General features: G+C 60.2%; 49 protein-coding genes, 2 tRNA genes, 3 rRNA genes and 1 pseudogene (2 of these 55 cut by a window edge). 35 read left to right on the top strand and 20 right to left on the bottom strand.

Translation table 11 applies throughout. The features are described 5' to 3' along the window. The 10 genes in view from DNK50_RS13240 to DNK50_RS13195 are tightly spaced (at most 29 nt apart) and all read left to right on the top strand, a layout consistent with a single transcriptional unit that may run on beyond the window. A protein-coding gene (locus DNK50_RS13240; RefSeq protein ID WP_112194433.1) for a glycosyltransferase family 2 protein crosses the window boundary here: on the top strand, positions 1 to 402 show its end. 510 nt of this gene lie to the left of the window's left edge; 402 of the gene's 912 nt are visible here — the last part of the coding sequence; its start codon lies off the left edge, out of view; its stop codon occupies positions 400 to 402. 29 nt (positions 403 to 431) lie between these two features. Next, complete coding sequence (locus DNK50_RS13235) at positions 432 to 1,208, top strand: polysaccharide biosynthesis/export family protein (protein ID WP_099584845.1); 777 nt, start codon at positions 432 to 434, stop codon at positions 1,206 to 1,208. A 14-nt stretch (positions 1,209 to 1,222) separates the two neighbouring features. Beyond that, a complete protein-coding gene (locus tag DNK50_RS13230) occupies positions 1,223 to 3,214 on the top strand; it encodes an exopolysaccharide transport family protein (RefSeq protein WP_099584844.1) in 1,992 nt (663 codons plus the stop codon). Next, complete coding sequence (locus DNK50_RS13225; RefSeq protein ID WP_112194431.1) at positions 3,214 to 4,404, top strand: glycosyltransferase; 1,191 nt, start codon at positions 3,214 to 3,216, stop codon at positions 4,402 to 4,404. Before DNK50_RS13230 ends, DNK50_RS13225 begins: the two co-directional genes overlap by 1 nt. Next, positions 4,394 to 5,722: a cellulase family glycosylhydrolase gene (locus DNK50_RS13220; protein WP_112194429.1), complete on the top strand. Its 1,329-nt coding sequence runs from the start codon at positions 4,394 to 4,396 to the stop codon at positions 5,720 to 5,722. The genes DNK50_RS13225 and DNK50_RS13220 overlap by 11 nt, the downstream gene beginning before the upstream one ends. Positions 5,723 to 5,730: 8 nt before the next feature. Further along, positions 5,731 to 6,948 carry a glycosyltransferase family 4 protein gene (locus DNK50_RS13215; protein ID WP_099584841.1) on the top strand — a complete coding sequence of 406 codons (1,218 nt, stop codon included), beginning with the start codon at positions 5,731 to 5,733 and terminating at the stop codon, positions 6,946 to 6,948. Next, on the top strand, positions 6,939 to 8,042 hold the full coding sequence (locus DNK50_RS13210; protein WP_099584840.1) for a glycosyltransferase family 1 protein: 1,104 nt from the start codon (positions 6,939 to 6,941) through the stop codon (positions 8,040 to 8,042). Before DNK50_RS13215 ends, DNK50_RS13210 begins: the two co-directional genes overlap by 10 nt. After that, on the top strand, positions 8,039 to 9,475 hold the full coding sequence (locus DNK50_RS13205) for an O-antigen ligase (protein WP_112194427.1): 1,437 nt from the start codon (positions 8,039 to 8,041) through the stop codon (positions 9,473 to 9,475). The genes DNK50_RS13210 and DNK50_RS13205 overlap by 4 nt, the downstream gene beginning before the upstream one ends. Further along, the gene (locus DNK50_RS13200; RefSeq protein ID WP_112194425.1) at positions 9,475 to 10,884 is read left to right on the top strand and encodes a lipid II flippase MurJ; all 1,410 of its coding nucleotides are present in this window, start codon (positions 9,475 to 9,477) and stop codon (positions 10,882 to 10,884) included. Before DNK50_RS13205 ends, DNK50_RS13200 begins: the two co-directional genes overlap by 1 nt. Positions 10,885 to 10,906: 22 nt before the next feature. Beyond that, on the top strand, positions 10,907 to 11,950 hold the full coding sequence (locus tag DNK50_RS13195) for an acyltransferase family protein (RefSeq protein ID WP_112194423.1): 1,044 nt from the start codon (positions 10,907 to 10,909) through the stop codon (positions 11,948 to 11,950). 40 nt (positions 11,951 to 11,990) lie between these two features. Here DNK50_RS13195 and DNK50_RS13190 read toward each other — a convergent pair whose 3' ends face one another. The 4 genes and pseudogenes from DNK50_RS13190 to DNK50_RS13175 all read right to left on the bottom strand — a co-directional run bounded on the left by DNK50_RS13190 (position 11,991) and on the right by DNK50_RS13175 (position 16,041). Continuing rightward, positions 11,991 to 12,566: a DUF4174 domain-containing protein gene (locus DNK50_RS13190; protein WP_112194421.1), complete on the bottom strand. Its 576-nt coding sequence runs from the start codon at positions 12,564 to 12,566 to the stop codon at positions 11,991 to 11,993. Between the two features lie 138 nt (positions 12,567 to 12,704). After that, positions 12,705 to 13,058 (bottom strand): annotated as a pseudogene (locus tag DNK50_RS13185) (glutathione S-transferase); the annotation flags it as partial. Positions 13,059 to 13,100: 42 nt separating this feature from the next. After that, positions 13,101 to 15,458 (bottom strand): DNA polymerase II, encoded by a 2,358-nt coding sequence (locus tag DNK50_RS13180; RefSeq protein ID WP_112194419.1) that lies wholly within the window; start codon positions 15,456 to 15,458, stop codon positions 13,101 to 13,103. A gap of 115 nt (positions 15,459 to 15,573) precedes the next feature. Continuing rightward, positions 15,574 to 16,041: an SRPBCC family protein gene (locus DNK50_RS13175; protein WP_112194417.1), complete on the bottom strand. Its 468-nt coding sequence runs from the start codon at positions 16,039 to 16,041 to the stop codon at positions 15,574 to 15,576. A gap of 99 nt (positions 16,042 to 16,140) precedes the next feature. Here DNK50_RS13175 and DNK50_RS13170 point away from each other — a divergent pair, with 99 nt between their 5' ends. Then, the gene (locus tag DNK50_RS13170) at positions 16,141 to 16,542 is read left to right on the top strand and encodes a GFA family protein (protein ID WP_099584832.1); all 402 of its coding nucleotides are present in this window, start codon (positions 16,141 to 16,143) and stop codon (positions 16,540 to 16,542) included. Position 16,543: 1 nt separating this feature from the next. On the opposite strand, the gene mrdA is transcribed toward DNK50_RS13170, so the two are convergent. The 6 genes from mrdA to DNK50_RS13140 all read right to left on the bottom strand — a co-directional run bounded on the left by mrdA (position 16,544) and on the right by DNK50_RS13140 (position 23,916). Continuing rightward, a complete protein-coding gene (mrdA, locus tag DNK50_RS13165) occupies positions 16,544 to 18,436 on the bottom strand; it encodes a penicillin-binding protein 2 (protein WP_099584831.1) in 1,893 nt (630 codons plus the stop codon). Between the two features lie 271 nt (positions 18,437 to 18,707). Further along, positions 18,708 to 18,823 (bottom strand): 5S ribosomal RNA (gene rrf, locus DNK50_RS13160). Between the two features lie 151 nt (positions 18,824 to 18,974). Beyond that, a 23S ribosomal RNA gene (locus DNK50_RS13155) occupies positions 18,975 to 21,866 on the bottom strand. Between the two features lie 247 nt (positions 21,867 to 22,113). After that, positions 22,114 to 22,189 (bottom strand) — tRNA-Ala (locus DNK50_RS13150). 30 nt (positions 22,190 to 22,219) lie between these two features. Beyond that, positions 22,220 to 22,296 (bottom strand) — tRNA-Ile (locus DNK50_RS13145). A gap of 83 nt (positions 22,297 to 22,379) precedes the next feature. Then, positions 22,380 to 23,916: ribosomal RNA gene (locus tag DNK50_RS13140) — 16S ribosomal RNA — on the bottom strand. Together the 16S, 23S and 5S rRNA genes with 2 tRNA genes alongside form the textbook arrangement of a ribosomal RNA operon. A 642-nt stretch (positions 23,917 to 24,558) precedes the next feature. On the opposite strand from DNK50_RS13140, the gene rhtA reads away from it, so the two are divergent. Then, a complete protein-coding gene (gene rhtA / locus DNK50_RS13135) occupies positions 24,559 to 25,446 on the top strand; it encodes a threonine/homoserine exporter RhtA (RefSeq protein ID WP_099584479.1) in 888 nt (295 codons plus the stop codon). Between the two features lie 164 nt (positions 25,447 to 25,610). After that, complete coding sequence (locus DNK50_RS13130; protein WP_099584478.1) at positions 25,611 to 25,892, top strand: hypothetical protein; 282 nt, start codon at positions 25,611 to 25,613, stop codon at positions 25,890 to 25,892. Positions 25,893 to 25,999: 107 nt separating this feature from the next. On the opposite strand, the gene DNK50_RS13125 is transcribed toward DNK50_RS13130, so the two are convergent. The 3 genes from DNK50_RS13125 to DNK50_RS13115 all read right to left on the bottom strand — a co-directional run bounded on the left by DNK50_RS13125 (position 26,000) and on the right by DNK50_RS13115 (position 29,511). Beyond that, the gene (locus tag DNK50_RS13125; protein WP_112194415.1) at positions 26,000 to 27,808 is read right to left on the bottom strand and encodes an aminopeptidase P family protein; all 1,809 of its coding nucleotides are present in this window, start codon (positions 27,806 to 27,808) and stop codon (positions 26,000 to 26,002) included. A 39-nt stretch (positions 27,809 to 27,847) separates the two neighbouring features. Next, on the bottom strand, positions 27,848 to 29,008 hold the full coding sequence (locus tag DNK50_RS13120) for a cysteine desulfurase family protein (RefSeq protein ID WP_112194413.1): 1,161 nt from the start codon (positions 29,006 to 29,008) through the stop codon (positions 27,848 to 27,850). A 233-nt stretch (positions 29,009 to 29,241) separates the two neighbouring features. Beyond that, positions 29,242 to 29,511 (bottom strand): hypothetical protein, encoded by a 270-nt coding sequence (locus tag DNK50_RS13115; RefSeq protein ID WP_112194411.1) that lies wholly within the window; start codon positions 29,509 to 29,511, stop codon positions 29,242 to 29,244. A gap of 399 nt (positions 29,512 to 29,910) precedes the next feature. Here DNK50_RS13115 and msuE point away from each other — a divergent pair, with 399 nt between their 5' ends. The 4 genes from msuE to DNK50_RS13090 are packed head-to-tail and all read left to right on the top strand — an operon-like array spanning position 29,911 to position 33,983. Beyond that, on the top strand, positions 29,911 to 30,474 hold the full coding sequence (gene msuE, locus DNK50_RS13105; protein WP_099584481.1) for an FMN reductase: 564 nt from the start codon (positions 29,911 to 29,913) through the stop codon (positions 30,472 to 30,474). A 9-nt stretch (positions 30,475 to 30,483) separates the two neighbouring features. Continuing rightward, positions 30,484 to 31,623 (top strand): FMNH2-dependent alkanesulfonate monooxygenase, encoded by a 1,140-nt coding sequence (gene ssuD / locus DNK50_RS13100; RefSeq protein WP_112194407.1) that lies wholly within the window; start codon positions 30,484 to 30,486, stop codon positions 31,621 to 31,623. 55 nt (positions 31,624 to 31,678) lie between these two features. Then, complete coding sequence (locus DNK50_RS13095; RefSeq protein WP_112194405.1) at positions 31,679 to 32,866, top strand: acyl-CoA dehydrogenase family protein; 1,188 nt, start codon at positions 31,679 to 31,681, stop codon at positions 32,864 to 32,866. Positions 32,867 to 32,879: 13 nt separating this feature from the next. Continuing rightward, positions 32,880 to 33,983 (top strand): sigma-54-dependent Fis family transcriptional regulator, encoded by a 1,104-nt coding sequence (locus DNK50_RS13090; protein WP_099584471.1) that lies wholly within the window; start codon positions 32,880 to 32,882, stop codon positions 33,981 to 33,983. Here DNK50_RS13090 and DNK50_RS13085 read toward each other — a convergent pair. Next, on the bottom strand, positions 33,972 to 34,337 hold the full coding sequence (locus tag DNK50_RS13085; protein ID WP_099584470.1) for an antibiotic biosynthesis monooxygenase: 366 nt from the start codon (positions 34,335 to 34,337) through the stop codon (positions 33,972 to 33,974). The genes DNK50_RS13090 and DNK50_RS13085 overlap by 12 nt on opposite strands. Before the next feature lie 100 nt (positions 34,338 to 34,437). Here DNK50_RS13085 and soxR point away from each other — a divergent pair, with 100 nt between their 5' ends. The 9 genes from soxR (at position 34,438) to DNK50_RS13040 (ending at position 41,177) form a co-directional block, all read left to right on the top strand. Next, positions 34,438 to 34,878, top strand: a complete 441-nt coding sequence (soxR, locus tag DNK50_RS13080; protein ID WP_112194403.1) for a redox-sensitive transcriptional activator SoxR — start codon at positions 34,438 to 34,440, stop codon at positions 34,876 to 34,878. A gap of 193 nt (positions 34,879 to 35,071) precedes the next feature. After that, positions 35,072 to 36,271, top strand: coding sequence for a PepSY domain-containing protein (locus DNK50_RS13075; protein ID WP_112194401.1), 1,200 nt, complete (start codon positions 35,072 to 35,074; stop codon positions 36,269 to 36,271). After that, positions 36,271 to 36,807, top strand: a complete 537-nt coding sequence (locus DNK50_RS13070; protein ID WP_099584467.1) for a thiamine pyrophosphate-binding protein — start codon at positions 36,271 to 36,273, stop codon at positions 36,805 to 36,807. Before DNK50_RS13075 ends, DNK50_RS13070 begins: the two co-directional genes overlap by 1 nt. Then, positions 36,804 to 37,127, top strand: a complete 324-nt coding sequence (locus tag DNK50_RS13065; protein ID WP_099584466.1) for a hypothetical protein — start codon at positions 36,804 to 36,806, stop codon at positions 37,125 to 37,127. The genes DNK50_RS13070 and DNK50_RS13065 overlap by 4 nt, the downstream gene beginning before the upstream one ends. Further along, positions 37,124 to 37,684: a DUF6162 family protein gene (locus DNK50_RS13060; RefSeq protein ID WP_099584465.1), complete on the top strand. Its 561-nt coding sequence runs from the start codon at positions 37,124 to 37,126 to the stop codon at positions 37,682 to 37,684. The genes DNK50_RS13065 and DNK50_RS13060 overlap by 4 nt, the downstream gene beginning before the upstream one ends. 19 nt (positions 37,685 to 37,703) lie before the next feature. After that, positions 37,704 to 38,624 carry a metal ABC transporter substrate-binding protein gene (locus DNK50_RS13055; protein ID WP_112194399.1) on the top strand — a complete coding sequence of 307 codons (921 nt, stop codon included), beginning with the start codon at positions 37,704 to 37,706 and terminating at the stop codon, positions 38,622 to 38,624. Then, positions 38,621 to 39,367 carry a metal ABC transporter ATP-binding protein gene (locus tag DNK50_RS13050; RefSeq protein WP_112194397.1) on the top strand — a complete coding sequence of 249 codons (747 nt, stop codon included), beginning with the start codon at positions 38,621 to 38,623 and terminating at the stop codon, positions 39,365 to 39,367. Before DNK50_RS13055 ends, DNK50_RS13050 begins: the two co-directional genes overlap by 4 nt. Beyond that, the gene (locus tag DNK50_RS13045) at positions 39,364 to 40,263 is read left to right on the top strand and encodes a metal ABC transporter permease (protein WP_099584462.1); all 900 of its coding nucleotides are present in this window, start codon (positions 39,364 to 39,366) and stop codon (positions 40,261 to 40,263) included. Before DNK50_RS13050 ends, DNK50_RS13045 begins: the two co-directional genes overlap by 4 nt. Next, positions 40,263 to 41,177, top strand: coding sequence for a metal ABC transporter solute-binding protein, Zn/Mn family (locus tag DNK50_RS13040; protein WP_099584461.1), 915 nt, complete (start codon positions 40,263 to 40,265; stop codon positions 41,175 to 41,177). Before DNK50_RS13045 ends, DNK50_RS13040 begins: the two co-directional genes overlap by 1 nt. Here DNK50_RS13040 and DNK50_RS13035 read toward each other — a convergent pair. Next, complete coding sequence (locus DNK50_RS13035; RefSeq protein ID WP_099584460.1) at positions 41,158 to 41,883, bottom strand: UTRA domain-containing protein; 726 nt, start codon at positions 41,881 to 41,883, stop codon at positions 41,158 to 41,160. The two genes, DNK50_RS13040 and DNK50_RS13035, sit on opposite strands and share 20 nt — an antisense overlap. 353 nt (positions 41,884 to 42,236) lie before the next feature. Here DNK50_RS13035 and DNK50_RS13030 point away from each other — a divergent pair, with 353 nt between their 5' ends. The 6 genes from DNK50_RS13030 (at position 42,237) to DNK50_RS13005 (ending at position 47,535) form a co-directional block, all read left to right on the top strand. Further along, the gene (locus DNK50_RS13030; protein WP_112194395.1) at positions 42,237 to 43,313 is read left to right on the top strand and encodes an ABC transporter substrate-binding protein; all 1,077 of its coding nucleotides are present in this window, start codon (positions 42,237 to 42,239) and stop codon (positions 43,311 to 43,313) included. A gap of 126 nt (positions 43,314 to 43,439) precedes the next feature. Beyond that, positions 43,440 to 44,246, top strand: a complete 807-nt coding sequence (locus DNK50_RS13025) for an alkaline phosphatase family protein (RefSeq protein ID WP_112194394.1) — start codon at positions 43,440 to 43,442, stop codon at positions 44,244 to 44,246. Next, positions 44,243 to 45,079 (top strand): ABC transporter permease subunit, encoded by an 837-nt coding sequence (locus DNK50_RS13020; RefSeq protein ID WP_112194392.1) that lies wholly within the window; start codon positions 44,243 to 44,245, stop codon positions 45,077 to 45,079. The genes DNK50_RS13025 and DNK50_RS13020 overlap by 4 nt, the downstream gene beginning before the upstream one ends. Continuing rightward, positions 45,066 to 45,866: an ABC transporter permease gene (locus tag DNK50_RS13015; RefSeq protein WP_099584457.1), complete on the top strand. Its 801-nt coding sequence runs from the start codon at positions 45,066 to 45,068 to the stop codon at positions 45,864 to 45,866. Before DNK50_RS13020 ends, DNK50_RS13015 begins: the two co-directional genes overlap by 14 nt. After that, positions 45,863 to 46,852 (top strand): ABC transporter ATP-binding protein, encoded by a 990-nt coding sequence (locus tag DNK50_RS13010; RefSeq protein ID WP_099584456.1) that lies wholly within the window; start codon positions 45,863 to 45,865, stop codon positions 46,850 to 46,852. Before DNK50_RS13015 ends, DNK50_RS13010 begins: the two co-directional genes overlap by 4 nt. A gap of 29 nt (positions 46,853 to 46,881) precedes the next feature. Then, complete coding sequence (locus DNK50_RS13005; RefSeq protein ID WP_112194390.1) at positions 46,882 to 47,535, top strand: HAD family phosphatase; 654 nt, start codon at positions 46,882 to 46,884, stop codon at positions 47,533 to 47,535. Between the two features lie 128 nt (positions 47,536 to 47,663). Here the strand turns inward: DNK50_RS13005 and DNK50_RS13000 are convergent, their stop codons facing one another. Further along, positions 47,664 to 48,626: a zinc-binding dehydrogenase gene (locus tag DNK50_RS13000; protein WP_112194388.1), complete on the bottom strand. Its 963-nt coding sequence runs from the start codon at positions 48,624 to 48,626 to the stop codon at positions 47,664 to 47,666. A gap of 138 nt (positions 48,627 to 48,764) precedes the next feature. On the opposite strand from DNK50_RS13000, the gene DNK50_RS12995 reads away from it, so the two are divergent. Together DNK50_RS12995 and DNK50_RS12990 are read left to right on the top strand one after the other, a co-directional pair. After that, entirely contained in the window at positions 48,765 to 50,846 is a 2,082-nt protein-coding gene (locus DNK50_RS12995) for a carboxy terminal-processing peptidase (protein WP_177411518.1), read from the top strand. Between the two features lie 118 nt (positions 50,847 to 50,964). Next, positions 50,965 to 52,734 (top strand): bifunctional diguanylate cyclase/phosphodiesterase, encoded by a 1,770-nt coding sequence (locus DNK50_RS12990; RefSeq protein WP_112196933.1) that lies wholly within the window; start codon positions 50,965 to 50,967, stop codon positions 52,732 to 52,734. Here DNK50_RS12990 and DNK50_RS12985 read toward each other — a convergent pair. From DNK50_RS12985 to DNK50_RS12970, 4 genes are all read right to left on the bottom strand, one after another. Next, on the bottom strand, positions 52,731 to 53,102 hold the full coding sequence (locus DNK50_RS12985; protein WP_005786715.1) for a hypothetical protein: 372 nt from the start codon (positions 53,100 to 53,102) through the stop codon (positions 52,731 to 52,733). The two genes, DNK50_RS12990 and DNK50_RS12985, sit on opposite strands and share 4 nt — an antisense overlap. Next, positions 53,099 to 53,437 (bottom strand): helix-turn-helix transcriptional regulator, encoded by a 339-nt coding sequence (locus tag DNK50_RS12980; protein ID WP_099584452.1) that lies wholly within the window; start codon positions 53,435 to 53,437, stop codon positions 53,099 to 53,101. The genes DNK50_RS12985 and DNK50_RS12980 overlap by 4 nt, the downstream gene beginning before the upstream one ends. Before the next feature lie 92 nt (positions 53,438 to 53,529). Then, complete coding sequence (locus DNK50_RS12975) at positions 53,530 to 53,988, bottom strand: YkvA family protein (RefSeq protein WP_112194383.1); 459 nt, start codon at positions 53,986 to 53,988, stop codon at positions 53,530 to 53,532. A 311-nt stretch (positions 53,989 to 54,299) separates the two neighbouring features. Further along, entirely contained in the window at positions 54,300 to 55,031 is a 732-nt protein-coding gene (locus DNK50_RS12970; RefSeq protein ID WP_099584450.1) for an FKBP-type peptidyl-prolyl cis-trans isomerase, read from the bottom strand. A gap of 247 nt (positions 55,032 to 55,278) precedes the next feature. Here DNK50_RS12970 and DNK50_RS12965 point away from each other — a divergent pair, with 247 nt between their 5' ends. After that, positions 55,279 to 56,847, top strand: the 5' portion of a protein-coding gene (locus tag DNK50_RS12965; RefSeq protein WP_112194381.1) for a di-heme-cytochrome C peroxidase. The gene runs 240 nt beyond the window's last position; the window shows 1,569 of its 1,809 coding nt (coding positions 1-1,569); its start codon is at positions 55,279 to 55,281; the stop codon falls past the right edge of the window.

Here is a 56,847-nt window from a genome sequence, read left to right as displayed (position 1 = left end):
GTGGGAGGTTTCCCCGTCGACGTGATCGGCAGCGAAGACGCCTACGTCGCTGCGCGCATGCTGCTCGACGGCTACAAGGTGCGCTACGCCGCCACGGCGCTGGTGCATCACTCACACGATTACAAACTCATGGACGAATTTCATCGCTACTTCGATATCGGCGTGTTCTATGGCCGCGAGCCGTGGATCAAACAGGCCTTTGGCGACGCGGGTGGCGAAGGCAAACGCTATGTACTGGCCGAACTCGCGGCCTTGCGCAAAGCCGGCGCCTTGCACCGCGTGCCGGAGGTGCTGGTACGCAGTGCGTTCAAGTTGCTCGGTTATCGCCTGGGCCATCTTGAGCGTCGCCTGCCTCTCGCCCTCAAGCGGCGCATCAGCATGTTTCCCGGTTATTGGAGGTGAGCATCATGACCCACAGGAAGTCCCCCTTGATGAAACGAACCCTGCTCGTCGTGGCCATGATGGCTCTGGCCGCCTGCAATACGCCGGCGCGCATCGTGCCGCCCGACAGCAAGACCGTCGAGGAAGGCAAGCGCGCCCTCGAACAACTGGCCCAGCTGCCGCCGGCGGTGGAACGCATCCGTATCGGCGACCAGTTGCGCATCGTGCGCGATGCCGGCGAGATGCCGACGCTGTCGGCGTTCAACGTCAGCACGATCTACGAGTTGACGCTGTACACCGTGCAGACCGACGGCAAGATCAACTACCCATTCCTGGGCCCGATCCAGGTTGCCGGGCGCCAGCCCTCGGAGCTGGCGACAGAGCTGACCGGCAAGCTTGCGCAGACGTACCGCGAGCCACGTGTGACGGTGAACATCAACCAGGCGCCCGGCAACACGGTGATTGTCGGCGGCGCGGTGAATAACCCGACGGCGGTGCAGATCGCCACGGCCAACACCTTGGAACAGGCGATTGTCGGTGCCGGCGGGGTGAGCCCGGCGGGCAACGCCAGCATGGTTGCGCTGCTGCGCGAAGACGCCCAGGGCGCCTATCGCGCCTATTTTCTGGACTTCAGCCAACTGCTCAGGACCGGCCCCAACGGGCGCAAACCGGTGCACCTGCAACGCGGTGATGTGGTGTTCGTGCCCAAATCCAACGTGGGCGAGCGCATTCAGGGAGTCGATACCTACATGAACCAACTGATCCCGTTCACCAAGTCCATTGGGGTTGGCTACAACTACACGCGCACCAGCGGCGGCAACAACTAAAGGAGCGACATCCCATGATCGAGATCCGTTCTTTTCGTGATCTGCTACGCCTGTTCTTCATCTTCCGGCACGAGTTCAAGCTGGCCGCCATTGCCGCGTTGGTGATCATACTGCTGGGGGCTTTCCTGCTGCCGGCCAAGTACGAATCCACCGCTCGACTGCTGGTGAAACCGGGGCGCGATTCGACCCTGCCCATTGAGATCAGTAACCGCCAGGCACTGGTAATGCCCAGCACCCAGCGCGACCCGATTGTCGATGAAGAGCGGCTGCTGACCGGGCGCCCTATCGTGAGGGCCGTGGCCGAGCACTACCTGGAAGCGATTGCCAATCAGCCGCCGCCCGAGGGCTTCTTGAAGCGCACCAAGTACTACGTCAAAAGTGCGGTCGACGGCGTCTTCGACGGCCTGCGCGTGGTCCTGGAAACGGTGGGCATCGTCGAAAAAACCACGCCGGTCGAACGCCTGGCTGCCAGCCTGGAGAAGAACTTCGACGTGAGCCATGCCGCGGGCTCCACGGTGATGGACATCAGCTTCACCTGGGGTGACCCGCAAATCGCCCAGGCGGTGGTCAAGGACTGGGTCGAGACCTACATCAACGAACGCACCCAGGCACTGGGGCGCAAGAGCCTGTATGTCTTCTATGAAGGCCAGGTGTCCACCAGCGCCACCGAGATCAAGAGCCTCAAGGAGCAGATTCTCAAACACCTCAATGAGATCGGCGCAGCCAGCATCACTGATCGCCTGGAGGACTTGTCCGAGCGCATCAATGTGTTGCGCGGCGAGACGTTCAATACTTCGCGCCTGATCGCGTCTTCCGACAGCGCCATCGGGAGCACCCGCACCCAGCTCAAGACGCAGCCCAAAGAAGTGACCACGGTGCGCCAGATCGCACTCAATCCGCAGCAGCAAGACTTGCGTCGCCTGCTCAACCAGAAGCTGCTGGAAAAGGCCGACATGCTGCGCACCTACACGGATAACGCGCCGCCGGTCAAAGCCCTGGATGCGTCGATCCGCGCGATGCAGGCCCACGTCGCCAGTGAAAGCAACACCGTGCAGAGCTCGGAAAACCGTGCGCCCAACACCCTGGAAATCCACTTGCAGCGGGTGCTGCTGGATGAAACGAGCAACAACCTGGCACTGCGCACCCAACTGCTCCAGCAGCAAAAGCAACTGAGCAACCTGGAAGCCCAACGCAAGCAAGCCCTGGAGATTGAACCGGAGTTGACCCGCCTGGGCCGCGAGCTGAGCACCGCCGAACGCAACTACGCGCTGTACGTGGACAACCTGGAAAAGTCGCGCATCGACCGTGAACTGGATAACAGCCAAATCAGCAACATCGCGGTGATCGAAGAGGCCACCCTGAACCCCGGTCGCATCTTCCCGAAAACCCTGATGATGCTGCTGTTGGCGATTCCGTTTGCCATCGTCGTGGGCCTGTTGGTGATCTACCTGTGCTACCTGCTCGACCAGCGCATCCACGACGGCGGTTTGGTGGAACGCAAGTTCGGCCTGCCGCTGTGGACCACCCTGCCGGAGCTGGACACCAGCACCGCCCAAGGCACCAACGCGTTCAACGCGAGCATCTACCGCCTGTACGGCTTGCTGCAGTTGGAGCGGATTGCCGAGCAAGGCATGACGCTGGGGCTGACCTCGGCGCGCCATGGCGAAGGGGTGACATTTGTGGTGGAACACCTGCGTAGGTTGCTTGAGGAAAACGGCATCACCGTGCGTGTCGGCGGGGCTGAACCCGCCCAGCCGGGCGAAGTGGTGCTGCTGGACGCGTCCGCACTGCTGGATAACCGCGATGCGTTTATCAACCTGCGCCGCGCCGACCTGATCGCCCTGGTGGTGGAAGCGAATACCAGCACAGTGCCCGTGGTCGAGCACGCGCTGTCGATCCTCAATACGGCGTTCGGCAAGGTGGACGGCATCATCATCAACCGGCGTAAGTTCGAAGTGCCGGCCAAAGTGCTCAAGACCATCGCCAAGTACCAGAGGGTGTTCTGATGCGCATCGCCCTGCTCGCCCCATTGCCGCCGGAAAAAAACGGGATCGCCGACTACGCGAACCATTTCCGCACGGCTTTGGAACACCTGGGTGTGACGGTGCTGACGCCGTTGACCTGTGTGGCGGGCAACAGCGAGGCGATCAAGCAGGCCATCGCTGCGTTCGACTGGCAGAGCGTGGACCTAGTCCACGCCGAGTTGGGCGGCGGGCGCCTGGGGGAGTTTCTGGCCCTGCGTGAACTGCGCAAGGCCCACCCGGCCTTGCCCTTGACCGCCACCGTGCATGACCCGGAACGGATCGTGTGGCGGCGCGAGCAGTTGCCGTTTCCGTTGAACCTGCTGGAGCGCTTGCCCAGCCCGCTGCCCCAAGCGGCGGTGGTGCTGGCCGACCCGCTGACCCTGCGTGAAGAGCGCCAGGTCGCAAAAGGCCTGACACGGCTGATCACCCTCACCCGCCTGGGCGCCGAATGCCTGAGCCAGCGCATGCAATTGCCGGCGGGCAAAGTGGCGGTGATCAACCACGCCAACCTGGCCATCCCACCCGTGCCGCTGCCGCCGCTGGACACGTTGCACCTGCTGTACTTCGGTTTTATCTACCGGGGCAAAGGCATCGAGGACCTGTTGCAGGCCCTGGCTGCTGTGTTCAAACAAGCCCCCGAACGGCGTGACCGTGTGCGCCTGACCCTGGCCGGTGGTACTGCTGCCGAAATGGCGTTCGGCGCAGGCGGCAATTACCTGGAACAGTTGAACAGCCAGATCGCCGACCTCGGCCTGACGGATGCCATCGACTGGCGACTGAACCTGCCGGCCGACGAGATCGCCCAGACTATCCAGGCGCACCATGTGATGGTGCTGCCGTACCGTGAATCAAAAAAACTCGGCCTGCTCGGGCGCCAACGCGGCACCAGCGGCGCGTTGTCCTGGGCAGCGGCGTGCGGTCGTGGTGCGATTACCTCGGATGCCCGTGCGTTTGCCGAAGAAGTCGCCAGCGGCAACGGCGCCATCTACCCCGAAGGCGACGTGGCCGCACTCAGCGAGCAACTGCTGCGCCTGGCGCGCACACCGCTGCTGGCCCGGGACTGGGCCGAGCGCGCCGGCGAAATCGGCCGCGAGCGCTTGTGGCCATTGACCGCGCTGAAATTCAAGACACTGTTTGAGCAGGCCATCGAGGGCACCCGCCATGGCACGTAAACACACCTACTTTGCCACCTTGGCCGTGGTCGCCGCCCTGGGTCTGACCGCGTTTTTGTGGGGGCGCCAGGCGGACGCCGAAAATCATGTGCTCAAGGGCAACAAAGAGGTGGTGTGGAAGGATTTTCTGGGAGTGAACGCGCAGTTCCTGTGGTTCAGCCCCGAGCGTTACCAGAAGCAGATCGACCGTCTCAAGGCGCTGGGCTTGGAGTGGGTGCGCCTGGACCTGCATTGGGATCAGTTGGAACCCGTCGAAGGCCAGTACCAAGTGGCAACCCTGGATCAACTGGTGGGCAAGCTGCAGGACAACCAACTCAAGTCGGTGTTCTACCTGGTCGGTTCGGCACCGTTCGCCACGACCGCACCGGTGGGTGCGCCGTATCAGGACCAGTACCCGCCGAAAGACCCGAACGTATTCGCCAACCGCATGGCATTGCTGGCCCAGCGCTACCCCAGCGTCGACGCCTGGCAAGTGTGGAATGAACCGAACCTGCTGGGCTTCTGGCGCCCGGTGGCCGATCCGGCCGGCTACGCCACGCTGCTGACCAGCACCGCCGCCGCGCTACGGGCCATGAGCCCGAGCAAACCGGTGGTCGCTGCCGGTATGGCGTTCTTCAGCGAAATGCCCAACGGCCAGACCATGTTGGACGCCCTCGGCGCACTCGGTGTGGCCAGCCTGAACACTGTTATCTCCTACCATCCCTACACCCAATTGCCCGAAGGCAACGACCCGGCCAACCTGGACTTTATCGCCAAGACCAGCGCGCTCAACCAGGCGCTGCGCAACGCCGGCGTGCAGACCCTTTGGAGCACCGAGTGGGGCTGGTCGACCTACACCGGTCCCAAGGACGCCCAGGACATCATCACCCCACAGGCCCAGGCCGATTACGTGGTGCGTCGCCTGGCACTGATGAGCGCGCTGGATTACGACAGGATCTTCCTGTTCACCTTGAGCGATCTGGACCAGCGCGCCAGCGTGCGTGATCAGTCCTACGGTTTGCTGGACATCGACGCCAACCCCAAGCCGGTCTACAGCGCGCTGAAAAACTTCCTCGACGTCAGCGGGCCAAAGCTCACCCCCGGCGATCCGCCCAGCGCCGACCAGTTGCCCGACGGCCTGTTCAGCATCGGCTGGACTCGCACCGACGGGCGCAAGTTGTGGTTTTTCTGGTCGGCCGAGGGCGGCAACGCCCACTTGCCCGGCTTGGCCAGCGCCACCCTGTATGACCCGCTGCGTGGCACGCAAACCCCGGTGAGCGGCACCCACGGGCTGACCGTCACGGTCAAGCCGAACCTGCAAATTCTGTTATGGGAGTGAGGCCTGCCATGCGCATTCTATGGATCCTGCCCTACTCGCCCTCGCCCGCCACCAGCGGCGGCAAGACGCGCCAGTTCCATCTGCTGCGCAGCCTGGCGGCGCGTGGGCACCGGATCACCTTGTTGCTGCATGACAAGCACCCGGTGTCGCTCACCGACCGCCAGGTGCTGGAAGCGTTTGTCGAACAGTTGATCATCCTGCCGCGCCGCCCGTTACGCAGCTTCACGACCCTGGTGGCCGGGCTGTTGGCGCCCTACCCGCTGCTGGCCAGCGTGAATGGCTTGTCGGGCGAGTTGCAGGACACCTTCAATTGGTTGCTGGGTGAGCCGTGGGACGTGGTGCAGATCGAGCACAGCTACAGCTTCCAGCCTTACGAAGATGCCCTGGCGCGTAGATCCCAGCCGTTTGTGCTGACCGAACATAATGTTGAGTCTGCCCTCGGCGCGGCCACTTACGACCGTTTGCCGCGCTGGGCGCTGCCCTTCATTCGCTACGATCAATGGCGCTATGCGCGCTGGGAACGCCGAGTGATGCGCCAGGCCGCGCAGGTGGTGGCCGTCACCGACAGCGACGCGAAGACCCTGGAAAAAATAGCCGGCAAACCGGTGCCCGTGGTGGTCAATGGCGTGGACTGCGATCACTTCGCCGGCGCCCATCCCGACCCGTCGACCCGCCGTGTGCTGTTCCTCGGCAACTATGAATACGCGCCGAACGTGGACGCCATCGAGTGGGCCCTGGATGAGATCCTGCCCAAGGTCTGGGTGCGCTGCCCGGACGCGCGCATGAGCGTGTGCGGTTTTGGCATGCCGGACAGTTGGCGCGAGCGCTGGAAAGACCCGCGCATCGAATGGCAAGGCTTTGTGCCCAACCTGCTGAATCTGCAATCGAGCTGCTCGGTGTTTCTGGCGCCGTTGCGCCACGGCGGCGGTTCGAAACTCAAGGTGCTCGAAGCCCTGGCCGCCGGCCTGCCGCTGGCAAGCACCGAGCAAGGCGTCTCCGGGCTGGACCTGGTGGAAGGCCTGGACTACCTCGGCGGACAAAGCGCCACCGAGCTGGCCGATGCGGTGGTGCGCCTGCTGCAGTTTCCCGGCGCCGCCACCCCCATGGGGGAATCGGGCCGCGCCTATGTGCGTCGCGCCCATGACTGGAGCGTCGCCGCCAGCCAGCTGGAGCAGGTCTACGCCACCCTCGTGCCGCAAAACCAAAAGGAGCCGGCATGCGTGTAGGCCTGGATTACCGCACCGTCGGCACCTCGCCGCAATCGGGCATCAGCCGCCAGGTGTATGCGCTGGAAAGTGCGCTGCACACCCTGCCGGGCACCGAGGTCGAGCGCTTTACCGTGGCGCCTTTGGGCGATGAAACCCGGTTGTGGGCCCATTGTCCGCCCTGGGGCTGCGCCAAGACGGCCATGCATCAGCCGCAGAATCGCCTGCGTTTCGAGGCGGGTTTCCTGCCGCGGGCCTTGCGCGAACAGCATATCGATCTGTACATCAGCACCTTCAATATGGGCTTGCCGCTGCCACCCAAACCGCCGGGGTTGCGCACCGTCGTGCTGTTGCATGATCTGTTTCAGATCACCCTGGACAACTACCACGCCAACCGGATGAAGGCGTTGATCTACAAGACCAGCGATCGCCTGTCGATTGCCTACGCGGTACACAGCGCCGACCGCGTATGGACGCCGTCGCAGTACAGCGCCGATGAAACCGCGCGGCTGTTTCCCAAGGCGGCGGGCAAGATTCGCGTACTGCCCAACCAGGTCGACGGGTTCTCTGCGCTGGCCGCCGACCTCAGCGCACGCCAGTTGCCAGCGCGTTACTGGTTGCTGGTGGGCACCCGCGAGTTGCGCAAGAACGTGCCGTTCCTGGTGGACGCCTGGCAGCAAGCACGCAGCCAATCATCCGCCGTGCCGGAGCTGGTCCTGGTAGGCAGCCTCGATCATTTGCCCGAAGCCCAACGCGCGCTGCCGGGCATTCGCGCCTTGAGCGGTGTGTCGGATGCAGAGTTGCACGCGCTGTACCGCCAGGCCTCGCGCCTGTGGCAACCCTCCTATGCCGAAGGGTTTGGCCTGCCGGTGATCGAAGCGCTGAGCGTCGGCACCCCCGTCGCGGTGGCCAGCGGTACGTCACTGGATGAAATCACCCCGCCCTCGGCCCCGCGCTTTTCGCCCACCGATGGCCCGGCGCTGGTGCACTTGATGGTCGGCCTGGGTGAGCAGGCCGACGAAGAATCCCCCGAGCAACGGCGCCAATGGGCGCAGCGCTTCAACCACCAAGCCTACCGTCGGCGCCTGGCCGAACTGATCGAGGAACTGACGTGAGAGACAATCTGGCAAGCCTCGTCGCGATCCTCTTCGGCCTGCTGTTTGGCGCCCTGGCCCTGCTGCTGTCGCCGGCCAAGGCGTTTGTGGCCGTGGCTGGCCTGGCGGCGGCGGTGACCATCCTGCGCTTTCCGTTCTGGGGCCTGTTGTTGTTTGCCGCCGTGGCGACGTTCATGCCGTACTCGACGGTCAACCTGGGCATTCGTACCACGGTGAGCGAGGCGATTCTGGCCCTGACCTGGGGCGCGATCCTGTGGCACAGCTTCCTCTCGCGCCTGCCCCAGGCGCCCAGCCTGGTCCGACGTCCCACCGATCAGATGCTGCTGTGGTTGATGCTGTTCAGCGTGTTCCCCTTCATCGTCGGGCAGGTCATCACCCAGGCCGACAGCAGCAGTGGCCTGGCCAACTGGCTGCGCTGGTTGCTGAACCTGTCGGGGGTGTTCCTCGCCGCTAAATTGCTGGTGGACCAGAAGCGCCGCGAGTCCCTGGTGATCGCCCTGTTGCTCGGCACCCTGGCGATGCTGGTGCTGTCCATCGCAGTGTTCGTAAGTACGCGCTCAGGGGCCGGGATCGCGCCCATCCTGGGGCTGTTCAACTACGCCAACTTCGACACGCTCAAATTTGGTCTGGAGGCCATGTCTTCGCGCATGGGCTCGCCGTGGACTCACCCGAATGCCATCGGCGGGATCATGGCGTTGCTGCTGCCACTGGCCTTCTGTTTCGGCATGACCGAGCAAGGCTGGAAACGCGCACTGGGCCTGGGCGTGGCCTGCTTGGGAGCGGCCGCGCTGCTGTTGGCCAGTAGCCGTGGCGCGATGGTCAGCCTGGCGCTGGTGCTGATGTGGATGGCCACGCGGCGCGTGCCGTACACCGGTCGCCTGTTGATGATCGGCGCGGCGCTGACGGTGGCGCTGGTGATGGCTTATCCGCCGTTGCAGGATCGTCTGGCGACGATTTTTTCCTCGGACAACGCCAGTACCGAAGTGCGTTTTGACGAGTACCGCATGTTCCCTCAAGCCGTGGCGGCGTACCCGTTGGGCATCGGTTTCAAGGTCGACCCGCCGGTGCCGGGCACTCACCTGCTGGGCATCTCCAACCTGTGGCTGAACTACATCTACAAGATCGGCCTCGTCGGCATGCTGCTGTTTGTGGCAGTGACCGTGCGCTGGTGGCGTGAAGCCCGCCCGGAGAAAGGCCCCATCCGCCTGACCAAGGACAACGCCCTGTGGCTGGGCACCACGGCGGGGATTCTGGCGGCGCTGGTGAGCGGCTTGTTTGACCACTACTTCAGTTTTGCAGTGGTGATGGTGGCGCTGTTCTGGCTGATGGTGGGCATCAACGTACTGGAAGCGCGGCGACTGTTTCCGGCGCGCCTGCCGCAGGTCAAAACGGTGGTCTATCGCAAACCGCTGCTCAACGGCGCACAGCCCTGATGCTCGGCTCCGCCGCATGGCTGACCCTGGTGACGTTGTTGGGCCTGTGCCTGGGGTTTGCACGTGAATGGTTGCTGGTGGCGGCCTGGGGCGCGGGAGAGCGCAGCGATGCGTTCCTGATTGCGCTGTTTTTGCCCGAGGCGCTGCGCATGTCATTGGCCGGCGGCGTGCTCAGTGCGGCGGCGTTGCCGTTGTACCTGGCGCGCAAGGACGGCGAACGGCTGGACTGGCTGGCGGTGTTGTTTCCGGCCTTGATGCTGATCGCCCTGGTCACCAGCCTGCTGCTGACGTTGTCGGCGCCGTGGCTGGTGCAAGTGCTCGGACCGGGCCTGGCCGACACTGCGACGGCGATGGCCAGCAGCAACCTGCAGATCGTCGCCTGGTGCGTACCGGGCTTGATGCTGCATGCGTTGTTCAGCATTCCGTTGCAGGCCAGCGAACGTTTTGTGCTGGCCGGGCTGGGCTCGTTGTTGTTCAACCTGCCACCCGTGACGTACCTCGCCCTCGCGGGCACCGCGACCCAACCTCACTCACTGGCCCTGGCGTGCCTCGCCGGGAGCCTGCTGATGCCGCTGGCGTTGCTGCCGTCGATGTGGCGCCAGGGCTGGCGGCCGTGGCGCTGGCAACTGACCTACGCGCCGCTTCGCGAGCTGGGCGAACGTATCGGTCCCTTGTTGATCAGCAACGGGGCCAGCCAGGGCTTGGCGCTGATCGAAAGACTCGTGGCCTCGCTGCTCGGCGAGGGCGCGGTGACGTGGGTCAACCTGGCCCGCAAGCTGATGAACCTGCCGCTGATTGCTCTGATGAGCCTCAACCAGGTGCTGCTGGGCATGATGAGCCGACGCCAGGGCGATGCGCGCCTGGCTCTGCTCAAGCGCGGCCTGGAAACCGCCAGCGTGCTGACCCTGCCCGCCGGCGTCGGGCTGGTCGCTGCGGCACCGAGCCTGGTGGCGCTGTTGTTGCCCCAACAATCGGCAGACTCGCCGTTGCCGCTGCTGCTGGCCTGGTTTGCCGTGCCGTTGGTGTTCGGCGCCTGGAACGCCTTGCTTGCGCGTTACGCCTACGCCGCCGGCGACACGCGCCAGCCGCTGCGTTGCGAATTGCTCGGCAGCCTGGTCAACGTGCTGCTGCTCGGCGTATTGCCGTTTGTGTTCGGCCTGGCCGGGATTCCACTGGCTGCGCTGGCGGGCGTGATGTGCACCGGGCTGCTGCTGATGCAGCGCCAGGCACTGCTCGGCGCCCTGCCCTGGGCACGGCACTGGCTGCTCAATACGCTGGCGCTGGGCGTGGCGGCACTGGTGTTGTTTCGTCTTGAAGGCGTGTGGCTGCAACTGGGAGTGGGCACACTGGCCGGCGCGGCGGTGTTGCTCGGGATGGGGCTGTGGCTCAAGCCATGGCGCAAGGCATGAAGGATCGACTGGGGAGACACCCATGAAACATCGCTGGATCCAGATGGATATCGCCAAAGGCATCGGCATCCTGGTGATCGTGTATGCCCACAGCTGGTTTGTTGCGACATCCCGGGAGCTGATGTATCCGATCCTCGCGTCGTTCGTGCTGCCGTTGTTCTTCTTTCTGTCCGGGGTGTTTTTCAAGCCAGAGCAGCCGTTTGTGGAAATGGCCGTGCGCAAGGCCGATGGCCTGCTCAAGCCTTTTTTCTTCACCATGCTGTTGTATGTGATCGTGCGCGATGTGTTGCGCGGCCAGCCGTTGCTGCCGGACATCGGCGGCGTGCTGTACGCCTCGGTGGACACCATCCCGTGGCAGGCGCTGTGGTTTTTGCCGCACTTCTGGGTGGCGATTCTGTTCAGTTGGCTGCTGTTGCGCCTGATCCAACGCCTGCCGCTCGCACTGAGTTGCCTGGTGATGCTGGTGCCGCTCCTGATTGGCATCTGGACGCTGCCGTGGTTCTGGCAATTGCCGGTAACCATCGGCGGCCACGCGTGGGTGTTGCCAGGGTTGCCGTTCAGCCTGGATATCACCCTGATCAGCAGCGCGTGTTTCGTCTACGGCTACTTGCTGCGCGACTGGCTGCGCACGCATGAGGGCTCCTTGCTGACCTTGCTGGTTTCCATCGGGTTGTTCGCTGCGGTGTTCCTCTATAGAGGCGATACCATGGACCTGGCGCAACGACGCTACGACCATTGGCTGTGGACCAGCCTGCTGGCGGTGATCGGCGTGTACCTGTGCTGGGCGTTGGCGCGGGTGCTGATGGTATCGGCACTGATCACCCGGGCTATGACCTATATCGGCCAGTCGACCCTGATCCTGTTGATCTTTCATGGCGAGATCCAACACAAGACCTTCGACCTGATGGAGCGTCTCGGGCTGCATGCATTTATCGCGGCCTGCATCGGTTTTGTCGTGGCCGTGGTGGTGCCGTTGTTGATCGGGGAAGTGATCAAGCGGGTAGCGTTCTTGCGGTTTTTCTACTTTCCGTTTCCGGTACGCAAAGCGCCTGGACAGCGCCGCTGAACCTATGTGGGAGCGAGCAGCGCCCACATAGGCCTGTGTTTCAATCGTCCAGTTGTTGCGGGGCGGGCTTGCTGCCCGGTTTGGCCGGTTTGGCGCCCTTGGCTGGCGCAGGTGGGGCCGGCTCGGGTTCTGCGGCGGCAGCGGCTTCTTTCTCCGCCATGGGCATCTGGTCGATGGTGCTGAAGAACTCCTTCAGGTCGAGGGTATCCGGTGGCACGGTTTTCTCGACTTTTTTCTCGCCGTCCTTGCCAATCAGGATCACCTTGGTGCCACTGCCCGCGCCCAGTTTGAGCGCACGGATCAGTGCGTTGGTTTCGGGCGGCGTGAGCTTTTTGTTGTCCTTGGGGTCTTTGGCGAACTTCTCGCCTTCGGCGCCGATACTGCCGAACTTCACGGTGTAGAACACCATGGCGCGCTCTTCAAAGGACTGCTTGGTGGCAGGTTCGTCCAGTTGTTTCTTGAGGGTCGCCAGCGTGGAGTTGCCTGAATCAAGCTCCACCACCACAAGCGGCCGGGCCTTGCCCAGGTCCTGCTTGAGCGGGTTGATATCATCAGCAGCCAACAGCGGCCCCGTAAAAGCCATCAAGGTAGCCAGGGTCAGCGACCGGATGAGCATGCGCACCTCCTTTGAATTCCATGCAGGGTTCTTGAGTTTCATGTCTGCGACAGTCAAATTCAAGGATGATTCCTACACGGCTTTAAGAAAGCGTAGGTCAGGGAGCCCGCTACGCAAGGGTTTGGCGCGAACATGCATGATTGTTTCCAGCCAGCGTTGCGGGTAGTCGATAATACCAATCGCCGAATAGCAATTGGCGGCGATGTACACCAGGCCCCTGATGACTTGCGCACGGTCGCCGCCCAGCAGCTGTGAGCCGGGAAACTCAAGGCCCAGGTGGATCAGGATCGCTGCACTTTCGGTCAGCACCTGGCCATCGGGCGTGACCAACGTAGGGATCTGCTTGAGCGGGTTGATGCGCGCCAGGGCATCGCTGCCCGCGCTTTCCTGCCACGAGCTGGCGTCCACCCGGTGCCACGGCACCGCGCAACGTTGCAAGGCAATCTCGATCATGCAGGAGCCGGATTCGTCAGTGCCGTAGAGTGTGTACATGGGCGTTTTCTCCTATCGCTGGGGATGCACCGTGGTTAAAGGTCAGAACAGCCCCATTTGTCCGCCGACCAAGGTGCTGAAATCGTCATTCACAAACGGCAGAATCGCGTCCGCCACCGGCTGCAACTGCCGGGTGACGTAGTGATCGTAGTCGATGGGGGCTTGGCGCACTTCCAGCGGCTCAGGGCCGTTGACACTGATCACATAGCTGATCCAACCGCCACGCTGGTACTGGCGCGGGCGCCCGAGGCGGTCGTTGTAGTCATCGGCCAGGCGCGCGGCGCGCACGTGGGGCGGCACATTGCGTTCGTAGTCATCCAACCGGCGGCGCAGGCGCTTGCGGTAGATCAGCAGTTCGTCGAATTCGCCGCTCAGGGTACGGCGCACGTAATCGCGGATGTAGTCTTGATGGGGCAGGCGGTGGAAGATGCGCTGGTAGAGTTCCTGCTGGAATTGCCGGGCCAGGGGCGACCAGTCGCTGCGCACGGTCTCCAGGCCTTTGTAGACCATGTCTTCGCGGCCATCGGCGCGGGTGACCAAGCCGGCGTAGCGTTTTTTGCTGCCCTCCTCCGCACCGCGAATGGTCGGCATGAGAAAGCGCGTGAAGTGGGTTTCGTATTGCAGTTCCAGGGCACTTTGCAGGCCGAATGCACTGTGCAGATGCTCGCGCCACCACGCATTGACGTGCTGCACCAATGCGTGGCCGATCCGGCTGGCATCCTCCTGGGAATGGGCCTTGCCGAGCCAGACGAAGGTGGAGTCGGTGTCGCCGTAGATCACCTCATAGCCTTGAGCCTCAACCAGCTCGCGGGTCTGGCGCATGATCTGGTGGCCGCGCATCGTGATCGACGAGGCCAGCCGGGTATCGAAAAAGCGGCAACCGCTGGAACCGAGCACGCCGTAGAACGCGTTCATGATGATTTTCAGGGCTTGGGACAGCGGCGCATTGTGTTCACGCTTGGCCACTTCGCGGCCCTCGGAGACACGGGCGACGATGGACGGCAGGCAATGACGCGTGCGGGAAAAACGCGCACCGCGAAAGCCTTCTACCGAGTCGCTGTCTTCCGGGTATTTGAGGCCTTCGATCAGGCCCACGGGGTCGATCAGAAAGCTGCGGATGATCGACGGGTAGAGGCTTTTGTAATCGAGTACCAGCACCGATTCGTAGAGGCCGGGACGCGAGTCCATGACAAAGCCGCCGGGGCTGGCCTGGGGCGGTTTGTCCCCCAGGTTGGGTGCGACGAAACCCTGGCGGTGCATCAGCGGCATGTACAGGTGGGTGAATGCAGCGACCGATCCGCCATTGCGGTCGGCCGGCAGCCCGGTGACGCTGGCCCGTTCGAGCAGGAACTTGAGCAGTTCGGTCTTCTCGAAAATCCGCGTGACCAGTTCGCAGTCCTTGAGGTTGTAGCGCGCCAGGGCAGGCTTGTCCTCGGCGAACATGCGGTTGATTTCGTCCATGCGCTGGTAGGGCGTGGAGATGTCCTTGCCTTCGCCCAGCAGGGTTTGCGCGACGTTTTCCAGGCTGAAGGATTCGAAGCTCCACGTGGCTGAGCGCAGGGCTTCGATCCCGTCGATGATCAGGCGCCCCGCCGCTGCGGCGAAGTAATGATTGCGGCTGCCGTGTTCGCGCCAGGCCATGGGTTCGTCGCCACGCCCGAGCATGAGCGGCACCTTGAGGCGTTGGGCATGCTCGTGGAGCACGCGCAGGTCGAACTGCACCACGTTCCAGCCGATGATCGCGTCTGGATCAAAGGTGGCGAGCCATTGGTTGAGGCGTTCGAGCAGTTGGGCGCGGGTGTCGCAGTAGTCGAGCTTGAAGTCGACTGAATCGGTTTTGTTCGGCGGGCCGAGCATGTAGACCTGGCGCTCACCGCAGCCTTCGAGGGCGATGGAATACAGGTCGCCCTGGGCGGTGGTCTCGATGTCCAGGGACACCAGTTTGAGCGGGGGGCGGTAATCGGGCGCGGGTTTCATCTGCGCGTCGCACAGCGCGCCCGTGGCGTCGGGCGTGCCGCCGAACCAGACGGGGGCGGTGATGAAGCGCTCCATCATATAGCGCTCAGGCGGGCGTACATCGGCTTCGTAGACATCGACGCCGGCCGCGCGCAGGCGTTTTTCCACATCCATCAGTTGGCGGTGCTGGCGGGTATACAGGCCCAGCACCGGACGGTGGTGGAAATCGCACAACTGCAGCGGGCGCAGTTCGATATCGCGCTCGCCCTTGAGCAGCCAATCAAGTGGCTTGCGGTGGGCTTCAGGGATAAACATCACCGAGGTCTGCACGGGTAGGCGGATAAACCTTGGCCCCTGGTCGGTGGCCAGCCAGAAACTCACCTCCGTGCCCGCCGGGGTATCGCGCCAATGCCGGGTCAGGACAAAACCCTGCTGTAAATCCACCGTACCGCACCTCAGGAATCGCTTTCAGGCGTTGATTCTACGCGGCATCGTGGCAAACGCCCCCATGAAAGCTGAAAGCGGCAAGCGCGGGCATCAGCAATGATGCCCGTTTGGTTCACGCCCGACGGGCTTTGTTCAGAAAGTCTTCGATATTACCCATTTGCTCGTCCCAGCCACGAGAGTTCATCTTGAAGGCCTTCTGGCGGCGGGCTTGGGGCACGTCGTCGAAGCCGGATTCGACCACCCGCAGCAGGATGCCCGGCGCGCGATCTTCAATGGTGAACTCCACCAGGGTGGGCGTTTCCTTGTCATAATCGACGCCCTTCTCCACCGCAAACGGATGCCACCAGAAGGAAAACAACGTCTGTGGCAGGATGCGTTCGATTTTGGCTTTCCAGACAACGTGCTCGTAACCTGGGTAGGTAATCTGGGCCTCGATGGTTTCTCCGGCCACAAAGACTTTGTCCTTAAGGGCGACGCCAAACCAATGACCGAATTGCTCGGCATTGGTCAGCGCGTCCCAGACCTGTTTGCGTGAAGCGTTGAGCAGGACCTTTCGCTCGATGCGATCTAATACGTGCATAAGTCACCTCCTCCATTGACAGTAGGCGACATCAAACAATGCGCAACCTGAGGTTGTAAGCAATGATGATGACCCCCTCCTTGAACCCGGCAATACGTTATGACTGAACCATTGAATGGAAGTTGCTTCTGCAAAGGTGTGCGCTATCAGGTGGACACATTGGATATGCCCATCAGCCACTGCCACTGTATAAGTTGCCGCAAAATACACGCGGCGGCGTTTGTCGCAACGGCCGGGGTGATGCGCGAGCATTTTCGCTGGACGCAGGGAGAGGAACTGCTCGTGGCCTTCCAATCGTCACCGGGTAAATTCAGACATTTCTGCAAGTGCTGCGGCTCACACCTGATGGCGGAACGCAGGCAGCAACCTCATGTCATTGTGCGAGTGGCGACGCTGGATGATGATCCGGGCGTCAGTCCTACCTCGCACATCTGGACGAGTCATGAAGTGCCCTGGCTTGCCTATGAGGACGTGGAGCACTGGGACGAGTGGAAGATATGACCTAGACGCGCGGATCGCCCGGTGCCTTGGCCGGCGTTGCATATTGCGGCTTCAGGTGACCTTCCTGGTCCAGCAACCAAGCATCCATGATCTGCCGCACCACCGGCCCCGCGACGCGACCACCCGCCTCGCCGTTTTCGATCATCACCGAAATTACGATTTTCGGATGTTCCGCAGGAGCAAAGCCGACAAACAAGGCGTTATCACGGTGGCGTTCCAGGGTTTTCTCGCGGTTGTAGCGTTCGCCCTGCTTGATCGCGACTACCTGGGCGGTGCCACTCTTGCCGGCGATGCGGTATTGCGCGCCTTGCGCAGCAGCCCGGGCGATACCGCGCGGATCGTGCATCACCAGTTGCATGCCGTGGTTGACCTGCTCCCAGTCACGCGGGTCTTTGAGCACAACGTTCGGCATGGGGTTTTCGTCAACGGGCGGTACGCCATTGATCGTCTTGGCCAGGTGCGGTCGGTTCCATACACCTTTGTTGGCGATCAGCGCAGTGGCCTGAGCCAGTTGCAGCGGCGTGACCTGCATGTAGCCCTGGCCGATGCCGAGGATCACGGTTTCGCCCGGAAACCAAGGCTGGCGGCGGGTTGCACGTTTCCAGGCCTGGGATGGCATCAGGCCGGCTGACTCTTCGAACATATCCAGGGAGACCTTCTGACCAAGGCCGAATTCCGCCAGATAGTCGTGCAGGCGGTCGATACCCAGCTTGTGGGCCAAATCGTAAAAGTAGGTGTCGTTGGAGCGCATGATGGCTGCGTCCATGTCCACCCAACCGTCGCCACTGTGGTTCCAGTTACGGTATTTATGGTCGAAGTCGGGCAGTTGGTAGTAACCGGGATCGAACACCCGGGTTTGAGCGGTGACTACGCCGCTGTCCAGACCGGCGATGGCCACTTCTGGCTTGATGGTCGAGCCCGGTGCATACAGGCCTCTAAGGACGCGGTTGAACAGCGGTCGGTCGATGGAGTCGTGCAGTGCAGCGTATTCCTTGAAGCTGATGCCGGTGACGAACAGGTTCGGGTCGAAACTCGGTTTGCTGACCATGGCCAGTACTTCGCCTGTCTGCGGGTCAAGGGCAACCACGGAACCACGGCGATCGCCAAGCGCCTCCTCTGCCGCTTCCTGGAGTTTAACGTCAAGGCTCAGGACGATACTTTTTCCAGGGATCGGATCGGTGTGCTTGAGCACTCGCAGCACACGGCCCTGAGCGTTGGTCTCGACTTCTTCATAGCCGACATGACCGTGCAACTCGGACTCGTAGAATCGCTCAATACCGGTCTTGCCGATGGATTGCGTGCCGCGGTACTCCACCGAGTCCAGGGCCTTGGATTCTTTCTCGTTGATGCGTCCCACATAGCCAATGGAGTGAGCGAAGTGCGCGCCTAGCGGATAGTGACGGACGAACTGCGGCTCTACGTCGACACCTGGCAGGCGAAACTCATTCACTGCCAGCAATGCGATCTGTTCTTCGGTCAACTCGTAAAACAATGTCACCGGGACAAAAGGATGACGTGCCTGCTTCAGGGCTTTGTCGAACAGTCCGCGGTCCTCGGCAGGCAGGTGCAGAAGGTTGACGATATCGTCCAATTCGCCCTTGAGGTCGGCGGTGCGCTCCCGGGTGATGGTCAGGTTGTAACTGGGGCGGTTGTCGGCGAGTACCACGCCGTTGCGGTCGTAGATTAGCCCACGCGTCGGCGTGATGGGCAGCACATGAACACGGTTGTTTTCAGAGATGGTGGAGTGATAGTCGAACTGCACGACCTGCAGGAAATACATACGCCCCACCAGGGCGCATGTAATGCCAATCACCAACAGCGCACAAGCGAGCAGGCGTTTATTGACCAGACGGTGCTCTTTTTCGTGATCTTTAATCGTTATAGGTTCAGGCATTGCTACCGCATCTCGTTGAAGAAGGTCGACGCCGCATCCTGCGATGAAAGATCAATCCTTGGGAAAATGTGCTGCACCATACCAAAAATGCAGAAACACTTTGCATTGAATTCCTCAACGGTACTTGGAGGAGGGTTTGCAGATTGATGGCTAGGGGGTCGTCCTGCCCCCCGGCGGATATACGAGAAGCGCCTCGGAGACAATCGCGGCGCTTTCCGAGCGCCCAAAACAAAACCCCATCTGCTTTCGCAAATGGGGTTTCGGAATTTAATCTTGACGATGACCTACTCTCACATGGGGAAACCCCACACTACCATCGGCGATGCATCGTTTCACTACTGAGTTCGGGATGGGATCAGGTGGTTCCAATGCTCTATGGTCGTCAAGAAATTCGGGTACTGAGTCGTGACCTGTTGGCCTCGCTTCAGCAAATTGGGTATGTGATAGCTTTCGGTGTTTTGTGAGCGTCGAACTTTCGGTTCATCTCGTCTTCAAACACCGCAATCTGGCCTTTCGACGCAAATTGCTTGGGTGTTATATGGTCAAGCCTCACGGGCAATTAGTATTGGTTAGCTCAACGCCTCACAGCGCTTACACACCCAACCTATCAACGTCGTAGTCTTCGACGGCCCTTCAGGGAACTCAAGGTTCCAGTGAGATCTCATCTTGAGGCTAGTTTCCCGCTTAGATGCTTTCAGCGGTTATCTATTCCGAACATAGCTACCCGGCAATGCCACTGGCGTGACAACCGGAACACCAGAGGTTCGTCCACTCCGGTCCTCTCGTACTAGGAGCAGCCCCTCTCAAATCTCAAACGTCCACGGCAGATAGGGACCGAACTGTCTCACGACGTTCTAAACCCAGCTCGCGTACCACTTTAAATGGCGAACAGCCATACCCTTGGGACCGGCTTCAGCCCCAGGATGTGATGAGCCGACATCGAGGTGCCAAACACCGCCGTCGATATGAACTCTTGGGCGGTATCAGCCTGTTATCCCCGGAGTACCTTTTATCCGTTGAGCGATGGCCCTTCCATACAGAACCACCGGATCACTAAGACCTACTTTCGTACCTGCTCGACGTGTCTGTCTCGCAGTCAAGCGCGCTTTTGCCTTTATACTCTACGACCGATTTCCGACCGGTCTGAGCGCACCTTCGTACTCCTCCGTTACTCTTTAGGAGGAGACCGCCCCAGTCAAACTACCCACCATACACTGTCCTCGATCCGGATAACGGACCTGAGTTAGAACCTCAAAGTTGCCAGGGTGGTATTTCAAGGTTGGCTCCACGCAGACTGGCGTCCACGCTTCAAAGCCTCCCACCTATCCTACACAAGCAAATTCAAAGTCCAGTGCAAAGCTATAGTAAAGGTTCACGGGGTCTTTCCGTCTAGCCGCGGATACACTGCATCTTCACAGCGATTTCAATTTCACTGAGTCTCGGGTGGAGACAGCGCCGCCATCGTTACGCCATTCGTGCAGGTCGGAACTTACCCGACAAGGAATTTCGCTACCTTAGGACCGTTATAGTTACGGCCGCCGTTTACCGGGGCTTCGATCAAGAGCTTCGCGTTAGCTAACCCCATCAATTAACCTTCCGGCACCGGGCAGGCGTCACACCCTATACGTCCACTTTCGTGTTTGCAGAGTGCTGTGTTTTTAATAAACAGTCGCAGCGGCCTGGTATCTTCGACCGGCATGAGCTTACGGAGCAAGTCCTTCACCCTCACCGGCGCACCTTCTCCCGAAGTTACGGTGCCATTTTGCCTAGTTCCTTCACCCGAGTTCTCTCAAGCGCCTTGGTATTCTCTACCCAACCACCTGTGTCGGTTTGGGGTACGGTTCCTGGTTACCTGAAGCTTAGAAGCTTTTCTTGGAAGCATGGCATCAACCACTTCGCTAACTAAAAGTTAGCTCGTCATCAGCTCTCGGCCTTAAGATCCCGGATTTACCTAAGATCTCAGCCTACCACCTTAAACTTGGACAACCAACGCCAAGCTGGCCTAGCCTTCTCCGTCCCTCCATCGCAATAACCAGAAGTACAGGAATATTAACCTGTTTTCCATCGACTACGCTTTTCAGCCTCGCCTTAGGGACCGACTAACCCTGCGTCGATTAACGTTGCGCAGGAAACCTTGGTCTTTCGGCGTGGGTGTTTTTCACACCCATTGTCGTTACTCATGTCAGCATTCGCACTTCTGATACCTCCAGCAAGCTTCTCAACTCACCTTCACAGGCTTACAGAACGCTCCTCTACCGCATCACTTACGTGATACCCGTAGCTTCGGTGTATGGTTTGAGCCCCGTTACATCTTCCGCGCAGGCCGACTCGACTAGTGAGCTATTACGCTTTCTTTAAAGGGTGGCTGCTTCTAAGCCAACCTCCTAGCTGTCTAAGCCTTCCCACATCGTTTCCCACTTAACCATAACTTTGGGACCTTAGCTGACGGTCTGGGTTGTTTCCCTTTTCACGACGGACGTTAGCACCCGCCGTGTGTCTCCCATGCTCGGCACTTGTAGGTATTCGGAGTTTGCATCGGTTTGGTAAGTCGGGATGACCCCCTAGCCGAAACAGTGCTCTACCCCCTACAGTGATACATGAGGCGCTACCTAAATAGCTTTCGAGGAGAACCAGCTATCTCCGAGCTTGATTAGCCTTTCACTCCGATCCACAGGTCATCCGCTAACTTTTCAACGGTAGTCGGTTCGGTCCTCCAGTTAGTGTTACCCAACCTTCAACCTGCCCATGGATAGATCGCCCGGTTTCGGGTCTATTCCCAGCGACTAGACGCCCTATTAAGACTCGCTTTCGCTACGCCTCCCCTATTCGGTTAAGCTCGCCACTGAAAATAAGTCGCTGACCCATTATACAAAAGGTACGCAGTCACCCAACAAAGTGGGCTCCCACTGCTTGTACGCATACGGTTTCAGGATCTATTTCACTCCCCTCTCCGGGGTTCTTTTCGCCTTTCCCTCACGGTACTAGTTCACTATCGGTCAGTCAGTAGTATTTAGCCTTGGAGGATGGTCCCCCCATATTCAGACAAAGTTTCTCGTGCTCCGTCCTACTCGATTTCATGACTAAGAGATTTTCGCGTACAGGGCTATCACCCACTATGGCCGCACTTTCCAGAGCGTTCCGCTAATCTCAAAGCCACTTAAGGGCTAGTCCCCGTTCGCTCGCCACTACTAAGGGAATCTCGGTTGATTTCTTTTCCTCAGGGTACTTAGATGTTTCAGTTCCCCTGGTTCGCCTCTTACGCCTATGTATTCAGCGTAAGATAACCATCTTATGATGGCTGGGTTCCCCCATTCAGACATCTCCGGATCAAAGTCTGTTTGCCGACTCCCCGAAGCTTTTCGCAGGCTACCACGTCTTTCATCGCCTCTGACTGCCAAGGCATCCACCGTATGCGCTTCTTCACTTGACCATATAACCCCAAGCAATCTGGTTATACTGTGAAGACAACATTCGCCGAAAATTCGAATTTCTCAATTAAGAGAACTCACAAATTTTACCTTAGCCTGATCCGTTACCAGTGAAAGTAACGTTCAGTCTATCTTTCTATCACATACCCAAATTTTTAAAGAACGATCTAATCAAAGACTAGAAATCAACATTCACCATCATCACAATGGAATGCTCATTTCTAAGCTTTCAACAAACAGAAGCAGTAGTGGTGGAGCCAAACGGGATCGAACCGTTGACCTCCTGCGTGCAAGGCAGGCGCTCTCCCAGCTGAGCTATGGCCCCGTATTTCTACAGGCGTTTCCCACACAAAATTGGTGGGTCTGGGCAGATTCGAACTGCCGACCTCACCCTTATCAGGGGTGCGCTCTAACCAACTGAGCTACAGACCCAATTTCGGGCTGCTTCTTTATCGTCTTCTTCAATGAATCAAGCAATTCGTGTGGGAACTTATGGAGCAGCTGATGTCGTCGATTAAGGAGGTGATCCAGCCGCAGGTTCCCCTACGGCTACCTTGTTACGACTTCACCCCAGTCATGAATCACACCGTGGTAACCGTCCTCCCGAAGGTTAGACTAGCTACTTCTGGTGCAACCCACTCCCATGGTGTGACGGGCGGTGTGTACAAGGCCCGGGAACGTATTCACCGCGACATTCTGATTCGCGATTACTAGCGATTCCGACTTCACGCAGTCGAGTTGCAGACTGCGATCCGGACTACGATCGGTTTTATGGGATTAGCTCCACCTCGCGGCTTGGCAACCCTCTGTACCGACCATTGTAGCACGTGTGTAGCCCAGGCCGTAAGGGCCATGATGACTTGACGTCATCCCCACCTTCCTCCGGTTTGTCACCGGCAGTCTCCTTAGAGTGCCCACCATTACGTGCTGGTAACTAAGGACAAGGGTTGCGCTCGTTACGGGACTTAACCCAACATCTCACGACACGAGCTGACGACAGCCATGCAGCACCTGTCTCAATGTTCCCGAAGGCACCAATCTATCTCTAGAAAGTTCATTGGATGTCAAGGCCTGGTAAGGTTCTTCGCGTTGCTTCGAATTAAACCACATGCTCCACCGCTTGTGCGGGCCCCCGTCAATTCATTTGAGTTTTAACCTTGCGGCCGTACTCCCCAGGCGGTCAACTTAATGCGTTAGCTGCGCCACTAAGAGCTCAAGGCTCCCAACGGCTAGTTGACATCGTTTACGGCGTGGACTACCAGGGTATCTAATCCTGTTTGCTCCCCACGCTTTCGCACCTCAGTGTCAGTATCAGTCCAGGTGGTCGCCTTCGCCACTGGTGTTCCTTCCTATATCTACGCATTTCACCGCTACACAGGAAATTCCACCACCCTCTACCATACTCTAGTCAGTCAGTTTTGAATGCAGTTCCCAGGTTGAGCCCGGGGATTTCACATCCAACTTAACAAACCACCTACGCGCGCTTTACGCCCAGTAATTCCGATTAACGCTTGCACCCTCTGTATTACCGCGGCTGCTGGCACAGAGTTAGCCGGTGCTTATTCTGTCGGTAACGTCAAAACAATCACGTATTAGGTAACTGCCCTTCCTCCCAACTTAAAGTGCTTTACAATCCGAAGACCTTCTTCACACACGCGGCATGGCTGGATCAGGCTTTCGCCCATTGTCCAATATTCCCCACTGCTGCCTCCCGTAGGAGTCTGGACCGTGTCTCAGTTCCAGTGTGACTGATCATCCTCTCAGACCAGTTACGGATCGTCGCCTTGGTGAGCCATTACCCCACCAACTAGCTAATCCGACCTAGGCTCATCTGATAGCGCAAGGCCCGAAGGTCCCCTGCTTTCTCCCGTAGGACGTATGCGGTATTAGCGTCCGTTTCCGAACGTTATCCCCCACTACCAGGCAGATTCCTAGGCATTACTCACCCGTCCGCCGCTCTCAAGAGAAGCAAGCTTCTCTCTACCGCTCGACTTGCATGTGTTAGGCCTGCCGCCAGCGTTCAATCTGAGCCATGATCAAACTCTTCAGTTCAAACATCTTTGGGTTTTTAAGAAACCCTAAACTTGGCTCAGCAATCGTTGGTTACATCTTTGATTTCTCGCGGAGTAACTTGTGATGCTGATAATCTTGTTGACTATCAGTCTGACTCCACAAGCACCCACACGAATTGCTTGATTCAGTTGTTAAAGAGCGGTTGGTTAAGATCTTTCGTCTCAACCGAGGCGCGCATTCTACAGCAGCCTCATTTGCTGTCAAGTGATTATTTTCAGAAGCTTTCGAAGACTTCTTCAACAACTTCAACCACTTGCGCTTCAGATCTCTCATCAGCGGGAGGCGAATTCTACAGCGTTACACGCTGCTGTCAACACCTCTTTTTCAACTTCCTTTTGGCTTCGATGAACTGAAGCAACTTGCTGCCGAAAACTGCGTAACTCATTGTTTACCAAGGAGTTTTACGTTTCGACTGCGCCGGAAGTGGGCGAATTATAGGCTTCCAGAATCTGGCGTCAACCTTTAATTTGGTTTTTCTATCAAACCGCCTATATACCCCCCTATCCCTCTATATACAGACAGCCAACCGCACAAAACTGAGCAATATATTGCTCAAAACCGTACTGTTAAGCATCATAGCGAACTCTGACTATCAAATATGACCTTGGACGCACACCGCCAATGACCACCTCCCCCCGCAGCCTGGCCTCTGCATTGTTTCCTGTCGGCCTACTGCTGATTGCCATGGCTTCCATCCAGTCCGGAGCCTCTTTGGCCAAGAGCATGTTCCCGATTGTCGGCGCACAAGGCACCACCACCCTGCGCCTGATCTTCGCCAGTGTGATCATGCTTCTTATATTAAGACCGTGGCGCGCCAAACTGACCGCCAAGTCCCTGCGCACCGTGCTCATCTACGGGATGGCCCTGGGCGGCATGAACTTCCTTTTCTATATGTCATTGCGCAGCGTACCTCTGGGCATCGCTGTAGCCCTTGAATTCACAGGGCCGCTTGCTGTCGCCATCTACGCGTCACGCAGAGCAGTAGATTTCCTGTGGATCGCCCTTGCGATCGTCGGGCTGCTTCTTTTGATTCCGATTGGGGAAGCCAGCAGCGGCATCGACTTGGTCGGCGCAGCGTATGCATTGGGGGCCGGCGTCTGCTGGGCACTCTACATACTGTTCGGACAGAAGGCCGGTAACGACAATGGCGTCCAGACCGCCGCATTGGGCGTGATGATCGCCGCCCTGTTTGTCGCGCCCATCGGCATCGTGCATGCCGGAAGCGCACTACTGACCCCTGCGCTGATTCCAATAGCCATCGGCGTCGCCATCCTGTCCACCGCCCTGCCCTACACCCTGGAGATGGTAGCGCTGACGCGCCTCCCCGCCCGAACCTTTGGCACCCTCATGAGCATCGAACCCGCATTCGGCGCGCTTTCAGGCCTGTTCTTCCTGCAAGAGCACTTGTCCCTGGCGCAATGGCTGGCCATCACCTGCATTATTCTGGCCTCGGTAGGCGCGACGCTGACAATGCGCAATGACTCGAAACCGTTGGTTCCGGCAGATTGAATCATCTTTGAATGTAGCTCTGGCATTTGCCACTCATTTAGGCCATGTTTAAGTGGTAAACGAATGTCATTAATGGAGTTTTTCGACAGGGACAGCGCGAACGCTACACTCGAGAGCGAGTAAAGCCGGCTTCAAGTATTGCGAAGTGGCTATTAAGGATGGGAATGAAACGAATTTTGATACTGTTAATGGTCGTGGCCATTGCTGGCTGTGCCGCGACTACCAAGACAGAAGTGAAACGTGGCAAAAAAGGGCTGCATATCAACTGCTCAGGCCTGTCCTCCTCCTGGGACCAGTGCTACACCAGTGCAACCAACTCGTGCGGCACCAAGGGTTATCGGGTTATCGCCAAGTCCGGTGACAACTCAGAGGAACCGGGGGACTACCCCTTCGGACTCAACCCTGCCGGCTACACCAGCCGCAGCATGATCGTCATCTGTAAGTAATCGCCTTCGAGCAGTCACCGATGACTGCTCAGTGCGTAATCAGCGCTCGATTAACACTCATCCTTGAACGCCGCTTGCAGCAGATCGCAAGCGGCGTTTGCATTAGATCAAATAGCCGCCGTACGCAGTTGTAACCACTCAAGCCCTGCGCCATCGAGCAAAGGGCTCAAGCGTTCACGCACCTGCGCGTGATACGCGTTGAACCACTCGCGCTCATCCGCCGTGAGCAGCGACGGCTCCAGGCAACGAGTGTCTATCGGGCACAAAGTCAGCGTTTCAAACGAGAGGAACTCCCCAAACTCGGTCTTGCCCGCTTCTCGGTTCAATACCAGGTTCTCGATACGTACGCCCCAACGCCCCGGACGGTAAGTGCCCGGCTCAATGGATGTGATCATCCCAGGCTGCATTGCCGTTTGCGGCGCAGCGGCAGCCTGGTAGGCGATCACTTGGGGACCTTCATGCACATTGAGGAAATAGCCCACACCATGCCCAGTACCGTGACCGTAGTCCACGCCTTCAGCCCAGATCGGCGCACGGGCAATGGAATCCAGCAACGGCGACAGAATCCCCTTGGGGAAATGCGCACGGGACAGCGCAATAACACCCTTCAGCACTCGGGTGCAGTCTCGTTTCTGTTCCTCACTCGGCGTACCGATAGGCACCATTCTCGTGATGTCTGTCGTACCGCCCAAGTATTGGCCACCTGAGTCAATCAGCAGCAAGCCATCACCTTCGATCACCGCATGCTCTTCTTCAGTGGCATGGTAATGCGGCATTGCCCCATTGGCGTTGAACGCAGCAATGGTATTGAAACTCAGCGACACATAGTCGGGGCGACGCGTGCGCGCAGCAGTCAGGTGTTCATCGATGGTCAACTCCGTGATGCGCTCCCGGCCCAGCGCACTGTCCAGCCAGGCGAAGAATTCGCACAGCGCCGCGCCATCCTGCTCCATGGCCCGGCGGATATGTTCCGCATCTGACAGACTCTTGCGGGATTTGGCCAATGTAGTCGGGTTAAGCCCTTCGATCAGCTTGACGCCAGCATCGAGGTTTTCCAGCAACCCGGCGGTTACGCGGGCGGGGTCAACCTGCAAACTGTCCCCCCGAGGAATTCCACGCAGGCCATCCGCTACCTCGCTGTAGTCGCGCAAGGTCACGCCATCCTGTTCGAGCACAGCACGCAGATCCGCGTCGATTTTGCTCAGCGCCACGAACAACGTGGCCTGCTGTTGATTGATCAACGCAAACGACACAAACACGGGGTTAAACGAAACATCACCGCCACGCAGATTGAACAGCCAGGCGATGTCATCCAAGGTCGCAATGAAGTGCCAATCGGCGCCCTTCTCTTTCAAACTGGCGCGCAGTGCAGCGAGCTTCTCGCCGCGGCTGACGGTCGCTTGCGGTGGCAGATGGGCATAAATCGGTTGGCTCGGCAGACTCGGCCGGTCAGTCCAAACCGCATCAAGCACGTCGATATCGGTACGCAAACGCGCCCCACGCTCCGCCAGCCTGGTGCCCAGGGTGCGCGCCGAAGCGACGGCCATTACCGCACCATCCACCGCCACCACACCGCCTTCCGGGGTTTGCTCGGCCAGCCACTCGAGCGGCCCCGGCTGACCTGGTTGCAGCTTGACCAACTCAATGCCACTGCCCTTGAGCTCCTTGGTCGCCTGTTCCCAGTAACGGCTATCCGCCCACACGCCAGCGAAATCCGCGGTGACAATCAGCGTCCCCACCGAGCCATGGAACCCTGACAACCATTGACGACCCTGCCAGTAACCCGGCAAGTATTCGGACAAATGCGGGTCCGCCGACGGTACCAGCAGGGCGTGGATGCCCTCGCGGCTCATCAGTTCGCGGGTGTGCGCCAGGCGCTGGGGAACCGTTCCATGGGTCAAAGGCTGCGTACTCATTGTGTCTCCTGCTAACCACTAATAATTGTTATATGAAAATCAGACGGCCCAGAACGCCGGCGCGCTGGCCAGTGCGGCCTTGATCAGTTGCACCGCCTGGTCAATGTCCTGTTCAGTGGTAAACCGACCCAGGCTCAAACGAATAGTGCGGCCGGCCGAGCGGGCGTCATGACCAAGGGCAAGTAGCACGTGGGACGGTGCATTACTCGCTGAATTGCAGGCCGACGTAGCGGAAAAAGCAATACCGGCGCTCAATGCCGCCGAATTGAATTCACCTTCGCCGAACGTAAGGCTCAGGGTATGGGGAATACGCTGCGTCGCGCTGCCATTGAGGCGCACACCGGCGACTGACGCCAACTGATCCAGCAGGCGTTGCCGCAACGCGACGATCACCGCTTTCTCCTCGGTGAACGACTGCGCTGCCAGGGCGAATGCCGCGCCCATCCCCGCAATCTGATGAGTCGCCAACGTGCCGGAGCGCAAGCCGCCCTCGTGACCGCCACCATGAATCTGCGCCAACACTTTCTGTTGCGCCCGAGGCCCGACGTACAGCGCGCCTATGCCCTTGGGGCCGTACAACTTGTGCGCAGAGAACGACATCAGATCCACCGGCCACTGCGCCAGATCGATCGCCACCTTGCCTGCACCCTGGGCAGCATCCACATGCAGCAGCGCCCCGTGTTCACGCACGCGCGCGCCGATGGCGGGGATGTCATTCAGGGTGCCAAGTTCGTTATTCACCAGCATCAGCGAAACCAGAAAGGTGTCTTCGCGCAACGCTTCACTGACCGCATCGGCGCTGATCAAACCGTCCGCGTCGGGCACCAGGTAGGTCACGGCCACCCCGGCTTCCTGCAACTGCCGTGCGGTGTCCAGCGTCGCCTTGTGCTCGATCTGACTGGTGATGATATGCCCACCCGTCACGCCCCGCGCCTGGGCCACGCCCTTGATGGCGAGGTTGTTGGATTCAGTGGCGCCGGAGGTCCACACGATCTGCTCAGGCTGCGCGCCCACCAACTCGGCCACCTGGCCACGGGCCTGTTCAACCGTTTGCCGGGCCGCCTGGCCGAACGCGTGGGAACTGGACGCGGGGTTACCGAAATTGGCGTTGAAGCCCAGACAATCGACCATCACCTGGATGACTCGCTCGTCCACCGGCGTGGTGGCGGCGTAGTCGAAATACAACGGACGTTTATTCATGACAGTTAAGACTCGCAGAGCAGGTTCCCGAGAGCAGCGTCTCAGGGGCATCGACCGGAACAGAGGTCGTCAGGTTTACCGGATTGGATGCCATTAAAGAAGGACGACTTTAAGTAAATGTGCGTAGGAACGCTCCTGAAATTCAGCTTAACAGGCTGAAGTCGCACCATGGCAAACAAAAAGCCCGAGGTTCCTTAAGGGGAGCCTCGGGCTTTTTGCTGCGCAGGACGCGATCAACTGGGACGACCATGAAGTACCACATTGCGCTCGGCATTCATTTCACCCTCGCGATCAAAGCTGAAGGGCTTCTGTGGCTGGCCGGTCAGCGCGGCACGCTGCTGTTGATATTCATCGAACGACAAGCCGCGACGACTCAGCGCTTCCAGGGCCAGCTGCTTGGTCTCTTCAGCCGAGTAGGGGCGCAATTCTGGCGATGGATGGCTCGCACAGCCGGCGAGTACGGAGCTGACAATCAGTAAACAAACGGCGAGAAATCGGTTCATGGCGGCGGCTCTGCGAAGGTGGTTTCGAGTCAATGAACACAGGCTACTCCTCGCCTTGCGCAGCGAAAAATCATCGTCCGTGATAGTTGCTATCAACCGCCCAGGCACTCTCGATAGGCCCTCCTCATATTTCTTTATGATCTATAAATATGGAAATAGATTCATTTACGGAATAACCATAACCTTCTATAAATAGCTCCACGCCTGCCGGGCACTGTTCGCCACGCAACTGTTGCCCAGGCAACAGCCATTCAACAAATCACCAGGCGGGCAACAGCAACACTTTTCAGCAGTAAAGCCGCAGCCCCCGCCAATCAAGGCCTTCAGCCGTTGGTACAGCTCTTGCTCAACACCTTGCACCTCACTTGCTATGAACCACTGTTGAAAAAGGAACTGTTCATGACCCGTCCCCTGAATGTCGTTGCCCTCTCCGGCGGAACCTGGCGCCCGTCGCGCACCCTGGTGTTGACCCAAGCCCTGCTGGCCGAACTGGCCACCTTGCTGCCGATCCAGACCACCCTGATCGAACTGGGCGACATTGCCCGTCCCCTGGGCGGCGCATTGTCGCGCGATGAATTGCCCGACGACGTCGAAGCCCAACTGTTGGCCATCGAACAGGCCGACCTGCTGATCGTCGCCGCACCGGTCTATCGCGGTTCCTACCCCGGCCTGCTCAAGCACCTGTTCGACCTGGTCGGTCTCAACGCCCTGGTCAACACCCCGGTGCTGCTCGCCGCCACCGGTGGCAGCGAGCGCCACGCGCTGGTCCTCGACCATCAACTGCGCCCGCTGTTTGCCTTCTTCCAGGCCCTGACCCTGCCGATCGGTGTGTACGCCACCGAAGCCGACTTCACCGACTACCAAATAACCAGTGAATTACTAAAAGCACGGATTCAACTGGCAGCAGAACGCGCGGCACCCTTGTTTGCGGCGCACTCCCCTTCTCTGCTGAAAATCGCTTAAGGATTGGTCATGGATGTTTTCTGGTTTCTGCCGACACATGGCGACGGTCATTACCTGGGTACCACTCAAGGTGCCAGGCCCGTCACCCTCAATTATCTGAAGCAAGTCGCCCAGGCGGCTGACAGCCTGGGTTACTACGGTGTGTTGATTCCTACAGGCCGCTCGTGCGAAGACTCCTGGGTCATCGCCTCGGCGCTGGTACCGCTGACCGAGCGCCTGCGCTATCTGGTAGCGATTCGTCCCGGCATCATTTCGCCCACCGTCTCGGCACGCATGGCCGCCACGCTGGATCGTCTGTCCAATGGCCGCCTGCTGATCAATGTAGTGACCGGCGGCGATCCCGACGAAAACCGTGGCGACGGCAGCTTCCTTGACCACGCCGAGCGTTACGAAGTCTCCGACGAATTCCTGCGGATATGGCGCCGCGTGTTGCAGGGCGAATCGGTAGATTTCGAAGGCAAACACCTGCGTGTGCAGAACGCCAAGGCACTTTACCCACCGGTGCAGAAGCCCTATCCACCGTTGTACTTCGGCGGTTCCTCCGACGCCGCCCACGATCTCGCCGCCGAACAGGTGGACGTGTACCTGACCTGGGGCGAGCCACCCGCCGCCGTCGCGGAAAAACTCGCGGATGTACGTGAGCGCGCCGCGCGCCACGGGCGCACCGTGAAGTTCGGCATTCGCCTGCATGTAATCGTGCGCGAAACCGAAGAAGACGCCTGGAAAGCCGCCGATAAACTGATCGAACACATCAGCGACGACACCATCGCCGCCGCGCAAAAGTCCTTCTCGCGCTTTGATTCCGAAGGCCAACGCCGCATGGCCGCCCTTCACGACGGACGCCGCGACAACCTGGAGATCGCCCCTAACCTGTGGGCCGGCGTCGGCCTGGTGCGCGGCGGTGCCGGTACCGCGCTGGTGGGCAACCCGCAACAAGTGGCTGAACGCATCAAGGAATACGCCGACTTGGGCATCGAGAGCTTCATCTTCTCCGGCTATCCACATTTGGAAGAGGCCTATCGCTTCGCCGAGCTGGTGTTCCCGCTGCTGCCGGAACCCTATGCCAGCCTCGCCGGACGCGGCATCACCAACCTCACCGGCCCGTTCGGCGAAATGATTGCCAACGATGTCCTACCGGCCAAGGCCTGATCGGCGCAGCGGCGGCAACTGCGCTGGCCGCTGCTGCTTATAGAGAGGAAACCCCGTGACAGCCAAACCCCACAGCGTCCTGCCATCCCCCTTGCAGACCGCCAAACTGCTGGCCGCCGAATTCGCCCTCAGCGCCGTCGAACGCGACGAGCGCGGCGGCACGCCCAAAACCGAGCGTGACGCCCTGCGCCAAAGCGGCCTGCTGGCCCTGAGCATTCCCACCCAATACGGCGGCCTCGGCGTACGCTGGAGCGACACCCTGGGCATCGTGCGCGAATTCGCTAAGGTGGACAGTTCCATTGCTCACGTCTTCGGCTTCCATCACCTGATGCTGGCCACCGTGCGCCTGTTTTCGCGCCCGGATCAATGGCAACCCTGGTTCGAACAGACCGCCCGCAAGAACTGGTTCTGGGGCAATGCCCTCAACCCGTTGGACACGCGCACCGTGGTCAAGGATTTCGGCGGCTGGCGCGAATTCTCTGGCAAGAAAAGCTTCTGCTCCGGCGCCAGCGACTCGCAGATGCTGATCGCCTCGGCCGTGGACGAAAATGCCGGCGGCAAGCTACTGATCGCCGCCATTCCCAGCGGGCGCAGTGGCATTACGCTGCACAACGACTGGAACAATATCGGCCAACGCCAGACCGACAGCGGCAGCGCCAGCTTCGAGCGGGTGCGCGTCGAAGAGTCGGAATTGCTACTCGATCCGGGCCCGCTGAGCACCCCCTTCGCCTGCCTGCGCCCACTGATCGCCCAGTTGACCTTCACCCATATGTTTCTCGGCATTGCCGAGGGAGCCTTCGAAGAAGCGCGCACCTACACCCTCACCGAAACGCGTGCCTGGCACAAATCCTCAGCCGAAGACGTGCGCCAGGACCCTTACGTGCTGCACCACTATGGCGAATTCTGGGTGGCCCTCGAAGGCGTGCGTCTGTTAGTGGAACGCGCCGCCGAGCTACTGGACCAGGCCTGGGCCAAAGGACCGAACCTCAGCGAACACGAACGCGGCCAACTGGCGATTGCCATCGCAACGGCCAAGGTCGCTGCCACCCGCCAAGGCCTGGACCTGTGCAGCCGTCTGTTTGAAGTCACCGGGGCACGTTCCACCCACGCGTCCCTGCGCCTGGATCGTCACTGGCGCAACCTGCGTACGCAAACCCTGCACGACCCGGTGGACTACAAGCTCCACGAACTGGGGGACTGGGCGTTGAACCAATCCCTGCCGATTCCTACGTTCTACTCATAAAAAAGAGGTGCCCATGCAGCTTCTAACCCTACCGCCCTCGCCCGCCCTTGCGACCTCGATCCGCGCCACGGCCCAGGTCTTCGAAGACCCGAAATCCCAGGCGCTGCTCGACCACATCCAGCAAGTGGCACCCAGCGAAGCCAGCGTGCTGATCATCGGCGAAACCGGGACCGGTAAAGAGCTGGTGGCGCGCCACATTCATAATCTCAGTGCGCGGCGCAACCGGCCGTTCGTGGCGGTAAACTGCGGCGCGTTCTCTGAATCCCTGGTGGAGGCTGAACTGTTCGGCCATGAAAAAGGTGCCTTTACCGGCGCCCTCAGCGCCAAGGCCGGCTGGTTCGAAGAGGCCGATGGCGGCACGTTGTTCCTCGATGAAATCGGTGATTTGCCGATGGCCATCCAGGTCAAATTGCTACGCGTCCTACAGGAACGCGAAGTCGTGCGCCTGGGTTCGCGCAAGAGCATTCCCATTGATGTGCGCGTACTGGCTGCCACCAACGTGCAGCTGGAGAAAGCCATCAACGCCGGGCATTTTCGCGAAGACCTCTACTACCGGCTCGATGTGGTCAGCCTGGAACTCAGCCCGCTGCGCGAACGCCCCGGCGATATCCTGCCGCTGACCCGACACTTTATCGAGGCGTACAGCCGGCGCCTGGGCTACGGCCCGATCACCATCAGCCGCGAAGCCGAACAAAAGCTCAAGAGTTACAGTTGGCCGGGCAATATCCGCGAGCTGGAAAACGTCATCCACCACACCCTGCTGATTTGCCGTAACGGCGTGATCGAACGGGATGATCTACGCCTGTCGAACATGCGCATCGAGCGCCAGGACGACAGCCAGCACGGCACCGACAACAGTGCCGAAGCCCTGCTCGCGCGCGCCTTCCAGAAGCTCTTCGAAGAACAGGCCGGCGCCCTGCATGAGAAGGTCGAAGACGCCCTGCTGCGGGCCGCTTACCGTTTCAGCCACTACAATCAGGTGCACACCGCCAACCTGCTGGGCCTGAGCCGCAACGTCACGCGCACGCGCCTGATCAAGATCGGCGAATTGGCGGTCAACAAACGGCGGCCGGGGGAAAACGTGCAAGGTGAACGGATGCTGCATTTATCCATATAGTCGGCAGTGCAATGCATTGTCGTGACTGCGCTCAAAACTGCGCAGCACCTGGAACGAACCAAAGGTCACCGCCGTGGCCTGATGGGCGCGAAGCAGCGTCCAGAAATCTTCCTCGCCCTGCTCAAAACGCTTGAACGCGGCCTCGCCGTCCTCGCGGGACGCCCATTGCAGGTAATTGAGCACCCGCCGTCCGTCATCGCTGACCTGTACGCTCGCACTGAGGAAACCGTCATGGCCCTCGGCCAAACGCTCACTCTGGACGGACAGGGCCGCCACCAGGGCAACGTGTTGCTGGGGCTCGATATGGAACTCGATCAACTGAGTGAAGCTGCGATTTTTCTCTGATACCTGCATGAACACTCCCCTTTCTCTGTAGGCAGAATCTTGCGATTCAATGCCACGCAGGGTAAAACCTCCAGTTAAGTCAAGGTCAAGCGCTTAATCGGAGTTTTTCATGATTACCAAGGAACTCACCGTCGGCCAACTGGCCGCCCGCAGTGGGGTGGCCGTCACGGCCCTGCATTTCTATGAAACCAAGGGGCTGATCCACAGCAATCGTAACGCGGGCAATCAACGGCGTTATCCACGGGATGTATTGCGCCGGGTGGTGGTGATCAAAATCGCTCAGCGCCTGGGCATTCCGCTGGCGACGATTGGCGAAGCGTTACAGACGCTGCCAAATGGCCGCACACCCACCGCCAAGGACTGGGAGCGTTTGTCGGCACTTTGGCGCGAAGACCTGGATGAGCGCATCAACAAGATGATGCTGCTGCGCGACAAGCTCAACGGCTGCATCGGCTGCGGCTGCTTATCGTTGGAGGCATGCCCGCTGCGCAATCAGGATGACCTGCTCGGTGAGCGCGGCCCCGGCGCGCAGTTGCTCGAACCGACTTAAGGGCACGTGAAGCGCCGTGGGGCGAAGTAAAAACACATTCAATACGCACCCGAAACATTTTCTTTCATTTCCGGGTTAGGGATTTCTCATTCTCATCCGTCTTAACTTAGATACAGCCTGTCGCGTCAGCAAAAGCTACGACTGGCCATTTCCGGGCCTCCCTCGCCCCCCTCCGATCAAGACCCTCATTCACATGTCGAAGAAGTCACGCTCCAAACTCTGGTTTCTCGTACATAGCTGGCTGGCGTTGCCCATCTGGTTCTTTGTACTGATCGTCTGCGTCACCGGCACCCTGGCGGTGGTCAGTCAGGAAATCGTCTGGCTGGCCAACCCGGATATCCGGGCGAGCAAGCCGTCGTCTGATGCCGAAATGCTGAGCTACGATCAACTGCTCGGCGCGATCAAACACTCCGACCCCCAAGTGATCGTCAGCTCCATTACTCGACCGGATGAGTCCCACTTTGCCCTGACCGTCAACCTCAACTACCCCGACGGCCGTTCGGTAGAGGCCTACGTCAACCCCTACACCGGAGCGGTCCAGGGCATCAGCCCTTCCTTTGACTTCCCCCAATTCACCCGAGCCCTGCACGGCTGGTGGCTGGTGCCGTTTACCAACGGATTCAGCTGGGGCTGGTACCTGGTGTCGCTGCTGGGCCTGCCACTGCTGGCGTCGTTGATCACCGGGCTGGTGGTGTACAAGCGTTTCTGGAAAGGTTTTTTCAAGCCGACCCTGCGGTTCCGCCACGGCGCTCGGATTTTCTGGGGCGACTTCCATCGCCTGAGCGGCATCTGGTCAATCTGGTTCATTGCCGTAATCTCCATCACCGGGACCTGGTTCCTGATCCAGGCGATCCTCTTCGATAACCAGATTTCGATTTCGAGCGAGCCGGTGGTGCCGGTGATTGCACGGGAGAAAGTGCCAATGTCCGCTCCCGGCGTGCCAGCGCCCATGATTGCCCTGGACGAAGCGATCGAAATCGCGACCCAACGCATCCCCGGTCTGGATGCCAGCTTCGTGCGACTGCCGCTCAATGCCTACAGCCACTTGCAAATCGGCGGACGCGGCTGGTATCCGCTGATGTACCAGACCGCCCAACTCAACCCCTATAACGGCGAAATCGCGGTCTCGCACCTCCTGTCCGACCGTACCGCGCTTGAGTTCGTCACCGAATCCATGCGCCCGCTGCACACCGGCGACTTTGGCGGGCTGTGGATCAAGCTGATCTGGGCGTTCTTCGGCCTGGTGCTGAGCATGATGGTCTTGAGCGGCTTGCTGATCTGGACCAAGCGCACGGCCCTGGCCACCCTCAATGCCCTCAGGCGCGAGGCCAAGACCCAGCGCAAGTCTGTTTCCACCCCGGCCTTGCAGGCTGAAACCTCGGAGAGCCACTGATGAGCAAGGTCGCAGCGACACCGCCGACACCCCTGCGGGCTTTCTGGCTGAAATGGCGTTTCCATATCAATGTGCTGCTATTGCTGGTGCCCCTGGGCTTCATGCCCAAGTATTTTGCCGACGCCGCGCTGTTTCGCGGTGACACAGGTATCGGCGAGCGGGTGGCCGGCGAGGTGAAGGTCGGCCCCTGGAGCCTGACCCTTGCCGAATTCCGCAATGAAGGCCCCAGACCGGACCCGGCCGGCCCAATGAAATTCTTCAACGCTGCCCTGTGCGACACCTGCGCCGACCAGGTCAAGGCCACTTACCTGCGCATCGGCAAGCCACGCAGCCTGCGGGCGGCCGGGGTGATCTTTTTCGGCACACCGTACCGCATGGGCGCCGCCCTGCCTGTCCCGGAACGCACGCCAGCCGACGCCGAGCTGTGGGTCACCATGGAAGGCTGGGACGGCACGATGCACCAGGGTTCCATCCCGCTGAGCCAGGCCTCGCCTGCCACCATCGCCTGGCTGAACAAGCAAGGAGTCAAACCATGATGATCAAGCACCTGTCCCGCGCTGCGCTGTTGCTGTGCGCGGGTTTCAGTACCGTGGCGCTGGCCCACAACCCGATGTGCGAATGCAAGGAAATCCCCGGCGAGCAGATCCAGTGCAAGGGCGGTTTTTCCGACGGCAGCGGCGCCCCCGGCGTGACCCTGGATGTGATCGGCTACGACGAGACCATCCTGGTACCGGGCAAGCTCGGCCAGGACTCGACCCTGACCTTCAAAAAGCCATCCGCCGAGTTCTACGTGCTGTTTGACGCAGGCCCCGGCCATGTCGTCGAAATCGACCAAGCGGATATCCAGCCCCAATGAGTACGACACAGGTTGTACGCCCCGCCGGTGCTGGTCACGAAACCCTCTATGTTCTACTGCTGTGCCTGATCATCCTCGCGGTGGCCGGCACGGTGGTGGCGCTGCACGGCGAATCCCAGGAAGTCGCCGCCGTACCCAGCCACCAACTGGACGCCCGCCGCGACCTGAACGCCGCCGAACAAGGCATCTACGCCGACCTGCGGGTGACCCTGGATGAAATCCACCTGCTGCAGCAGGAACAAAGCGCCCTGCCGACGCCTGAGCAATTGGCCGAAGAAGGCTTCGCGCCGTTCGCCCAGGATGCCAGTTCGGTCAGCCGCGGCGATCACCGCTGGCAGTTACTCGCGCCTGCGGCCTACTTCGGCTTGAGCCAGGCGCCGACCACCAGCGGTTCACTGCTGATGCGCGTTCAGGGCACCGAGCCGGACATCTGGCTCAATCGCCGCGTCGACCTGGCCGCCCCCTCCGACCTCACTGACCAGGCGCTGATCGCAGCCGGCTGGCAGCAAGTGGTTGCGCAATTCGACGCCGGCGTTACCCGCCAGCACCGTCACTGAACGAGAAGACCGATTGCCCATGTCTATTTCATCCCCCCTGTTGCGCCTGTTGCTGGTCAGTCTGCTGAGCCTGATGCTCGCCCCGCTGGCCAATGCCGAGGCGGCTAAACGCCTGCGTATCGGCATCACCCTGCATCCTTATTACAGCTACGTGGCCAATATCGTCGGCGACAAGGCCGACGTGGTGCCGCTGATTCCCGCCGGTTTCAACCCCCATGCCTACGAGCCGCGTGCCGAAGACATCAAGCGCATTGGCACCCTGGACGTGATCGTGCTCAATGGCGTCGGTCATGATGACTTCGCCGACCGCATGATCGCCACCAGCGAGCGCCCGGACATTACGGTGATCGAAGCCAACGCCAACGTGCCATTGCTGGCCGCCACCGGCAATGCCGCGCGCGGTGCGGGCAAGGTGGTCAACCCGCACACCTTCCTGTCGATCAGCGCCTCGATTGCCCAGGTCAACAACATCGCCCGTGAGCTGGGCAAGCTCGACCCGGACAACGCCAAGGCCTACACCCAGAACGCCCGTGCCTATGGCAAACGCCTGCGCCAGATGCGCGCCGACGCCCTCGCCAAATTGACCAGCGCGCCCAACCCGGACCTGCGCGTTGCCACGGTGCATGCGGCCTACGACTACCTGCTGCGTGAATTTGGCCTGGAAGTCACCGCCGTGGTCGAGCCCGCCCACGGCATTGAGCCCAGCCCCAGCCAGCTGAAGAAGACCATCGACGAACTGCGCGCCCTGGATGTGAAAGTGATCTTCTCGGAGATGGATTTCCCGTCCACCTACGTCGACACCATCCAGCGTGAATCCGGGGTCAAGCTCTACCCGCTTTCACACATTTCCTACGGCGAATACAGCGCCGATAAGTACGAAGTGGAGATGACCGGCAACCTCAACACTGTGGTCCGGGCGATTCAGGAGTCGGGCACATGACGGCGGCAGAACAGCTAAGGGTCGCCAACGTCGGCCCGACACTCGACTTCGACAACGTGTCACTGACCCTGGGCCGCACCGTGATCCTCGACGGCGTGAGTTTTCAGGTACAACCGGGCAGCATCCATGCGCTGGTCGGCCCCAATGGCGGCGGCAAAAGCTCGCTGATCAAGACTCTCCTGGGGCAAACCCCGCACCAAGGGCGCTTGAGTCTGGCGTGGCCGACAACGCCAGGCACCATCGGCTATGTGCCTCAGGCGCTGGAATTCGACCGGGGCTTGCCGATGACCGTGGATGACTTCATGGCCGCGATGTGCCAGCGGCGCCCGGCGTTTCTGGGTTTGTCCAAACATTACGCCGCTGCGATTGGCGAGGCCCTGGAACGGGTTGGCATGCAGGATAAACGCAAGCGGCGCATGGGCGCGCTGTCCGGCGGTGAACGCCAGCGCGTGCTGCTGGCCCAGGGCCTGATTCCGGCGCCGCAGTTGCTGGTACTGGATGAGCCGATGTCGGCGCTCGATGAAGCCGGTATCCAGGTGTTTGAGCGACTGCTCAATGACTGGCGCCTGGCCGGGATCACCGTGCTGTGGATCGAGCACGACCTGGAAGCCGTTGGCCGCCTGGCCGACCGCGTCACCGGCCTGAACCGCCGCGTGCTGTTTGATGCCACCCCCAAAGAGGCACTGACCCCGGACCGCCTGCTGACCCTGTTTTCCACCCACCCTCGGAGCCCGGCGCAATGAGTTATGAAGCGTTTCGCCTGATGGTCCAGGGCTGGGCCTCATCCGGTTATCTACCCGAAGCATTGGCCTATGGTTTTGTGGTCAACGCCCTGCTCGCCGGTTTGCTGATCGGCCCGGTGCTCGGCGGCCTGGGCACGCTGGTGGTGGTCAAGCGCTTTGCGTTTTTCTCCGAAGCAGTTGGCCATGCCGCGTTGACCGGCGTCGCCGTGGGCATCCTGCTCGGCGAACCCTACACCGGTCCCTACGGCAGCCTGTTTGGTTACTGCCTGCTGTTCGGCATCCTGCTCAATTACCTGCGCAACCGCACCGGCCTGGCGCCGGACACCCTGATCGGCGTATTCCTGTCGGTGTCCCTGGCGTTGGGCGCGAGCCTGCTGCTGATCCTGGCGGGCAAGATCAACGTGCACATCCTGGAAAACGTGCTGTTTGGTTCGGTGTTGACGGTCAACGGTAACGACCTGCTGGTGCTGGCGATTGTCGGCTCGCTGGTGATGGCCCTGGCGTTGCCGCTGTACAACCGCATCATGCTCGCCAGTTTCAACCCGCAACTGGCGGCAGTGCGCGGGGTAGCGGTGAAGACCCTGGACTACCTGTTCGTGATCCTGGTAACGCTGATCACCGTCGCGGCAGTCAAAGTCATCGGCGCGATCCTGGTCGGCGCCCTGCTGGTGATTCCCGCCGCCGCCGCACGCCTGTTGAGCCAGTCACTCAAAGGCTTCTTCTGGATCTCGGTAGTGATCGCCACCGTCAGCACCCTGTGCGGGATCCTGTTGCCGATCATCTTCGACCTGCCGATCCCCTCCGGTGCCGCGATCATCCTGATGGCCGGTATCGCCTTCGCCCTTGCCGCCATCGCGCGCGGCACCGTGCCCAGCCTCAAAGGGAACCTTGGATAATGCGCTCTGCTCTTCAACCTCTGGCCTTGACCATCGCCTGTTTAATCGCCCTGCCGCTGATGGCCGCCGAGGCAGTAAAACCGGCTGCCCATGCCGCCAGACCGGTCAAGGTGCTGGCCTCACTGCCCATCACTTACGGCCTGGCCGAGGTGCTGCTCAAGGGCACCGACGTGCAGCTTGAGCGCGCGGCCCCGGCCAACCTGCCAGGCTCGCGCCAGGTGTCGTACTTCACCGGCCGTGGCGCCCCCGCACTGAGCGCGCTGGCCCAGGACGCCGATGCCGCTATTGGCCTTCGCTCATTGTGGGCCGATGATCCGCTGTACCCCGTGGCACGGCGCAGCAACATCCGGATTGTCGAAGTCGATGCCGCTCGCCCGGTGGACGGCGGTTTGCCGGGGATCGCCGTGCAACCTGGCGTAGCCGATGGGCTGAACAGCCAGCCCTGGCAATCGAGCAACAATCTGGGGCGCATGGCCGACGTGCTATCGACCGACCTGAGCCGTCTGGCACCGAGCGCCAAGGCCAGGATCGACGCCAACCTGGCCGCGCTCAAGCAACGCCTGCTCAAGCTCACCGCCGACAGCGAAGCCCGATTGGCCAAGGCGGACAACCTGAGTGTGGTCAGTTTGAGCGATCACTTTGGGTATCTGGTCAGTAGCCTGAACCTGGAACTGGTTCGCACCGATGCACGGCCGGATGCCGATTGGACGCCTGAGGCGTTACAGGCACTCAGTGCCCAGTTGAAGGACAACGACGTGGCCGTGGTGCTGCACCATCGCCAGCCGAGTGAGGCGGTGAAAGCCGCCATCACGGCAGGTGGCTCGAAGCTGCTGGTGCTGAATGTCGACGGCGCCGACCCGGTGACTGAGTTGGAAACCAATGTGGATCAGGTGATCAAGACGCTGAGCTCATGACATCCACGCCCACATGAATCGCATCATGCCGCCAGAACTCCAGGTCGCAGTCGATCAACCGCTGGTGCTGGTCATAGTTGACCCGGGCAATCCTCAAGCCCGGGCTACCCACCGACACGCGCAATGCGGCGGCGGCTTCGATCGGCAGTGATGTCGGCACAATCTCGAAGCGCACCCGCCCGTAATGCAAGTCGTACTTGCGCGCATACAACTCAGTCATCGACTGATTCAGGTCACACTCAAGAATCCCCGGAAAATACTGCGGGTTCAGGTAGTGCTCCACGTACAACACCAAACGACCATCGATCCGCCGGTGCCGGCAGATCTGGATCACGCTGGACAAGGCCGGCAGTTGCAACCACGCACACACCGCCGCCGACGCCGGTTGCAGCCGCGCAGAAATCACTTCGGTGGAGGCCACGCGGCCCTGATCGTTGACCATTGCGTGAAAGTGGCTGCGCTGCATCAGGTTGTAGGCCAATCGCGGCGGGGACACGAACCAGCCACGGCGCTCCTCACGATAAATCTGCCCTTGGGCCTCCAGTTGTAACAAGGCTTCCCGCACGGTGATCCGGGTGGTACCAAACAACTCGCTGAGCTTACGCTCGGCGGGCAGTTTGCTGGCGGGCGGCAAAAGTCCATGATCGATCTGCTCTTGCAGCGCCAGGCCGATGGAGGTCACCGCCTTGATTGCCTCATCACGCATCAACGTTACCTTTCTGGACTAGACCAGCACCGTTCAGGTGCATAAAACACTGCGCAACCGGGCCCTTGCGACTGAGTGCCAGCGTAGGCATTGCAGATGACCGACAGATGACAGCTCGCCTGAAGTGTATGCCGCATGTCTTGCAATACATCGGCCAAGTCCCGAGCCTGCGGGCACTTGGGCATGGTCTACGCTCAGTCTGTGCTGAGCGACATCGACAGGTTAAAAACGACATCGACATGAAACTGTCATCCATCGAGCCTAGATTGGCTCAGGTATTGCTCTGACCTAGACCAACACCACCGCAAACGTTCATAAAAACGCAGCGTTGAAAACGCCCAAAGGAGCTTCGGATGAAACAGCTTTTCCTGGCATCACTGTTAGGCTCGACCATTGCCATGTGCACCGCCGCCATGGCCGCTGATACCGATCTAAAAACTCTCGAAGCCGCCGCGAAAGCGGAAGGCACCGTCAACAGCGTCGGCATGCCCGATGACTGGGCCAACTGGAAAGGCACCTGGGAAGACCTGGCCAAGACCTACGGCCTCAAGCACATCGACACCGATATGAGCTCGGCGCAGGAAATCGCCAAGTTCAAGGCCGAAAAAGACAATGCCAGCGCCGATATCGGCGACGTCGGCGCCGCGTTCGGCCCGATTGCGGTGAAGCAGGAAGTGACCCAGCCGTACAAACCGTCCACCTGGGCCTCGGTGCCGGATTGGGCAAAAGACAAGGATGGTCACTGGGCCCTGGCCTACACCGGCACCATCGCTTTTATCGTCAACAAGAAGCTGCTGCACGGTTCCGAAGTCCCCACCAGTTGGGCCGACCTGCAAACCGGCAAATACAAAGTATCTGTGGGTGACGTCAGCACCGCGGCGCAGGCGTCCAACGCCGTGCTGGCTGCCGCCATTGCCAACAAAGGCGATGAAAAGAACATCGCGCCAGGCCTGCAGTTCTTCACCAAGATCGCCCAGCAAGGTCGACTCGGCCTGTCCAACCCGACCATCGCCACCATGGAAAAAGGCGAAGTCGAAGTGGGCATCGTCTGGGACTTCAACGGCCTGAGCTACAAAGCCAAGATGGCCAACCCGGATGATTACGTGGTGCTGATCCCCTCGGACGGCTCGGTGAAATCCGGCTACACCACCATCATCAACAAATACGCCAAGCACCCGAACGCCGCCAAGCTGACCCGCGAGTACATTTTCAGCGACGCCGGCCAACTCAACCTGGCCAAGGGCAATGCGCGGCCGATCCGTGCGGAAACCGACCTGAAACTGCCGGCCGAGATCGCCAAGAACCTGATCCCGGGCGAACAGTACACCAAGGCCAACCCGCAACCGATCAAGGATGCCGATGCCTGGGAAGCAACTTCCAAGAAGCTGCCGCAACTGTGGAACGAGCAGGTCATCGTAGAGATGAAGTAAGCCGATCACCCACATTAGAGACACTGTGGAGATCCAATGTGGGAGGGGCTTGCCCCCTCCCACAGTTTTGACCTCGTTCCTCCAGGAAATGGAGTCAAGTCTATTGTTGCGGAGCGTCTCCCCCCCATGAAGCACAAAGTCATCCTTGTCGTGCTCGATGGCCTCAACTTCGAGGTCGCGAGGCACGCCATGGGGCACTTGCAGGCCTATGTCGGCGCAGGACGCGCAGCCCTCTACACGCTGGAATGTGAACTGCCCTCGCTGTCCCGCCCACTGTATGAATGCATCCTCACCGGCGTGCCACCGATCCAGAGCGGCATCGTGCACAACCAGGTCGCGCGCCTGTCGAACCAGCGCAGCATTTTCCATTACGCCACCGACGCCGGCCTGACCACCGCGGCGGCGGCTTACCATTGGGTCAGCGAGTTGTATAACCGCACGCCCTTTCTCGCGGCCCGCGATCGTCACACCGACGACAAGGCGCTGGCGATCCAGCACGGACATTTCTACTGGAATGACCATTACCCCGATTCCCACCTGTTCGCCGACGCCGAAAGCCTGCGACTCAAGCATTCGCCGGACTTCCTGCTGGTGCACCCGATGAACATCGACGACGCCGGCCACAAGCACGGCCTCGACAGCGCGCAATACCGCAACAGTGCGCGCTCGGCCGACATCATCCTGGCTGATTACCTGCAAGGCTGGATCGACGCCGGCTACCAGGTACTGGTAACCGCCGACCACGGCATGAACAACGACCGCTCCCACAACGGCCTGCTGCCGGAAGAACGGCAAGTGCCGCTGTTCGTCCTTGGCGACGCCTTCAGCCTGGACGCCAACGCTACGCCGAAACAGACCGACCTGTGCGGCACCGTCTGCGAACTGCTGGGCGTGCCCCACGACAAACCTGTATGCCGGGAGCTGTTGAAATGAGCCGAGGCAAATGGCTGGCCCTGCTATGCCTGGTGCCCTTCGCACTGTTCTTTATCGTGTTCGAGATCGCCCCGCTGGTGTGGGTACTGATCAACAGTTTGCAGACCGAAGAAGCCGGCTGGGGCCTGGAAAACTTCACCCGCATCTTCAGCTCGAAGTTCTACCGGCAAGCGATCCAGTTCAGCCTGGAGATCAGTTTCTACTCCAGCATTTTCGGCATCGTGATCGCCACCCTCGGCAGTTATTCGCTACGCCGCGTCGACGGGCCACTGCGCAATTTCGTCACCGCCTTTGCCAACATGACCAGCAACTTTGCCGGCGTGCCCCTGGCGTTCGCGTTCATCATTTTGCTCGGGTTCAACGGCAGCATCACGCTCATGCTCAAGCAGGCCGGGATCATTCAGGACTTCAACCTGTATTCCAAGACCGGGCTGATCATCCTCTACACCTACTTCCAGATCCCCCTCGGCGTGCTGTTGCTGTACCCGGCCTTCGATGCGCTGCGTGAAGACTGGCGCGAGTCGGCGGCCTTGCTCGGTGCGAATGGCTGGCAGTTCTGGCGGCATATCGGGTTGCCGGTGCTGACGCCTGCGCTGCTGGGCACCTTCGTGATCCTGCTGGCCAATGCCCTGGGCGCCTACGCCACGGTCTACGCCTTGACTACCGGCAATTTCAACGTGCTGCCGATCCGTATCGCAGGGCTGGTTTCCGGCGATGTGTCCCTGGATCCGAACATGGCCAGCGCCCTGGCCGTGGTGCTGGTGGCGCTGATGACCCTGGTCACGGTGGTCCATCAACTGCTGCTCAAGAGGAGCTACCATGTCTCGCGCTGAAGCCGGCCCGGCCTCCCTCTACCACCGTGTAGTGGTGTACCTGCTGTTTGCGATCCTGGTGTTGCCGCTGGTGGGCACCTTTGTCTACTCCATCGCCAGCAGCTGGTCGGCGACCATCCTGCCGGCTGGCTTCACTGTGAAGTGGTACGTGCAGTTGTGGAGCGACCCGCGCTTTCTGATGGCCTTCGGTCAATCGTTGCTGGTGTGCGTCGGCGCGTTGATCCTGTCGGTGGTGCTGATCCTGCCGTTGCTGTTCGTGGTGCATTACCACTTTCCCAAGCTCGACGCGTTGATGAACATCCTGATCCTGCTGCCCTTCGCGGTGCCGCCGGTGGTGTCATCGGTGGGCCTGCTGCAGCTCTACGGTTCCGGGCCGTTGGCGATGGTCGGCACGCCGTGGATTCTGATCGGCTGCTACTTCACCGTGGCGCTGCCGTTCATGTACCGGGCAATCACCAACAACCTGCAAGCCATCAACCTGCGCGACCTGATGGACGCCTCGCAACTGCTGGGTGCCAGCACTTGGCAGGCGGCAATCTTCGTGGTCCTGCCCAACTTGCGTAAAGGTCTGATGGTGGCGCTGTTGCTGTCGTTCTCGTTCCTGTTCGGTGAGTTCGTGTTCGCCAACATCCTGGTGGGCACCCGCTACGAAACCCTGCAGGTCTACCTCAACAACATGCGCAACAGCAGCGGCCACTTCACCAGTGCCGTCGTGATTTCCTATTTCTTCTTTGTGCTGGTGCTGACCTGGGCCGCCAATACCTTGAACAAGGACAAAAGCCAATGAGCTTCGTCAGCGTCCAACATTTGCAAAAGGGCTACGCCGGCACCCCGGTGTTCAGTGATATCAACTGCGAAATTGCCAAGGGCGAGTTCGTCACACTGCTCGGTCCGTCCGGGTGCGGCAAGTCGACCCTGTTGCGCTGCATCGCCGGCCTGACCTCGGTGGACAGTGGGAAAATTCTGCTCGATGGCCAGGACATCGTCCCGCTGAGCCCGCAGAAAAGAAACATCGGCATGGTGTTCCAGAGCTATGCGCTGTTCCCCAACATGACCGTGGAACAGAACGTCGCCTTCGGCCTGCGCATGCAAAAGGTCAACGCCGACGACAGCCACAAGCGCGTGCAGGAAGTCCTGCAACTGGTGGAGCTCAAGGACCTGGCCGGGCGTTACCCGCACCAGATGTCGGGCGGCCAGTGCCAGCGCGTGGCCCTTGCCCGTTCGCTGGTCACACGCCCGCGCCTGTTGCTGCTGGACGAACCGCTGTCGGCGCTGGACGCACGGATTCGCAAGCACCTGCGTGAGCAGATCCGTCAGATCCAGCGCGAGCTGGGGCTGACCACGATTTTCGTGACCCATGACCAGGAAGAAGCCCTGACCATGTCCGACCGCATCTTCCTGATGAACCAGGGCAAGATTGTGCAGAGCGGCGATGCCGAGACCCTCTATACGGCGCCGATCGACGTGTTCGCCGCCGGTTTTATCGGCAACTACAACCTGCTGGATGCCGATAAGGCCAGTCAGTTGCTGCAACGCCCGATCAGCGGGCGCATCGCAATTCGCCCCGAGGCCATCGAGCTGAGCCGCAGCGGCGAGCTGGATGCACTGGTGCGCAGCCACAGCCTGCTGGGCAACGTCATCCGCTACCGCATCGAAGCCCGTGGCGTGGAATTGGTGGTGGACGTGCTCAACCGCTCGGCCGACGATTTGCACCCGGACGGCCAGCGCCTGGCACTTTCCATCGACCCCAGTGCGCTGTGTGAAGTAGCCTGATGCAACGATTTACAAAGAGAGCGTGACGGATGGCATTGGTAATTTTTGATCTGGACGAGACCTTGATCCACGGCGACTGCGCCACCTTGTGGAGCGAGCAGATGGGCCGCCTGGGCTGGGTCGACCCGGAGTCGTTCATGCGCAAGAACAATGAACTGATGGAGGCCTACAGCCAGGGCAAGCTGCGCATGGAGGACTTCATGGACTTCAGCCTGGAGCCGATGATCGGCCGTACCCAGGAAGAGATTGATCACCTGGTCGGGCCGTGGGTGGAGGACGTGATTGAACCGTTGATCTACAGCGACGCCACCAAGACCATCGCCAGGCACCGAGCCAACGGCGACCGGATTCTGGTGATCTCGGCATCGGGCACCCATCTGGTGAAACCGATTGCCGCGCGCATCGGTATCGATGAGGTACTGGGCATTGAGCTGGACGTCAGCCATGGCGTGTACAGCGGCCATACCGTCGGTGTATTGACCTATCGCGAAGGCAAGATCACGCGGTTGCTGGAGTGGTTGGAGCAGGAAGGTGAAACGCTGGAGGGGGCCTATTTTTATTCGGATTCGCGCAATGATCTACCGTTGCTGCTCAAGGTGGACCACCCGCAGGTGGTGAATCCGGACCCGGTGTTGCGCGAGCATGCTGAAAAGGCAGGTTGGCCGATCCACCATTGGGTCTGACTCAACTGAGATCCAAATGTGGGAGGGGGCTTTCCCCCGATCGCGGTTCGTCAGATGAAACATTCTTCACTGAAACACCGTCATCGGGGGCAAGCCCCCTCCTACATTGACCCTATTCCAATCCGGGATCAGGCCAGGCTTTCGTCAATTACCAGCACCAGTTTCCCGGCGATCTGGTTAGTCGCCAACTCGGCAAACGCGGCCTCGGCATCCTTGATCGGGTACGTCTTGGCCAATTGCGGGCTCAGTCGCCCGTCACCAAACAGTGGCCACACATGCTGGCTCAGATCACTGAACAGGTCAGCCTTGAACTGATCACTGCGGCTGCGCAAGGTCGATCCGAGCAGTTGCACCCGCTTGCCCAGCACCTGCGCCAAATCGATCTGCGCCTCGCGGCCGCCCATCAAACCGATCAACACCCAGCGTCCATCCAGCGCCAGCAGCTTGAGGTCCAGCGCCGCATAGTTGCCACCCACCGGGTCGAGGATCACATCGAACGGCCCGAAGTCGCGCAGCCCTTCGATCCCGTCGGTACGGACCACGCCGCCCTGGGCGCCCAGTTCCTCGCAATAAGCCAGGCGCTCCGCCGAGCCAACGCTGACCCAGCACGGGCTGCCAAACGCCTTGCACAGCTGGATGGCCGCCGAGCCCACGCCACTGGCACCGGCATGCAGCAGCACTTTCTCGCCGGGCTTGAGGCCTGCCAGCTGGAACAGATTGAGCCAGGCGGTGCTGTACACCTCGGGCAAGGCCGCCGCTTCAATCAACGACAAACCTTCCGGCACCGGTAGCACGTGGCGCGCATCCACCACCACTTCTTCGGCCATGCCACCCCCGGCGAGCAGGGCACAGACGCGATCACCCACTTGCCACGAAGAACCTGGCCCCACTTCGCTGATCACGCCGGAACATTCCAGGCCCAGCACAGCGCTGGCGCCAGGCGGCGGCGGATAGAGTCCGGCACGCTGTAATAAATCGGCGCGATTAAGACCCGCAGCCGCCACGCGAATGCGAACTTGGCCTACGTCACATGTAGGACTTGGTTCGTCCAACCACTCCACATGACCTTCAACGCCTTGCAATGCTTTCACAGTGCCTCCATAGTGAGTCTGGACTGAGCCCGTAGCAGTAGCGCCGGGCTTTTTGCATTATGCGACCGGCCCCTATGGAACCGGCAACTTCAAAGACGGCCTAATATGCGTTATCAATTGCCCCCGCGTCGAATCAGCATGAAGCATCTGTTCCCCAGCACCGCCCTCGCTCTTTTCATTGGTCTCGGCTTCACGTCGATGTCGACCAATACGTTCGCAGCCAACAGCTGGGACAACCTTCAACCGGATCGCGACGAGGTGATTGCCAGCCTTAACGTGGTCGAGTTGCTCAAGCGCCATCACTACAGCAAGCCGCCGCTGGACGACGCTCGCTCGGTGATCATCTACGACAGCTACCTCAAGCTGCTGGATCCGTCGCGCAGCTACTTCCTGGCCAGCGATATCGCTGAGTTCGACAAGTGGAAGATGCAGTTCGACGACTTCCTCAAGAGCGGCGACCTGCAGCCCGGCTTCACCATCTACAAGCGTTACCTGGACCGCGTCAAAGCGCGTCTGGACTTCGCCTTGGCTGAGCTGAACAAAGGTACCGACAAACTCGACTTCACCCAGAAGGAAACCCTTCTGGTGGACCGTAAGGACGCGCCTTGGCTGACCAGCACCGCCGCCCTCGACGACCTGTGGCGCAAACGCGTCAAGGACGAAGTGCTGCGCCTGAAGATCGCCGGCAAAGACCCCAAGGCCATTCAGGAGCTGTTGACCAAGCGCTACAAGAATCAACTGGCGCGTCTGGACCAGACCCGTGCCGAAGATATCTTCCAGGCCTACATCAACACCTTCGCAATGTCCTACGACCCGCACACCAATTATCTGTCGCCAGATAACGCGGAAAATTTCGATATCAATATGAGTCTGTCGTTGGAAGGCATCGGTGCCGTCCTGCAAAGCGACAATGACCAAGTGAAGATCGTGCGTCTGGTGCCGGCCGGTCCGGCAGACAAGACCAAGCAGGTCGCTCCGGCGGACAAGATCATCGGTGTGGCCCAGGCCGACAAAGAGATGGTCGATGTGGTCGGCTGGCGCCTGGACGAAGTGGTCAAGCTGATCCGCGGGCCGAAAGGCAGCGTGGTGCGCCTGGAAGTGATTCCGCACACCAATGCGCCAAACGACCAGACCAGCAAGATCGTGTCCATCACCCGTGAAGCGGTGAAACTCGAAGACCAGGCCGTGCAGAAGAAAGTCCTCAACCTCAAGCAGGATGGCAAGGACTACAAACTGGGCGTCATCGAAATCCCGGCCTTCTACCTCGACTTCAAAGCCTTCCGAGCTGGCGATCCGGACTACAAGTCCACCACCCGCGACGTGAAGAAAATCCTCACGGAACTGCAGAAAGAAAAAGTCGACGGCGTGGTTATCGACCTGCGCAACAACGGCGGCGGTTCCCTGCAGGAAGCCACCGAGCTGACCAGTCTGTTCATCGACAAAGGTCCGACCGTGTTGGTGCGCAATGCTGACGGCCGTGTCGACGTGCTCGAAGACGAGAACCCGGGCGCCTTCTACAAAGGTCCGATGGCGTTGCTGGTCAACCGCCTCTCGGCCTCGGCTTCGGAGATTTTCGCCGGCGCCATGCAGGACTATCACCGTGCGCTGATCATCGGCGGCCAGACCTTCGGCAAAGGCACCGTGCAGACGATCCAGCCGCTGAACCATGGCGAACTCAAGCTGACGCTGGCCAAGTTCTACCGGGTTTCCGGGCAGAGCACCCAGCACCAGGGCGTACTGCCGGACATCGATTTCCCGTCGATCATCGACACCAAGGAAATCGGCGAAAGCGCCCTGCCGGAAGCCATGCCGTGGGACACCATCCGTCCTGCGATCAAGCCTGCTTCGGATCCATTCAAGCCGTTCCTCACGCAGTTGAAGGCTGACCACGACACCCGCTCCGCCAAGGATGCCGAGTTCGTGTTTATCCGCGACAAGCTGGCCCTGGCCAAGAAGTTGATGGAAGAAAAAACCGTCAGCCTCAACGAAGTGGACCGTCGCGCGCAGCACAGCGATATCGAAAACAAGCAACTTGTGCTGGAAAACGTCCGCCGCAAGGCCAAGGGCGAAGAACCACTCAAGGAGCTGAAGAAAGAAGACGAAGACGCGCTGCCGACCGAAGCGGATAAAACCAAACCGGAAGACGACGCTTACCTGGCCGAGACAGGCCGGATCCTGCTGGACTACCTGAAAATCACCAAACAGGTGGCCAAGCAGTAAATGATGGCGATTTAATGTGATCGCTCTCCGGAGTGTCATCATATAGACATCATTCTGTCGTGAAATGAAGGACCGCAGGCTCATCGCCTGCGGTCCTTTTTTTTCGATCGAGATCGCCATGACCATGACCGAACAGCTGAATGCATTGGGCTCTATCCTGGCTCAACGCAGTTTGCACAGCCTGTTCCAACCGATCATCTGCCTGTCTGAACGGCGCATCCTCGGCTACGAAGCCCTTAGCCGCGGGCCGTCCAACAGCCCGCTGCACTCCCCCGTCGCCCTGTTCTCGGTGGCCGGCCAGGCCGGGCGCCTCAGCGAATTGGAAATGGCCTGCCGCGAAAGCGCATGCCGCCGCTTCAGTGATCAAAAGCTGCCGGGCAAGCTGTTCCTGAATATCTCGCCAGAATCCTTGATGGAAACGGCGCACCAACCGGGACGCACCCTGCAACTGCTGCGCGACTTCGGTATTGCGCCGAGCCAAGTGGTGATCGAACTCACCGAGCAAACCCCCACCGACGATTTCGACCTACTGCAAACCGCCCTGCACCATTACCGCAACATGGGCTTTTCAATCGCTCTGGATGATCTGGGTGCCGGCTATTCCAGCCTGCGCTTGTGGTCGGAGCTGCGCCCGGACTACGTGAAGATCGACCGGCACTTTATCGACGGTATCCACCAGGATGCGCTCAAGCGCGAGTTTGTCGGCTCGATCCTGCAAATCGCCAGGGCGTCCCGTGCCCAAGTCATCGCCGAAGGTATCGAACTGCCGGAAGAACTGGCGGTGTTAACGGAGATGGGTGTCGATCTGGTCCAGGGTTACCTGCTCTGCCGCCCACAAGAACAACCGCCGCAGGAAGCACGGCTGATGCTGCCCAAACCGGACCAATCCACGGTGGTGCTCAACGATGAAGGCAGCGACCTCAGCGCCCTCCTCAACGAGCAACCAGCGGTGGACCAGGACACCGCCACGGCCAAGGTGCTGGAGGCATTCCGCCGCCAGGCCAACCTTAATTCCCTGGCGGTGCTGGATGAGCGCGGACACCCCGTGGGTATCGTCCACCGGCATTCGCTATCCGACGCGCTGCTCAAGCCGTTTGCCACCGATCTCTTCGCCCGCAAACCCATCAGCCGCTTGATGAGCACCGATTTTCTGGCGGTTGAGCTGAGCCAGTCACTGCAGCAGGTCAGCCGTTTGCTGACCAGCCGCGCACGGCAACGCATCGAAGAAGACTTCATCATCACGCTCAATGCCGATTACCTGGGCCTGGGTCGGGTGATCGATGTGCTCAAGTTGATCACCGAACTGAAGATCCAGCAGGCCCGCTACGCCAACCCGCTGACCCTGCTGCCCGGCAACGTACCGATCCAGCAGTGCCTCACGCGGCTGTTGCAGCAACAGCGTGAATCAGTGATCTGTTACGTGGATATCGACAGCTTCAAACCGTTCAATGACATCTACGGCTATGGCCGTGGGGACGAGGTGTTGCTGTGCCTGGCGCAGTGCCTGAACGACCGGGTCGACCCGAGCCGCGACTTTGTCGGGCATATCGGCGGCGATGACTTTTTGCTGGTGCTCGGGCCACAGGACTGGCGCAAGCGGCTCAACCAGTTGCTGGATGACTTCCACACCCAATGCCGGCGTTTCTACCGCGCGGAGCATCTGGACGCCGGTTGTTTCGTGGCACTGAACCGTCAGGGCGTGCGCCAGGAGTTTGCGCTGCTGTCGTTGTCGATTGGGGTGGTGCATTTGTATCCACAGGCCTGTGGACAACTCGATGCCAGCCAGTTGGCGGAATTGGCGTCGCAGGCCAAGCACCATGCCAAGGATGTGGCCGGTTACAGCATCCATGTGATCGACAGCATGGACGTGCTGCCCCAGGCGCTCTAAGCCTCGGCAGACTCCGGGTACTCGTATTCAAACACCCGCACCACTTCAGAGGCGTGCCAGGACGCAGCGGCCACGCCATCGGAGGGTCCGCTGAAGCGCCCAAGGCGCTCCACGCACTCAAAGAAACCGGTACGCGGCAGGCGGCTGGCGCCCTGGCTGATCACCAGGGAGCTGCGCAGCGGTTGCTCGGCCTTGGCGTCCAACGCGGCCAGATGCTCCAGGGCTGCGGCCAGGGTTTGCATCGCCGGCGTCGGAAATTGCAGGCGCTCCAGCAGCGCGCGGTAGGTCAACAGATGGCGCTGGCGGCGCGCCTGGTCCAGTTCGTTAAGCAACCCATCCCAGTGTTGACGACTGATACGTAGGCTCAAGATTCATCCCTCCAACCTGCAACGCCCAATTCCCAAGCCAGGCTGCGGCGGATCGCGGCATCCGGCTGGCGTTCACCACTTTCGATCAATCCGAGATACGACGGGCTGATGCCCACGGTGCGGGCCAGGGTTTCAATGGCCAGCCCCTTGGCTTCACGCAAGCCGCGTAGGTCTGCGAGCGCACGCAAGTCCTGGTCAGGTGCGGCTTGGACAGTAGGAGGAGGAGTCGGTGAAGGTTGTTGCTGACCGGCAGCTTTTAGCAGCGCCTGGTACTGATCCCATGGCAACACCGCGTATTCCGGTTCGCCATCGCGTGAAATTATCTGAATATCCATGACTGCCCCGTAGGATAACTGCACTTACTGAGTAAGTTCTTTCCTTAGGAGTGTAATCCTAACAGCCACAAAGGTCGCAGGGGATAGCCACCTCATCCGTTTTTTTGCGGGTTTTCCTTGGCCAGCAACGCGGGCGTCGCAGGCAGGCGCTCAACCACTGCAAGTTTTTCCGGGCGCTGCGCGTCACGCCAGGCGCGAAAAGCGCTCAGTTCGCCCTCCAGGGCCTTCATGACCCACGCAAGTACGGCGATGTCATCGAGCATGCCGAACATCGGGATAAAGTCCGGGATCGCGTCAATCGGGCTCAGAAAATACATCAGCCCCGCCACCACCGAGATCAGCGCTTTGGGGCTGATGGCTCGATACTCGCCCCGCCAGTAGGCCAGACACAGAGATTGGAGCAACTTGAAATCGTCCTTGAGCTTGCCCAGGCGATTGCCTTGGCTCGACCCCTTGGCGGCGACCGCGAACAGCAGGGTCGGCAGACGCCCACGGCCCAGCAAGCGTGCAGCCATGGGCAGGAAGCGGGTGAAATTGAAGGGTGGTTTCATCTGTCACTCCAGTTCCATCAAACAGAAAGGTTATCCACACAAATTGTGGATAACCTTGTGAACAGAGCCTGTTTTACTGGCTGAAAGCCACGGTTTACAAGGCCTGCAGTCAGATCGGGCGTTTTTTGCGCACATCAAAAAAACCCAAGATTTCATTGACTTGGCGATTGCGTGCGGCTAGTCGTGCGTCAGTCTTATATCAGACTGTTACCGCCCAGGGACGTTCGTTTGGATTTGCCCGAACCGCAATGTGCAAGCTTCAGATACAACAACGCCCCGTCGAGACGGGGCGTTGTGTGTTCAGGCGCCTGTTACTTCTTGGCGGCTGGTGCGTCAGGGGCTTCAGCCTTGGCTGGGTCCTTGATGGCCAGCAGTTCCAGGTCGAAAACCAGCACGGAGTTGGCTGGAATCGCCGGGCTCGGGCTCTGAGCGCCGTAGGCCAGGTCGGATGGGATGTACAACTCGACCTTCTCGCCGACGTGCATCAGTTGCAGGCCTTCGACCCAACCCGGGATCACACCGCTGACCGGCAGGTCAATCGGGCTACCGCGATCCACGGAGCTGTCAAAAGTGGTGCCGTTGGTGAGTTTACCGGTGTAGTGAACAGTCACCACGTCAGTCGGCTTAGGCTGGGCGCCATCGGCTTTCTTGGTGATCTTGTACTGCAGACCGGAAGCGGTGGTAACGACTCCGTCTTTCTTGGCGTTGTCTTCGAGGAATTTCTTGCCGGCGGTAGCCGACTCTTCGCTCATTTTGGTCATGCGTTCTTCAGCACGCTTTTGCAGTGCGGCGAACGCCTCTACCAGTTCGTCGTCTTTGAGCTTCTGCTCTTTCTTGCCGACGGCATCTTCGATGCCCTGGGCTACTGCTTTGGAATCCAGGTCATCCATGCCTTCTTGAGCAAGGCTTTTGCCCATGTTCAGGCCGATGCCGTAGGAAGCTTTCTGCGCCGGGGTTTTCAGCTCTACGCTGGTCTGCGAATCACAACCCGCAAGTACCAGGCTAACCAGGGCCACCGCCGCCGCCAACCGATGCTGTTTCATGCTATTTCCTTGTTCATGCGCCAATAGGGCATTCGAATAAAGTCGCGAGCTTATCAGGCGGCCACGACCAATGGCTACCGGCATGTGAGCAGGAAACTTCCGATAAGTTCACGTGTTTAAAAGCATTTTCATTCATGATGAGCACCCGCGAAGGATCGCGGGACCGCCTGCCAACGGGCTCATGGCCACTTGCCGCACTTGTGCCGTAGTGGCATAACAACGCGACAACTCGACAAGGATAGTTATCTTGCGCATTTTTTCCCGTGTTTTACTCCTGATATTCACCCTTCTGGTCCTGTTGCTGGCCGTGGTGATCTATTACACCGTCAACCCCAAGCTACCGGACTACGTGCCTGTGGAGCAGGTGCACTACCAGGACCAGTGGAGTGCCGCCGACCGCCAGACCTATTACTTCACGCCCCAGGGCACCCAGGTAAAAGGCCTGCATTACGACTGGTTCACCGCCCTGGAGCTGCCGTTCGCCGAGGAACGCTTTGCCACGCCGCAATACCTGGCGCGCTTCGGCTTCCTGGTGGATCCCAAGCAAGTGCCCACCACACAAAACCCCGGCAACCTGCCCGTAGGGTTTGCCCGCCATAAAAACGCTGGCAGCAACGTTGAGTACCTGGATATCACCTGCGCCGCCTGCCACACCGGCGAATTGCACTTCAAGGGCCAGGCTCTGCGGATCGACGGCGGCTCGGCGCAACATGTGCTGCCATCCAGCGTGCCCACCTTGCGCGGCGGCAGCTTCGGCCAGGCCCTGGTCGCCAGCCTGGCCGCGACCTATTACAACCCATGGAAATTTGAGCGCTTCGCCCGCCAAGTGCTGGGCGATCGCTACGAGGCCGAGCACAGCCAGCTGCGCCAGGACTTCAAGCAGTCGCTGAACCAATTCCTCAAGGTCGCCTGGAACGACACCCACCGTGGCCTTTACCCCACCGAAGAAGGCCCAGGGCGTACCGATGCGTTTGGCCGCATCGCCAACGCCAGCTTTGGCGATGCCATTTCCCCGGAAAATTATCGCGTCGCCAACGCACCGGTGGACTACCCGCAACTGTGGGACATCTGGACCTTCGACTGGGTGCAATGGAACGGCTCGGCCCAGCAGCCTATGGCACGCAATATCGGCGAAGCCCTCGGCGTGGGTGCGACCCTGACGTTTTTCGATGGCGCGGGCCAGCCCCTTCAAGGCGATGCACGTTATCCGTCCAGCGTACGCGTGCGCGACCTCAACCTGATCGAAGAAACCCTGCAACGCCTCAAACCGCCTACCTGGCCCGAGGAGTTGTTCGGCGCCGTCGACAAGCCGCTCGCCGCCCAAGGCCGAGCGCTGTTCGCCGAGAACTGCGCCGGCTGCCACGTGCCCACTGTCAGCCAGGAAGGTGGTCGCCCGGTGCAAACCCTGAAAATGCTGCCGGTGGACTACATCGGCACCGACCCCGGCACTGCCAGCAATATCGCCGACCAGCGCTACGACCTCAGCGCCCTGCAATGGGACCCGGCGGAGTTGGCCAAGCTGAATGTCCAATTGCACCCGACACCGACCGAGCCCCTGGACCCGAAAAGTATGTCTGTGGCCAAGGGCCTGGCCTATGTCACTGCCTTTGTCGAAGACCACGCCTACCGCGCCGCCGGTGTCACCCCGGCCGAGCGCCCGCGCATGGATGGCTACGGCCTGCCGATTGGCGTGCGCGAGCTGCGCGCCTACAAGGCACGCCCACTGGCCGGCGTGTGGGCCACGCCGCCGTTTTTGCATAACGGTTCGGTGCCGACAATCTACCAACTGCTTTCGCCCCAGGACGAGCGCAGCACC

The organism is Pseudomonas sp. LG1E9 (genome assembly GCF_003290225.1).
GTDB classification, from domain to species: domain Bacteria; phylum Pseudomonadota; class Gammaproteobacteria; order Pseudomonadales; family Pseudomonadaceae; genus Aquipseudomonas; species Aquipseudomonas cyclaminis.
Note: the sequence above shows the minus strand (reverse complement) of the source record. Positions and strands in the feature narration are given on the sequence as shown.

What these genes read in the sequence shown, in the direction of transcription:
- DNK50_RS12995 (WP_177411518.1), top strand. Translation starts at nt 48,765, where the DNA reads ATGAAGCATCTGTTCCCCAGCACCGCCCTCGCTCTTTTCATTGGTCTC.
- DNK50_RS13090 (WP_099584471.1), top strand. Translation starts at nt 32,880, where the DNA reads ATGCAGCTTCTAACCCTACCGCCCTCGCCCGCCCTTGCGACCTCGATC.
- ssuD (WP_112194407.1), top strand. Translation starts at nt 30,484, where the DNA reads ATGGATGTTTTCTGGTTTCTGCCGACACATGGCGACGGTCATTACCTG.
- DNK50_RS13235 (WP_099584845.1), top strand. Translation starts at nt 432, where the DNA reads ATGAAACGAACCCTGCTCGTCGTGGCCATGATGGCTCTGGCCGCCTGC.
- DNK50_RS13045 (WP_099584462.1), top strand. Translation starts at nt 39,364, where the DNA reads ATGAGTTATGAAGCGTTTCGCCTGATGGTCCAGGGCTGGGCCTCATCC.
- DNK50_RS13175 (WP_112194417.1), bottom strand. Translation starts at nt 16,041, where the DNA reads ATGCACGTATTAGATCGCATCGAGCGAAAGGTCCTGCTCAACGCTTCA.
- DNK50_RS13125 (WP_112194415.1), bottom strand. Translation starts at nt 27,808, where the DNA reads ATGAGTACGCAGCCTTTGACCCATGGAACGGTTCCCCAGCGCCTGGCG.
- DNK50_RS13115 (WP_112194411.1), bottom strand. Translation starts at nt 29,511, where the DNA reads ATGAACCGATTTCTCGCCGTTTGTTTACTGATTGTCAGCTCCGTACTC.
- mrdA (WP_099584831.1), bottom strand. Translation starts at nt 18,436, where the DNA reads ATGCCTGAACCTATAACGATTAAAGATCACGAAAAAGAGCACCGTCTG.
- soxR (WP_112194403.1), top strand. Translation starts at nt 34,438, where the DNA reads ATGATTACCAAGGAACTCACCGTCGGCCAACTGGCCGCCCGCAGTGGG.
- msuE (WP_099584481.1), top strand. Translation starts at nt 29,911, where the DNA reads ATGACCCGTCCCCTGAATGTCGTTGCCCTCTCCGGCGGAACCTGGCGC.
- DNK50_RS13020 (WP_112194392.1), top strand. Translation starts at nt 44,243, where the DNA reads ATGAGCCGAGGCAAATGGCTGGCCCTGCTATGCCTGGTGCCCTTCGCA.
- DNK50_RS13200 (WP_112194425.1), top strand. Translation starts at nt 9,475, where the DNA reads ATGCTCGGCTCCGCCGCATGGCTGACCCTGGTGACGTTGTTGGGCCTG.
- DNK50_RS12975 (WP_112194383.1), bottom strand. Translation starts at nt 53,988, where the DNA reads ATGAAACCACCCTTCAATTTCACCCGCTTCCTGCCCATGGCTGCACGC.
- DNK50_RS13040 (WP_099584461.1), top strand. Translation starts at nt 40,263, where the DNA reads ATGCGCTCTGCTCTTCAACCTCTGGCCTTGACCATCGCCTGTTTAATC.
- DNK50_RS13225 (WP_112194431.1), top strand. Translation starts at nt 3,214, where the DNA reads ATGCGCATCGCCCTGCTCGCCCCATTGCCGCCGGAAAAAAACGGGATC.
- DNK50_RS13010 (WP_099584456.1), top strand. Translation starts at nt 45,863, where the DNA reads ATGAGCTTCGTCAGCGTCCAACATTTGCAAAAGGGCTACGCCGGCACC.
- DNK50_RS12980 (WP_099584452.1), bottom strand. Translation starts at nt 53,437, where the DNA reads ATGGATATTCAGATAATTTCACGCGATGGCGAACCGGAATACGCGGTG.
- rhtA (WP_099584479.1), top strand. Translation starts at nt 24,559, where the DNA reads ATGACCACCTCCCCCCGCAGCCTGGCCTCTGCATTGTTTCCTGTCGGC.
- DNK50_RS13190 (WP_112194421.1), bottom strand. Translation starts at nt 12,566, where the DNA reads ATGCTCATCCGGTCGCTGACCCTGGCTACCTTGATGGCTTTTACGGGG.
- DNK50_RS13055 (WP_112194399.1), top strand. Translation starts at nt 37,704, where the DNA reads ATGTCTATTTCATCCCCCCTGTTGCGCCTGTTGCTGGTCAGTCTGCTG.
- DNK50_RS13050 (WP_112194397.1), top strand. Translation starts at nt 38,621, where the DNA reads ATGACGGCGGCAGAACAGCTAAGGGTCGCCAACGTCGGCCCGACACTC.
- DNK50_RS13065 (WP_099584466.1), top strand. Translation starts at nt 36,804, where the DNA reads ATGATGATCAAGCACCTGTCCCGCGCTGCGCTGTTGCTGTGCGCGGGT.
- DNK50_RS13130 (WP_099584478.1), top strand. Translation starts at nt 25,611, where the DNA reads ATGAAACGAATTTTGATACTGTTAATGGTCGTGGCCATTGCTGGCTGT.
- DNK50_RS13220 (WP_112194429.1), top strand. Translation starts at nt 4,394, where the DNA reads ATGGCACGTAAACACACCTACTTTGCCACCTTGGCCGTGGTCGCCGCC.
- DNK50_RS13015 (WP_099584457.1), top strand. Translation starts at nt 45,066, where the DNA reads ATGTCTCGCGCTGAAGCCGGCCCGGCCTCCCTCTACCACCGTGTAGTG.
- DNK50_RS12990 (WP_112196933.1), top strand. Translation starts at nt 50,965, where the DNA reads ATGACCATGACCGAACAGCTGAATGCATTGGGCTCTATCCTGGCTCAA.
- DNK50_RS13230 (WP_099584844.1), top strand. Translation starts at nt 1,223, where the DNA reads ATGATCGAGATCCGTTCTTTTCGTGATCTGCTACGCCTGTTCTTCATC.
- DNK50_RS13030 (WP_112194395.1), top strand. Translation starts at nt 42,237, where the DNA reads ATGAAACAGCTTTTCCTGGCATCACTGTTAGGCTCGACCATTGCCATG.
- DNK50_RS13005 (WP_112194390.1), top strand. Translation starts at nt 46,882, where the DNA reads ATGGCATTGGTAATTTTTGATCTGGACGAGACCTTGATCCACGGCGAC.
- DNK50_RS12970 (WP_099584450.1), bottom strand. Translation starts at nt 55,031, where the DNA reads ATGAAACAGCATCGGTTGGCGGCGGCGGTGGCCCTGGTTAGCCTGGTA.
- DNK50_RS13035 (WP_099584460.1), bottom strand. Translation starts at nt 41,883, where the DNA reads ATGCGTGATGAGGCAATCAAGGCGGTGACCTCCATCGGCCTGGCGCTG.
- DNK50_RS13195 (WP_112194423.1), top strand. Translation starts at nt 10,907, where the DNA reads ATGAAACATCGCTGGATCCAGATGGATATCGCCAAAGGCATCGGCATC.
- DNK50_RS13060 (WP_099584465.1), top strand. Translation starts at nt 37,124, where the DNA reads ATGAGTACGACACAGGTTGTACGCCCCGCCGGTGCTGGTCACGAAACC.
- DNK50_RS13170 (WP_099584832.1), top strand. Translation starts at nt 16,141, where the DNA reads ATGACTGAACCATTGAATGGAAGTTGCTTCTGCAAAGGTGTGCGCTAT.
- DNK50_RS13070 (WP_099584467.1), top strand. Translation starts at nt 36,271, where the DNA reads ATGAGCAAGGTCGCAGCGACACCGCCGACACCCCTGCGGGCTTTCTGG.
- DNK50_RS13210 (WP_099584840.1), top strand. Translation starts at nt 6,939, where the DNA reads ATGCGTGTAGGCCTGGATTACCGCACCGTCGGCACCTCGCCGCAATCG.
- DNK50_RS13075 (WP_112194401.1), top strand. Translation starts at nt 35,072, where the DNA reads ATGTCGAAGAAGTCACGCTCCAAACTCTGGTTTCTCGTACATAGCTGG.
- DNK50_RS13120 (WP_112194413.1), bottom strand. Translation starts at nt 29,008, where the DNA reads ATGAATAAACGTCCGTTGTATTTCGACTACGCCGCCACCACGCCGGTG.
- DNK50_RS13085 (WP_099584470.1), bottom strand. Translation starts at nt 34,337, where the DNA reads ATGCAGGTATCAGAGAAAAATCGCAGCTTCACTCAGTTGATCGAGTTC.
- DNK50_RS13025 (WP_112194394.1), top strand. Translation starts at nt 43,440, where the DNA reads ATGAAGCACAAAGTCATCCTTGTCGTGCTCGATGGCCTCAACTTCGAG.
- DNK50_RS13215 (WP_099584841.1), top strand. Translation starts at nt 5,731, where the DNA reads ATGCGCATTCTATGGATCCTGCCCTACTCGCCCTCGCCCGCCACCAGC.